31 protein-coding genes and 2 tRNA genes (1 of these 33 only partly in view) are annotated in these 56,099 nt (G+C 35.0%); 14 read left to right on the forward strand and 19 right to left on the reverse strand.

Annotation, left to right across the window (positions count from 1 at the left end; translation table 11 throughout):
- The 10 genes from BM296_RS13740 to BM296_RS13785 all read right to left on the reverse strand — a co-directional run.
- Positions 1–438, reverse strand: partial view of a PDZ domain-containing protein gene (locus tag BM296_RS13740; RefSeq protein ID WP_091903705.1) — the beginning only. Its footprint begins 1,512 nt before the window's first position; the window shows 438 of its 1,950 coding nt (coding positions 1–438); its start codon is at positions 436–438; its stop codon lies off the left edge, out of view.
- Between the two features lie 219 nt (positions 439–657).
- Positions 658–2,010 (reverse strand): alpha-L-fucosidase, encoded by a 1,353-nt coding sequence (locus BM296_RS13745; protein WP_091903707.1) that lies wholly within the window; start codon positions 2,008–2,010, stop codon positions 658–660.
- 27 nt (positions 2,011–2,037) lie between these two features.
- Positions 2,038–4,407: a PDZ domain-containing protein gene (locus tag BM296_RS13750; protein ID WP_091903709.1), complete on the reverse strand. Its 2,370-nt coding sequence runs from the start codon at positions 4,405–4,407 to the stop codon at positions 2,038–2,040.
- A gap of 12 nt (positions 4,408–4,419) precedes the next feature.
- Positions 4,420–5,313: an alpha/beta hydrolase gene (locus BM296_RS13755; RefSeq protein WP_245787022.1), complete on the reverse strand. Its 894-nt coding sequence runs from the start codon at positions 5,311–5,313 to the stop codon at positions 4,420–4,422.
- A complete protein-coding gene (locus BM296_RS13760; RefSeq protein WP_091903711.1) occupies positions 5,303–8,104 on the reverse strand; it encodes a heparinase II/III domain-containing protein in 2,802 nt (933 codons plus the stop codon). The genes BM296_RS13755 and BM296_RS13760 overlap by 11 nt, the downstream gene beginning before the upstream one ends.
- 23 nt (positions 8,105–8,127) lie before the next feature.
- Positions 8,128–10,134, reverse strand: coding sequence for a glycoside hydrolase family 97 protein (locus tag BM296_RS13765; RefSeq protein WP_091903712.1), 2,007 nt, complete (start codon positions 10,132–10,134; stop codon positions 8,128–8,130).
- The gene (locus BM296_RS13770) at positions 10,134–10,967 is read right to left on the reverse strand and encodes an alpha/beta hydrolase (protein WP_091903714.1); all 834 of its coding nucleotides are present in this window, start codon (positions 10,965–10,967) and stop codon (positions 10,134–10,136) included. The genes BM296_RS13765 and BM296_RS13770 overlap by 1 nt, the downstream gene beginning before the upstream one ends.
- Positions 10,968–10,974: 7 nt before the next feature.
- On the reverse strand, positions 10,975–12,303 hold the full coding sequence (locus tag BM296_RS13775; RefSeq protein ID WP_091903716.1) for a sugar porter family MFS transporter: 1,329 nt from the start codon (positions 12,301–12,303) through the stop codon (positions 10,975–10,977).
- Positions 12,296–13,177 (reverse strand): hypothetical protein, encoded by an 882-nt coding sequence (locus BM296_RS13780; protein WP_143099076.1) that lies wholly within the window; start codon positions 13,175–13,177, stop codon positions 12,296–12,298. Before BM296_RS13780 ends, BM296_RS13775 begins: the two co-directional genes overlap by 8 nt.
- A 10-nt stretch (positions 13,178–13,187) precedes the next feature.
- Positions 13,188–14,423: a glycoside hydrolase family 88 protein gene (locus tag BM296_RS13785; protein ID WP_245787023.1), complete on the reverse strand. Its 1,236-nt coding sequence runs from the start codon at positions 14,421–14,423 to the stop codon at positions 13,188–13,190.
- 692 nt (positions 14,424–15,115) lie between these two features.
- Here BM296_RS13785 and BM296_RS13790 point away from each other — a divergent pair.
- Positions 15,116–18,358, forward strand: coding sequence for a SusC/RagA family TonB-linked outer membrane protein (locus tag BM296_RS13790; RefSeq protein ID WP_091903722.1), 3,243 nt, complete (start codon positions 15,116–15,118; stop codon positions 18,356–18,358).
- A gap of 42 nt (positions 18,359–18,400) precedes the next feature.
- The gene (locus BM296_RS13795; protein WP_091903724.1) at positions 18,401–20,188 is read left to right on the forward strand and encodes a RagB/SusD family nutrient uptake outer membrane protein; all 1,788 of its coding nucleotides are present in this window, start codon (positions 18,401–18,403) and stop codon (positions 20,186–20,188) included.
- A gap of 99 nt (positions 20,189–20,287) precedes the next feature.
- On the opposite strand, the gene BM296_RS13800 is transcribed toward BM296_RS13795, so the two are convergent.
- From BM296_RS13800 to BM296_RS13815, 4 genes are all read right to left on the reverse strand, one after another.
- Positions 20,288–24,481 carry a hybrid sensor histidine kinase/response regulator transcription factor gene (locus tag BM296_RS13800; protein WP_091903725.1) on the reverse strand — a complete coding sequence of 1,398 codons (4,194 nt, stop codon included), beginning with the start codon at positions 24,479–24,481 and terminating at the stop codon, positions 20,288–20,290.
- A gap of 227 nt (positions 24,482–24,708) precedes the next feature.
- Positions 24,709–24,783 (reverse strand) — tRNA-Pro (locus tag BM296_RS13805).
- Positions 24,784–24,822: 39 nt separating this feature from the next.
- A tRNA-Ser gene (locus tag BM296_RS13810) sits at positions 24,823–24,911 on the reverse strand.
- Positions 24,912–25,022: 111 nt separating this feature from the next.
- Positions 25,023–27,059, reverse strand: a complete 2,037-nt coding sequence (locus tag BM296_RS13815) for an HD family phosphohydrolase (RefSeq protein WP_091903727.1) — start codon at positions 27,057–27,059, stop codon at positions 25,023–25,025.
- Between the two features lie 121 nt (positions 27,060–27,180).
- Here BM296_RS13815 and BM296_RS13820 point away from each other — a divergent pair, with 121 nt between their 5' ends.
- Positions 27,181–28,356: an acetyl-CoA C-acyltransferase gene (locus tag BM296_RS13820; RefSeq protein WP_091903729.1), complete on the forward strand. Its 1,176-nt coding sequence runs from the start codon at positions 27,181–27,183 to the stop codon at positions 28,354–28,356.
- 17 nt (positions 28,357–28,373) lie between these two features.
- Positions 28,374–29,126: a C40 family peptidase gene (locus BM296_RS13825; protein WP_091903731.1), complete on the forward strand. Its 753-nt coding sequence runs from the start codon at positions 28,374–28,376 to the stop codon at positions 29,124–29,126.
- Positions 29,127–29,175: 49 nt separating this feature from the next.
- Here the strand turns inward: BM296_RS13825 and BM296_RS13830 are convergent, their stop codons facing one another.
- Both BM296_RS13830 and gyrA read right to left on the reverse strand, forming a co-directional pair.
- The gene (locus tag BM296_RS13830) at positions 29,176–30,438 is read right to left on the reverse strand and encodes a tetratricopeptide repeat protein (RefSeq protein WP_091903733.1); all 1,263 of its coding nucleotides are present in this window, start codon (positions 30,436–30,438) and stop codon (positions 29,176–29,178) included.
- Positions 30,439–30,469: 31 nt separating this feature from the next.
- Positions 30,470–33,004 (reverse strand): DNA gyrase subunit A, encoded by a 2,535-nt coding sequence (gene gyrA / locus BM296_RS13835; RefSeq protein ID WP_091903735.1) that lies wholly within the window; start codon positions 33,002–33,004, stop codon positions 30,470–30,472.
- A gap of 259 nt (positions 33,005–33,263) precedes the next feature.
- On the opposite strand from gyrA, the gene BM296_RS13840 reads away from it, so the two are divergent.
- The gene (locus tag BM296_RS13840; protein ID WP_091903737.1) at positions 33,264–35,816 is read left to right on the forward strand and encodes an ATP-dependent Clp protease ATP-binding subunit; all 2,553 of its coding nucleotides are present in this window, start codon (positions 33,264–33,266) and stop codon (positions 35,814–35,816) included.
- Positions 35,817–36,022: 206 nt separating this feature from the next.
- A complete protein-coding gene (locus BM296_RS13845) occupies positions 36,023–36,421 on the forward strand; it encodes an STAS/SEC14 domain-containing protein (RefSeq protein WP_091903739.1) in 399 nt (132 codons plus the stop codon).
- A gap of 9 nt (positions 36,422–36,430) precedes the next feature.
- On the opposite strand, the gene BM296_RS13850 is transcribed toward BM296_RS13845, so the two are convergent.
- Positions 36,431–37,972, reverse strand: coding sequence for an NAD(P)H-hydrate dehydratase (locus BM296_RS13850; protein WP_091903741.1), 1,542 nt, complete (start codon positions 37,970–37,972; stop codon positions 36,431–36,433).
- A gap of 267 nt (positions 37,973–38,239) precedes the next feature.
- On the opposite strand from BM296_RS13850, the gene thrA reads away from it, so the two are divergent.
- The 8 genes from thrA (at position 38,240) to BM296_RS13890 (ending at position 47,005) form a co-directional block, all read left to right on the forward strand.
- Positions 38,240–40,681 carry a bifunctional aspartate kinase/homoserine dehydrogenase I gene (thrA, locus tag BM296_RS13855; protein ID WP_091903743.1) on the forward strand — a complete coding sequence of 814 codons (2,442 nt, stop codon included), beginning with the start codon at positions 38,240–38,242 and terminating at the stop codon, positions 40,679–40,681.
- Positions 40,682–40,704: 23 nt separating this feature from the next.
- The gene (locus BM296_RS13860) at positions 40,705–41,631 is read left to right on the forward strand and encodes a homoserine kinase (protein ID WP_091903745.1); all 927 of its coding nucleotides are present in this window, start codon (positions 40,705–40,707) and stop codon (positions 41,629–41,631) included.
- A gap of 39 nt (positions 41,632–41,670) precedes the next feature.
- Positions 41,671–42,966 (forward strand): threonine synthase, encoded by a 1,296-nt coding sequence (gene thrC, locus BM296_RS13865; protein WP_091903747.1) that lies wholly within the window; start codon positions 41,671–41,673, stop codon positions 42,964–42,966.
- Positions 42,967–43,064: 98 nt separating this feature from the next.
- The gene (gene gcvT, locus BM296_RS13870) at positions 43,065–44,153 is read left to right on the forward strand and encodes a glycine cleavage system aminomethyltransferase GcvT (RefSeq protein WP_091903749.1); all 1,089 of its coding nucleotides are present in this window, start codon (positions 43,065–43,067) and stop codon (positions 44,151–44,153) included.
- Positions 44,150–45,064: a glutaminase gene (locus BM296_RS13875; RefSeq protein ID WP_091903752.1), complete on the forward strand. Its 915-nt coding sequence runs from the start codon at positions 44,150–44,152 to the stop codon at positions 45,062–45,064. The genes gcvT and BM296_RS13875 overlap by 4 nt, the downstream gene beginning before the upstream one ends.
- The gene (locus BM296_RS13880; RefSeq protein ID WP_091903754.1) at positions 45,061–45,888 is read left to right on the forward strand and encodes a sugar nucleotide-binding protein; all 828 of its coding nucleotides are present in this window, start codon (positions 45,061–45,063) and stop codon (positions 45,886–45,888) included. Before BM296_RS13875 ends, BM296_RS13880 begins: the two co-directional genes overlap by 4 nt.
- 8 nt (positions 45,889–45,896) lie before the next feature.
- On the forward strand, positions 45,897–46,196 hold the full coding sequence (locus BM296_RS13885; protein ID WP_091903756.1) for a 4a-hydroxytetrahydrobiopterin dehydratase: 300 nt from the start codon (positions 45,897–45,899) through the stop codon (positions 46,194–46,196).
- Between the two features lie 98 nt (positions 46,197–46,294).
- Positions 46,295–47,005, forward strand: coding sequence for a YebC/PmpR family DNA-binding transcriptional regulator (locus tag BM296_RS13890; RefSeq protein ID WP_027067706.1), 711 nt, complete (start codon positions 46,295–46,297; stop codon positions 47,003–47,005).
- Between the two features lie 72 nt (positions 47,006–47,077).
- On the opposite strand, the gene BM296_RS13895 is transcribed toward BM296_RS13890, so the two are convergent.
- Together BM296_RS13895 and BM296_RS13900 are read right to left on the reverse strand one after the other, a co-directional pair.
- Positions 47,078–54,490 (reverse strand): malectin domain-containing carbohydrate-binding protein, encoded by a 7,413-nt coding sequence (locus BM296_RS13895; protein WP_091903757.1) that lies wholly within the window; start codon positions 54,488–54,490, stop codon positions 47,078–47,080.
- 51 nt (positions 54,491–54,541) lie between these two features.
- Positions 54,542–56,099, reverse strand: a 1,558-nt coding sequence (locus BM296_RS13900; RefSeq protein WP_143099077.1) for an immunoglobulin-like domain-containing protein, incomplete at its 5' end; no start/stop codon positions are given.

Consider the following 56,099-nt stretch of genomic DNA (forward strand, 5'->3'; position numbering starts at 1 on the left):
TTCAAGACATTCCGCTAAAATAAAATGTTCTAAACGGTCCATAGTTCTGTAATATCTAGGTTTGTAAATTCCTCTATTACCTTCCCTATTTGCCAATCTATAGATACTATCTGAAATTGGAACCTCAGGCTTTTTATCTAATAATGCATTCGCTTTTATTAGATATTCCTTTCCAGATTTTGATTCTGCTATAGCATTCCAATATACCCTATCTGCCAACTTTGGTGCTGGCTGAAAAGATTCTTTTGGCATTACCGATTTTAGCATTTCAATTTGCTGGGGAGTTGGATAAATTGTATCCTTATCTGCATGCTTCAGATACATGTCCATATCTAAATTTAAAAGCTTTTCTTCGGTTTTATGAGAACAAGACGCTACAACTATTAACAGCGAAATTAAAAAAAGAGCGTACCATATGTTCCATTTTTTATTTACCATAATTCTGTTTGTGTCGTTTGTTACATGCTATAAAAAAATAACATTGCACCTCTTTAATTAAGATGATAGCAATGTTACTTTTTTTAATTAAAATTCAATTAAATCATAGTTCAATGTCTATAAACTATGATTCTTTTCGTGATTTTTACATTTAACTCATTCAATAACACCTCAACTAAAAAATCGATTATTGAGTACAAATATTTAAAAATCAACATTTTACAAACTCAACTTAACAACAGTTACAATTTCATCAGGTGCAGATTCTGGTAATTCTAAAACTGAGCCATCAGCTGTCTTATTTATCTTAATTTCAGTATCTGGAGCTACTAATAAAGAAGCTTTTTTCAATTTTAAATCTTTATGAAGCTTTAATTTTCCATCTTCTGGCCAATCAAAAACATGGGCGTAAATAACTCCGTCTTTAGTTGTATATCTGCCCCATTCTGGCATATCGAACGGACTTGCTTTAGCGCCATAAACTGACTCACCATTAGCATCGGTCCACTCACCCATCGCTTTTAATCGTCTAATACTTTGTGAAGGGAATCTACCAAAACCATCTGGTCCAATATTCAATAAAAAGTTACCTCCTTTAGAAACGATATCCACTAGTTTTTGAATTAAGTCTTCGCTACTTTTCCACTTAGTATCATCTGGCTTATAACCCCAAGTACCGTTCATGGTCATACATGCCTCCCAATCTTCGGCAATACCAGTTGCAGGTATTTCTTGCTCTGGCGTACCAAAATCACCCGCAAAATTCCCTTCCATATCCATGCCTTCCATTCCTTTTCTTCCTTTATCTACACGGTTGTTTATAATAGTATTCGGTTGCATTTCTCTAATGAAACTATACATTTCCTTACCCATCTCTGATGTATAATCGGCAATCCAATCCCCATCGAACCAAACCACATCTATATCTCCATAATTGGTCAATAGCTCTTTAACCTGTGGTTTCAGATAGTTTTTATAATATTGAGGAAATTCAGGATTTACAACACTTTGATCTTTCTGACCTGCATTATAATTTGGAAATAAATTACCCTGTGCCTGTGGATGATGCCAGTCTACGATAGAGTGATAAACTCCAAATTTTATTCCTTGCTTTCTTGAAGCTTCAGCTAACTCTCTAATAATATCTCGTTTAAAAGGAGCCGCATCCATAATATCATAATCAGATACTTGAGAATCCCAAAGTGCAAAGCCATCATGGTGTTTTGAAGTAATTACTATATATTTCATTCCGGCATCTTTAGCCATTTTAACCCAATCATCTGCATTAAATAATTCTGGATCAAACATAGCGGGAAACTTCTCATATTCCTCAATGGTATAATCTAATTTATCCATTGCCCATTCGGCACCACCGCCAGCTATTTTTTCTCCTCTTTCCCCTCCGATTATAGAGTATGCACCCCAGTGAATGAACATACCGAATTTGGCATCTCGCCACCACTCCATTCTATCATCGTCAGACAATTGTACCGCCTTCTTCGTTTGAGCACAGCCCATATTCATACTTGCAATTAACACAAGTACCGTTAGTGTTTTAGTTAGTTTATTCATTTCGTTGTTATTTACTTAGTTAGATTTTTATTTTGTTTTGATAGATAGTATTTTCTTTGCTTGATTGCGCATTACCACTACTTCAAGTTTTTCTCCTTGTTGAAGCTCCTGATCGATGGTAAAAAAGTCCTTTACATTTTTTACTGTTTTACCAGCTGCCTTTATAATTACATCTCCTTTTTTTAATCCGTTGTTTTCCACTGCCGGACTTTTACTCCATACCCCTAAAACAATTACACCGTGGGGAGAATTTAAACCGTACGCAGATTGCTCTTGTTCAGAATCAACACTTTTTAAACTATTACGCAGCCATTCTACAGTTGGGCTAGCTTCCTTTTCTGTATGATTATTAGCACGAAATACAGGGACTTCAGGAGTTTTAGCTAAGCGTTTTAATTCTAGAGTTTGTACCCCAAACTCATCCATAGGAAAATTGTTGAATTCAATAGCCGATATTAGAGAATCGGCAGTTGCCGTAAAATCAAGTTTAGCGGGATCTTTAAATTTGGGGTCTCCAAAAACACTATGAATATCTCTACTATAGATTTGAGATTTTAACATGCTTTCTTCATTTGGAAAGAGATTATAATCCAAGTCTTTTCCCCATCCTTTTAAACTTACATCTTGATAAGATTTCGCAATAATGTTGTGTTTAAAAACATCTAAACTCTTAGCAAACCAAACATGTGGATGCAAAGAATTATTTACCATAATATTATTCTCTACAATCCTTTCAAAACCCTCTCTCAATTTTATACCATTATTAAGACAGAGATTATTATATATGTGATAGTTAGAAGAACCATCATCTAAATCAATATCCCAACCATGGTCACATCTAAATCTGTTTTGACGAATTGTAGTTGTTTTTACAGCATCCCAAGTGTACATTTCTGGATGCTCTACAGCCAAACTATCCATCACTTTTCTATTTGGATGCCAAAAGCGGTCTCTACCCCAAGAATTAAAAGAACCGTGATCACTAGTTTCTAGTACTGTATTAAATACATCGTTTTTTTCAATAATATGTCCGCCCCAGGTACCATCGCCAATATTTATACCTGCTCTGGGCACATCATAAATACTATTATTTTTTATAGTAATATCCATAGCCATTGCTATTTGAACACCCGCTGTTTGTTTTTCAGTTCTACCTATTCGATGTATTAAATTATTCTCTACCAAACTGTTTCTTGGGTACAATTCGTTTTTAGGACCTGACAACGTATCCATTTCGGAAAAAGGAACTATTTCACCATATTGAAATGCCGGAGATCTAACTGCGGAAGGATCACCTATAAAACTAATAGCGCTTGCCCCACAATCGTAAATATGATTCTCCGTAATCTGAAGGTTGTTATTATACTTACTTGCGAGTATGGCATTACCACCCAAATCTTTAAGAATACATTGTTCTATTTTACAATTTTCCGTCCCTTCAAAAAATACCACTCCGCCTCTATAAATTGTCCAATCGCTGCGTAAAAGCGGTTCGTATTTTTTCATAAAAGTGCGCTTGGTATGCTGCAGGGTAATATTAGAAATTGTAACGTTCTTCACTGGGTCTTTCTCGGTTCCAACCAATTGAAACAAATCTTTTAATATTGAAACCTCAACTATTGCACTTTCTAAATTTGTTTCTATTGTAGGATATATATACAACTTAGAAGCGTCTTTATCTAAAAACCATTCGCCTGGTGCATCTAATTCTTCTAACACATTTTCTACCATACGATATTCTTCATGTGGTTTTGATGGTCTATTGTTTTGATGCCCGCCTTCTAATTTTGCAGTTCCATCATCATTAACTCCTGTTATTCTATAATGGAATCCGCCCCATTTTCCATTATGCAATACATGAAAAAAGGATCCGACTGGATTTTTCCATGTAGATATTCTTTCTTTACTAATTGCATCTGCCGCATGCCCTTGCCAATAACCACCCTCTTCATTATAATTAGGATACCTCGCAAGTACTTGAGGTGTTCCGTTTATAATCAACTGATCAAAATCTATATTGGCAGGTACTTCAGTGATGTAGATTTTATCTTCATACTTTTGCCAAATAGGATGTAACAATTGCGATCCTTTTATATGTACTTGTGAAGCATTTACCCCGGTAATTGTAAGTCCATTTAATAAAGGTTTAATAACTACTGGTTCCTCTAAATAATACTCACCTTTAAGAAGTGTAATTATTATTTTGGTCTTAGGAAATGATTTTTTCACTTCCTCTGCTTTTTTAATTGCTTCGGGTATGGTTGAAAATGGATTTACTTCTGATCCATCACCTTTTGCCTGTTCTGTCGGATTTACAAATAGCTCTATTGACTTATTTTCTGGTGTACATGAAAACATCAGAAACATCATTAACAAAATGGGTATATATCTATTCATAAATGTGACTTATTATAATGTAGGTTGCCCTTTGATATAACCAAGTGAGGATAAAAATTTATCGACTTCACGAGTTGTAATCCTATAATATTTATCGGTGTCTACTCTTTTATTAAAGAAACCATGACCTTGACCCTCATAAATTAATACTTCGCATCTGCTCCCTACGGCATCCATTCTTGCCTTGTAATCATCGGCAACGGAAACAGGAATTAAATGATCTTTGTCGCCCAGAATAAATAATGTTGGCGGAGCTCCTTTTTCTATATTATGAATGGGAGAAATAGTTAAATACGCCTCACCCATTCTTTCATGCTGAAAGCCACCGGGACCATTATCAACTACAGCATTGTATAATACCAAGGCACTCACTTTTGTATTGACCGAAAGATCATCTGTACTTTCATTGACACTTGGTAATAAAGACACGGCAGCAGCTAAATGACCACCTGCAGACCCACCTGATGCTACCATTTTTGTATTATCTATATGTAATTCTTTTGCATGTTCTTTTAAATATCTTATTGCCGATTTAGCATCTTTTACAGCTTCATATGGCGTAGTATCATGTCTGCTTTTTACCCTGTAATCTACTAATACGGTAACCATACCACGAGATGCAAAATACCCAGCTTGATCTCTAAATTGGTCTACTGTACCGCCGTTCCATCCACCACCGTAGTAAAAAACAATTGTTGGGTACTTTTTGTTCTTCTTTACATTATCAGGAAAATAAAGTTCCATTTTTAATGTATCGGCATCAACAATCTTATAGATTAATTCCTTTACCTCTTTTCCAGGAATTTCGCTACTAAACTTCTTTTGCCCATATACAGAGACGGATAGAAACATGACCAATAAGCATATGCTCCATTTTGTAAAATAGTTTTCTTTTCTATTCATCATTTGTAATGTCTCTTATTTTTACTATTGCTTTTGTATAGCCTTTAGATAGTCTAAATTCTAATTGCTCACCATTTACCCAGCTTTTCAAACCCTTTCTAGTGTCAATTAGTTTCTCCCCTTCGTATATAAATAATATAGCTTCTTTACCTACTTCTGGCTGTGGAATATTAAACATTATTGGATCGCTATTCTGTATCGTTATTTCTTCTTTAGTAATTTCAAATGAGACCGTAGCTGAATCACCTGTTGCCAAAACACCCCAATTTTCTTGTTCATATTTATACATACCCGATAGAAATATGAACGAGGGGCTATTTTCTTTCTTTCTTACAATTGATAAAAATCCGTTTTGAAATAAACCTTCTTCCTGTATTATGGCTTCATCAGAATCATTTACCGTAAATCTATCTTTTGTAATGCCATCTGCAAACGTTACCTCAACAAATTGCGTACTTGCATTTTTTTCTGATTTTGAGAACTGAACATTAGAAATTGAATTGGTCCCATCTTTTGAAGCAGGATTGAACACCATTGCAAATGGGTTATTCCATGCTTCTGCATTACGTTGTACAATTAATGTTGGTATAGGTTTATCTACCAATAATTTTGGTGCCGTACCATTTGTTAAAGCTTTAGATTTTGGAGCCATTGCGGTATATACCGATTGATCTGTACTACCCTTAACAAATACCTCCATTAAGTTTGTAGCGTTCTCACCGTTATTGAATTTGAAATTTGCTGTAAAGTCTTCTGCTATTTTTACCTTCTTTTTCTCCTTCAAATAATCATAGGCTGCTAAGTCTCCTTGATGACTACCTAAATCATTAGTGCTTTCTAAAGCTAAGGCGTTTTGATTGTTTTTTATTGTTAGCTCCGTACCAAGATTATGGTAAAAATAGTCATGCCGTTGAACACCTTCATTTTGCTTTTTAGACCTAAAAATATCCAAAACATAACCTTGACCAGATGGTCCTAGAATGGAAGATGTAAACCGTTGTTGTTTTGCTTTTGTTTTAGGTTCCAAAAATGAGACATTTGAATAAGTAACCTTATCAAAACTGGGAGATTCACCGGATAATGGAAAACTATTTTCCAATTTAAATGTATGATAGCTACGCATAGCTTCATAATCTGAAATACCGTCTACTACTACCGTATTATGAGCGGGCATTCTAGAATAGTATTGTCGGTGATCATCATGCCAATAGCTTGAACCTTTTCCCATATCCGGACCTAGAACATAGCCAGCTGCATATAGTTCAATAGATACTCCATTGGCATGTGTATGGTTTCCATATGAGGCTGTAGTAGCAACCATCATAGCGTTTTCACCAGTTCCTATCCTTTGGTTAAACCAACTGACATTAGGTGCATAAAACGTGGGTGTTGTCAATTGCATTTTTGACCCATCATTAACCTTTTCGAATTCTAGAGAATCTACATAGAAGAATAATTGAAAAAGGTCTTTTGCCTTTCTTTCATAATCTCCTTCTACAATCATATCATTCAACAAACCAGCTATCGTTTGCAATTTGTCTTTCTGATCATATTTATTATAATTGGCTATCAATAATTCAAAGTTTTCTGCTGGTAATTTTTTGTGGTTAGAATCGCCGAAGCCTATGGTATACCCTGATGGAAATAGATATTGAAATGATGATAAGGCCGCCTTTTCAACTACAGGAAAATTTGCTAATTCATTGGTATTAGTCGCATTATCTAAAAGGGTGATAATATTTAAAAGTGTGGTAATTACGTGAACCGAATACGAAGCAGATTCTGGCCATATGCCGTTTGTTTGATCATATACCAATAAAGATTCTTTAAGAGCTGTTTGCCTGTCGGTAGAAGTTTCAAACGTATGTTCAATAAAATACTCACTACCCTTGCCGTTGTCATACTTTTCATTTGGTTCAAGAACCAATGCTACGTAGGTTAGAAATCTCGCTTGAAAAAGATTCCAATTGTTATTCGGAATTCCATTTTTTATGATCTGGTCTCCCCACTTTTGAAAAACGGCTTCACTTTTAGATACATCTAATTTATGCTCATTAAAATAGTTATATAAAAAATCATAAGATGTGATGAGGTGTACCAATACTTTTTCATGAATTACCTCAAAAGTTGCTAAGCCCGAAATAAACTGTTGATTAGAATTACTTAAATCAACTGGTGCATCTCTATGATACATTCCATCAATGTAAGTCATGTAAACTGGTGAAGCAAACTCTGCATACACCTTATCACCCGTTAACCAATATAGAAATGCTGCATCTTCTATAAGTGACATAACCTTACGATTAATACCTTCAATTATATGACCCGCTTCTTTCGGATGTACCCATTCTTTTTTACCTGTTTTCTTGTGCTCTAAATATAATCCTCTAGAGTCGTCTAAATATGGCTCTACTGTTTCTAAAGAAGGTGTTTTGTACTCTGTAGCCCAATCTCTTGTACCTGAAAAACGTACCGTTGGCACAGGAGCACTACCTTCTGAATGAGAAAAATCTCCTTCTTTTAAATAGACTTTATCATGCTTAGTCTTCCAGTTCATTTGTAATCTAGAAACCAACCATTCCGAATCATTTTGCCACAACTGAATATACTTTTGTAAACGTTCTTTTTTTCCTGCAATCAGTTCTTTCTTCCAAGCTACATTCTCAATAGATTTAAGGAAAGCAGCTTTGTTCTGATCTGTTATATATACTCTTGGGTGTATTGGTTCTTGAGCAAGAGCTGTTGAACTACAAATTATTGCAAGCAATAACAATAGTACACGAAGCCTTTTCATTATATTATAATTATATGATTTCACTATTCATCTTTATTTAACGGAACTATGTGCATAGTAAATCCATTATTCGGTTTTATTTCAATGCCAATTGTATCCGATTGCATTAATTGCATTTCTTCAATTTTCACTTTTGTTCTAGAATTAATGTTTTCATCATCGGTATATAACTTTGCCGAATAGGTGGTAGCATCATTTAAAAAATTGAAATCTAATTTCAAGTCTTGTGGTAAATTCCCATTAATACCACCAATAAACCAATCGGATCCCTTTCTTCTTGCTATTACGCCTATTTCACCAATTGTAGCATGTAAGACTTTTGTTTCGTCCCAAGTTGTAGGTACAGCATCAAAAAACTCAAGTTCTGACTCATTACCAATATGTCTGGTATCGCCCCAAAGTCCGTCTTTTTTCTCTAACGAAGAGGCAGGTTTATCATACCAATAAAGTAATTGTAACGGACTAAAAAGACACACGGTTTTTGCTAATTGCGAGGCGTGAGAACCCATTTTATCTACTCTGCTATTATAATAACAAACTGTATTGTCTGCAGCACCAGCCAACATTCTTGTAAACATACTAATTAGAGTATGTTCATTTGAAGGACTCTCTTCATCACCAGCAATGCCTTCTTGAGTTAATAAGTTAGGGTATGTTCTGGAGAAACCCGTTGGGCGATACTCATCATGAACATCTACTACAAAACCTAAATCCGCGGCTTTTTTTATAGCGTTATGTAACCATTCAGTAGCTTCTTGATCGCCTACACGTACAAAACCAAATTTTATACCCGCAACTCCCCATTTTCTGTATAGCGGTAATATTTCATCTAATTGTTTTTCTAGCGCCCTTCTATTAACATATAAAATTACACCTACACCTTTTTCTTTGGCATATTGGGTAATTGCCTCAATATCAAAAGGACCTTTTGAGCGTTTTGGGTCTAAAGTAATCGTAGTAGCATCAGACGCCTCATACATTTCATTACCGTACCAACCAGCATCAAACAATACATATTGCATATTATGTTCAGCTACAAAATCAATAGCAACTTTACCGCCTTCTGTTGTTAAGGTTGCTTCTCGTAAAGCTTTTCCAGGAATAACCCATGAATCATCTTTTAACATACTTGGTGCACTCAAATTTTGAATGAGATAGTTGTTCTCCAATAATTCACCTTCGTTCTCCCCCATCATAACTACGCGCCAAGGCGATTGAAAAGGTAATTTTCGCTTTACTTTAAATATATCGTTATTTCGTTCTGATACTAATGCCCCCGTTATAGTATCTTGTTTTTCTTCTGCCATTCTACCATCTAAGGAAGATTCAATACTGAAGTCTGAATTTGTTCCTTTAGAATAACTTAATCTAGCATAGTCCACCAGATTTGCCTCTGCCAATGCAATCTTGACACTATCGCTAATTTCTATTAATAAAGGTCTTTCAATACCTGTTTCTAACTGTGATAGGGGAATCTTTTTATACGCTCCTTGGGCGGTTAATACTCCTTTTTCACGCTTTGGAGTTGACCAAAGCATATGATCTTTGTTGAAATTATAATGAATTTTCTCATCAAGCTCTAACTCCTTTACTTCTCCTTGTTCAGGAATTTCATAAGCAAATGCAACGCCTTCATTATAGGCTCGAGCAATAAAATTTATAAGAACATCTCCTTTTTTTAGATGAATTTTAATTTCCTGATAATTATCTGGCACCTCACTTAGTTCTCCAAACCTTGTAGTCCAGCTATTTTCTACTTTATTCTCATCAACTTTTAAAACAGACCAATCTCCTTTAAAGTTGAAATGGTTAGATTTGATTTCTACTACCGAAGGAAGCAAAACAAGCTTATCCTCGTACATTACCTCAAAACCTATACCGCCTGTTTGGTCAGTAAAAACAGTAAATACATTTTCCCCGTTAGGTGATACCACAGTATACTCCGATACTTTAGAGCATGATAAGTTTAAAACAATAACCAGCAGTAACGCTAATGAGTTTCTATTTTTAAAAAATGGATTTAACAGCATTAGCTTTTTGTTGAATTATTATTGAAAAAATCATTAAAAAACAACAACTGATACTTAATAGAATTTCTCCAGTAATCAGTATTATGCTTACCGGGTCTTTCCGTGTAATCATGCGGAATTTTTCTTTCTATTAATTTTTCATGTAGCCTTTTATTATCTGGATAGAAAAAATCCTCCGTTCCGCAATCTATTTGAAATGTCAACTTTTTGTCACTAATTAGATGCACCAAATTAATTACACTATTCTCCTCCCAATACTTTGGATACTCCGTTATACTACCCAAACGTTTTTGAATCTCCCATCGTAATCCGTAAGGTCGTAAATCCACACCACCACTCATACTAGCTGCAGCTCCCCAAATATCGGTATGCCTAAAAGCCAAATATAATGCACCATGACCACCCATACTCAAACCAGAAATTGCTCTACCTTTAGCTTCTTTTTTGGTATTATATTTTTCATCAACTGAGGCTATTAGTTCTTTTGACACATATGTTTCATATTTATAAGTGGAATCTATAGGACTGTCTAAATACCAACTTGTTCTTTCACCATCAGGACATACTATAATTACATTATAAAAATCTGAATACTCCTTTAGTTTAGGTGCTACTTTTAACCATGTTTTATAATCTCCTCCTGCACCATGCAATAAATACACTACTGAATACGTATCGCTTTTTTTAGAATACCCATCTGGAGTGATAACTACATTTTTAATATCCTTATTCATTGCATTACTATGCACAATTAGCGTATCTACATCACCGGCAAAAACAGAAATGGTGATATGAAATAATAGAATTATGCACCCAAATACTTTCTTACTCATACTATAATTATTTTTTATTCAACATTAATTCCTCTAACTCTTCAAGAGTTTTGCCTTTTGTCTCTGGCATCATAAAAGCTACAAAAAGTAACTGCAAAACCATCATTGCAGCAAAAAAGAGAAATACCACTCCCGCCCCTATTGCGGGGTGACTAAATAAATATGGAATCAGTGACGGAATTAATGCCGCTAGTACCCAATGCGTTGTACTACCGAACGATTGACCCGATGCCCGCAAATGATTTGGGAATATTTCAGAGATAAACACCCAGATTACAGCTCCTTGACCAACGGCATGCGCAGCTATAAAAAGAAATAGAAATATAGGAACCGCCATACCTGACCAGTTTAAGAAAAATGCCATTGCAACTAAACTTAATGAGATTATATAGCCAATTGAACCAAAATACATTAAGGTTTTTCTCCCTAATTTATCTATTAAAAAAACTCCTAAAAGTGTAAAAATTAAATTGGTGACCCCTATACCTACACTACTTAAAAGTGCGGTACTTTCACCTAAACCGGCTTCTTCAAAAATTCTTGGAGCATAGTACAAAAAGGCATTTATACCGGAAAATTGATTGAAAAAAGCAATTAAAAAGGCTAAAACAAGTGGAAAACGATATTTTTTGATAAAAATAGTTTCTGAAGTATCGGGCTTTTTGTTTCTACCATCAATAGATTTTAATTGTTGCTCAACATCAATATCTGGATTTATTATTGCCAATACTTTCTTGGCTTCTTCTATTTTGTTTTTTGATAATAACCACCTTGGGCTTTTAGGTAGTTTCAATGCAAAAAGAATATATAAAACAGCAGGTATAGCTTCCACACCTAACATCCATCGCCAATCGTTTTCTCCACTACCACTTAATAAATAGTTTGATAGAAAGGCTATTAAGATACCAAAGACAATATTGAATTGGTACATAGCTACTAACTTTCCGCGTTCCTTAGCTGGTGAAATTTCAGAGATATAAGCTGGTGCCGCAATGGTAGAAGCTCCTACCCCAATACCACCTATAAATCTAAAAAGGGCAAAAATATAAGGGTCGTTCGCCAATGCCGAACCTATTGCTGAGAATGCGAATAGTACCCCAATAGCTATCAAGGTGTTTTTTCTACCATATATATTGGTAGGCTTACCACCAAAAATAGCACCTACTACGGTGCCCCATAGTGCCATACCCATTACCACCCAACCATGAAAGGAATCTGATGATTGCCATAGTTCTTGTAATTTCTTATCAGCACCTGAAATAACAACTACATCAAAACCAAATAGAAATCCGGCTAATGCAGCGGTAATAGACCATAAAAGTATTTTTTTACTCATTTTGATTCTCTTCTTGATTTTCAATAATTTGTTTTACATCATCTGGATGGGTCTTTTCCTTACCAGTTAGTAAATACACTATCATACCTGCATCCGAAGGATCAAAATCTCCTTTTTTAACACACGTTAATTGTCGTTCGTACAACCAATCTAATTGCTTTGCTATTTTGGCTGAATGCTGTCTTATTTTAGACGTATTAATCCAATTATAAAGTTCTTTCGGTGCTTTTAATCCTTCATAATCGGCACCTCCATTTTGGTCTACAATTTGGTCTATTTTCAATCCTTTAGATTCAAATTGTTCCTTAATTTCTTTTAATGTCCATCCACTATGTTCTTCCCATTCATATGGCTTATCGGCATGATTGTTATTCCAATTAGAATGTGAAATTAACCGAACAAATTTTAGCTTGTTCGCATCTGCCATGGCAATAGCAGACCCCACTAAATGCATTGGACCCGCTGCTATGATATACAATCTATTGTTTTGCGAAGATGTATTGATTTCCTCGGTTATGCTTGTTATAGCAAAATCACTCTGTGCTACCGCTTCAATAAACCGTGAGTTTTTAAAATTGTATATCGTTTTACCTTCTAAAGCACTTTTCTGCATTTGTTCTCTACCATTGTCCTTTTCTATATTGCTACCCCATATATGATCACTAAAGGTGCAAATTACTAAACTATCTTGAAGTCCTTTAGCGGCAAGCAATGCCAAGGACATTGGTGTAGCCGCCCAATCATCATGATCATGTTCGTTACCATCTGAACTTATAAGTATTCTTCCTTTAGTATATGGTATAGATTGTGAAATAGTGTTTTGATAAACTAAAAACACAAGCAATGTTATAAGAAAAATTGACAGTTTTTTCACAGAGCAGATTTTAAGATTTAGCTAGTTCAGTTGAATTGTCTTCATCCATTTTCTGTAACCTTAATAATGCTTCCATATAATAATAGTCTGCATATATGATTGGTACATCAATTTCAGATTTATGTGGTAAATGCCCTGTTGAATGTAATAAAAGAGCCTGATTGGTATCTCCACTATAAAATGGTGCTTCAGATAACAAGTTTATCATTCTTCTAGCAGCCGATACATATTTTTTAGATTGTTCTTCGTTTTTTACAAACTTTGACAATTCTAATAATCCACAAGCGGCTATGGCAGCTGCAGAAGCATCTTTTGGAACATTAGGGATATCTACATCATCAAAATCCCAATATGGAATACCATCTTCTGGCAGTCTATTTAAATAATGCTCAGAAACTTTTATAGCGGTATCTAAAAACTCTTTTCTGTAGGTTTCTCTATAGGCAACACTAAATCCATAAATTCCCCAAGCTTGACCTCTCGCCCACATAGATTCATCTGCATACCCTTGGTGCGTTTGCCCTTTTAGAAAATCTCCCGTGGTTTCATCAAAAGAGCCTACATGGTATATAGCACTATCTTTTCTAACTAGATTTTTCATGGTCACCAAAGCATGGCTTTCCGCTACATTATACAAATCTTGCTTACCTCCATTTTTTGCTGCCCAAAACAAAAGTTCTAGGTTCATCATATTATCTATAATAGTATTATGTCTAAACTGTGTTTGTGACGGCCATGATAATATAGATCCTACATTAGGGTTATAAAGGGTAGCTAAAGTATCTGCAGCTGCCAATAGCACATTTTTATACTCTTCATTTTTAGTTAACCTATAGCCATTACCATAACTGGTATATAACATGAAACCAATATCATGGTTTTCTGCAGCACTATATGCTATTGTTTTTAATGGTTCCGTAAATTTTTCTGCTTGTAATCTTAGTTGTTCATCTCCTGATGCTTCATAGGCATACCAAATTACTCCAGGCCAAAAACCACTACACCAATCTTTTACACCTACCAATTCCCAATTAGTTTGCCCATTAGGAATATTTCTTGCAAACCCTTGATCTGGTGTCAATTCCTTTAAAGTCTCTTTTGTTTTTTCTACGTTTTGCGATAATATCTTTTCAATATCAACTGAATTGTCCTCTTTATGGTCGGTACAATTGGTTAATGCTACTGCGAAAAGTAATAGGAATAATCGATTCATATTTTTCTTAATAATTAGGCAAATTGATGCCATAGTTTGTAAATGTTTAATTCAGTAAAAATGATTCTGAAAAGGAAAATTTTACTGATGAAATTGATGATGAATTACTGTTAAACAAGTTTATTAAGAATGTCTTTTGAAGGAGATAAACTATCATTCAAACACTATAAAATACCGTTCAAAACAACTTATTATTCAAGCTGAAATTGGTTATTATGCGATATTCCACCTATTTCAGATAAAAAAATTGATTTGTAACCTACAAATAAAAAAAACAGCTTTTACATGAAATTAATTGGTCGGAAATCTTCTTTAATTAAAAACACATCTACGCTATCATTTATATCAATTGAAGTGGTTCATTATACAATAATACACTCAACACACTGTAAATCAATATTTTAAATAGAAATGTTAATAAATCGGAATATCTATCTATCTAATAGGTATAGTTAGTTTTTCGAAAACTTTAGATTGTGACCTATTATTTAATACCAACAAAAAAACTGTTAAAAAAATACGTATCAACTAATTTATAAAGCCATAAAAAGCGGATTTACCCCTTGTTTAAGCAAAAAGGAATATAATTTATATCCATTGAGTAATAATTTATAATCCTTTGCTTCAATTATAATTAACATTGGCTTAACAAATATCAATATGATAATTACTGTATCGGGAAACTGATGAAACGACATTAATTAACTAATTAAATTAACAATCTTATGATTAAACTAATCAAACTTTCTAAATGGAAACTACAAACCATGATACCTTTATTGGTTGGGTTTGTAGTTTTATGTACGAATCAAGCATTCGCGATTTCAGCCAGTTCAACTTTAACTAGCGACGTACACTTATTAAACGAAGAACAGCAACTTACGGTAACAGGTAATATTGTAAGTAGTGATGACGGCATGGGACTTCCTGGGGTTGCCGTTGTAGTAAAAGGAACAACTACAGGTACAGTTACAGATTTTGACGGTAATTACTCTATAACCGTTCCTTCATCTGATGCAATTCTTGTAATATCCTATTTAGGATTTATAAAACAAGAAATCGCTGTTGGCTCAAAAAGTGAAATCAATGTAGCGCTAGCGCCAGACACAACGGCATTAGACGAAGTAGTTGTTGTAGGTTATGGTACCGCCAAAAAGGAAACCTTAACAGGTTCCATAGAACAAGTAAAGGCAGAAGCCTTTGAAGATCTAGCAGTTGGTAGTCCGGCATTGGCACTTCAAGGTAGAACACCTGGTTTGGTAGTTACTCGTACCTCATCAAGACCCGGAGACGAGGGTGTCAACTTTTTAATTAGAGGAGCTTCTTCTATAAACGGAATTGAGCCACTAATTGTTATTGACGGTATTCCTTCAATCAATTCTTCTTCATTCAATGATATGAACCCTAATGATATTGAAAGTATTAGTGTATTAAAAGGTGGTTCTGCATCTGTATACGGATCACGTGCCGCTGGTGGTGTAATTTTAGTAACCACTAAAAAAGGTAAAGGAAAAATTAAAATTGACATTAGCACCATTTCTAGAGTTGGTACAATAGGTATTCGACCACCAACACCTACAATGTCGCAATACGGACAATTATATGCTGCTGCAGCTCGTGAAGATATTGCTTCTGGAAAGCCACCAAGATATTTCTTTTGGAACGATCTTGAAACTGTAGATAGAATTGCATCTGGTGAAGAAGGGTATTATGATTTACCAATAAATGGTAATATCTGGTTAGGTAATGCGCCTAGATTCGATGAAATGTTCGGTAATTCTTATTCTAGCCAGCATAACATAAGTATATCTGGAGGTACAGAAAGTAGCAACTTTCGTATTTCTGCAGGGTATGATAACAATGTTGGTGGTCTAAAAGTTGCAGATGATAGTTCTGACAGGTATAACTTCTCAATGAACTATGGTGCAGATATAAGTGACAGACTTAGCATAAATACCAATGTAACTTATTTTAACAATGATTTTTCTGGACCTTCTGGAGGCTTAGGAAGAGAAGCTGCAACATATGATGCTCCTTTATTTCCTACTTACAATGCAGACGGTCAATATTATGCAAACTTTGGAGGTGACCTAATTACAGGTGACAGAAATGGTGTTGCTCAAGTAATAGACGGCGGTCGTGAGAACAAAACTGTTGAGCAGTTTAAAATATCCGCTCTTGCTAAATACCAGTTTACAGATCATTTAGATTTTACCGGTTCTTACGCAATTAGCAGACAAAATAGTGAATACCAAACTTATGCTGTTTCGGTTCCACTTTATAGTTGGGGAGGAAGTTTCTCTAACAACATAAACAACACCAACTTCATTCAAGAAGGCACGGGCCCTGACAAAAATGATGGAAACATTACGTACAAAAATTACAAAGGGGCTTTAAATTATTCTAATCAATTTGGTGATCACAACTTATCTGGACTTTTAGCTATAGAGGCTGAGAAAAATGATGTGAACGAATATAACATTAGAAGAAACGGCTTTGTTGATTATGGTGTTTATGATATCAATTTAGGAGCTACAGATCAATTGGTGACCACTTCTGGCGGTGGTACATCGTGGGGATTCTTTGGTTATATAGGTAGATTAAATTATGATTATAAAAGCAAATACCTACTAGAAGTACAAGGAAGACGAGATGGTTCATCAAGATTTGCAGAGGGTTCTAAATGGTCTAACTACGGTAGTGTTTCCGGTGGTTGGGTTATTAGTGCCGAAGAATTCCTTAATGAAAGCAACCTTATTTCATTTTTGAAATTAAGAGGTGGTTACGGTGAATTAGGTAGTACTTCTGGTATTGGAGATTTTGGTTATTTATCTACTGTTGGTTTTGGAACCACTGTATTTGGACAAACAAATGCAGGACAACAAGCAACGTCTAGAGCAAGTAGCTTGTTTAGTAGCAACACTACTTGGGAAAGAATTGTAACCAAAGAAGTAGGTGTTGATTTTAGATTATTGAAGAGTAAAATATTTGGTTCTTTTGACCTTTATCAAAAAGATAATGTTGGCATGTTAGTAAGAGGTATCGAGACAGATCTTTTAGGTACGGCAACTCCATTTACCAATATTGGTACTTTAGAAACAAATGGATGGGAAGCAATGCTAGGTTACCAAGGTAAAATTGGTGAAGTTGATTTTTCAGTAAGTGCGAACATGAGTGATTCTAGAAACGAAATCACTGAATATGATGGTGCTCAAACTATTTTTGAGAATTTAAACGCTGCTGAAGACGGAGAAAATATTCTAGGGAGACCAATTAACTCTTTCTTTTTGTGGGAAACCGATGGCTATTTTGATTCACAAGCTGAAGTCGATGCATATTACGCCAGCTTAAACGAAGGTGGAATTTTACCTTCTCAAAGCTCTAACGATGCTTTACGCCCTGGTGATATGAAAGTGGTAGATTCTAACGGAGATGGCACACTAGACAACGAAGATTTAACGTATAGTGGCGATGCAGCACAACATTATGTGTACGGTTTTAATTTTGATGTAAAATATAAAAATTTTGACCTAAGCGCATTCTTTCAAGGTGCATTAGAACACAATATTTATAGAACAGGATACTTCGCTCAACCTTTTCAAGCAGAATGGCAAAATCAATCTAACACATGGTTAGGTAGAACTTGGACAGAAGATAACAGAAATGCAGAATTCCCTAGATTAACTACGCAACGTGGTCTATCTGCATGGAACTATAGAAGTAAAGATCATATTTTACAGAATAATAGATATATGAGATTAAAGTCTCTTATCATAGGGTATAACTTTAAAGATTTACAAATAGGAAAGACACCAATTGATAATATTAGAATCTATTTTTCAGGAAATGATTTGTTTGAATTAACCAGTGTAAAAGATGGTTATGATCCTGAATTTCAAGCGAGTTCTAACAATAGTGCCTACCCATTTATGCGTACTTGGGCATTAGGTTTAAAAGTTTCGCTTTAATATAATTGAGAAGTAGTTAACACATCATAAAATAATAAACAGATGAAAAAAATAATATATATAATAATACCATGCTTAATGGTCTTCTTTACATCATGTGAAGACGAGTTTATAGATTTGGATCCGCCTGCGTCTATTACAGATCAGGTATATTACACCGAAGCCGAACATTTTTTAACGGGCTCTAACAGATTTTACACCAATTTAATGACTTGGAGGTTTGATCAAGGCATATACGCCGATCATGGGTCTGATTTAGTTGGGTATACCGAAGATAGTGGTATGCAAGAATATAGTAGAGGCGATACTCGAGCTCCAGAATCCGATGGTTATTATTCGAATCCTTATGCTGCTATTAGAGACATGAATCTTTTACTTGAACGTGCAGAAGTTTATGAAGGTGACGAAAGTATTGTAGCTTATGTTGCAGCTACTAAATTTCATAGAGCGTACCAATATTTTAATCTAGTACAACGTTTTGGCGGTGTTACTTTGGTTACAAGATCATTAGACGTTGGTGCAGAAGAACTAGATGCTCCTCGTAACAGCAGATATGAAGTTGTTGCACAAATTTTAGCCGATTTGGACGAAGCAATTGCAGGATTACCTACAGAGCAAGAGATTTCATCAGAAGATAAAGGTAAAATTAGTAAATGGGCTGCCATGGCATTTAAAGCAGATGTTTTATTACATGAGGCTACTTGGATGAAATATGTAGGTACAACTACAGATGGCGATGGTGTTGCTGTTGGTGCCGGTAGTGCAGGCTTTGATGCTTCCAAAATAAATCCTTATTTACAAGAAGTTGTAACACTTACTAAAACAATAATGGACCAAGGTGGTTTTGAACTATGGAACTACAATGATGTTTTAGATAACTTGAGTTCTAATTTCTTATTCAACTTAGAAGACGGCGGCTCTAACCCAGCAGGTTTAGACAAGGCAACCAACAAAGAATTTATTTTTTATAATAAATACGATTTTACATTTAGACAAGCTGGTGACTTATTAAGTCATGTTTATGAAGGTAGAGTTAAGCCTAGTAGAAAAATGATGGACCTATTCTTAAGTACAGATGGTTTACCTATAGATCAGTCTCCATTATTTCAAGGTTATGAAAATACTCCTGATGAGTTTCAAAACAGAGATTATAGAATGACTGCTTATTTTACCTACCATAAAAATCTTGGTGAAATACCTCAAAACGGTGATGTAAAATTAAACGGTACCAATAATTTTGGCTATTTCAATTCAAAATTCATGAGTTGGAAATGGGGTACAGACGAAGCATACAGAGCAACAAAAACGGAAGCTTATGATATGCCTTTTATACGTTTGGCAGAAGTTTACTTAATGTATGCTGAAGCTCTATATGAGTTAAACGGTAGTCTTACCGATGCTCAAATGAATGAGTCTATCAACTTGGTGAAAGCCAGAGCGGGCTTACCTGCAATCTCTAATTCTTTCTTAGCAGCCAATAATATGGATATAGAAACTGAAATTAGAAGAGAGCGTACTATTGAGCTTTATGCAGAAGGTGCTACCAGGTTTAATGACTTAAAAAGATGGGGAATCGCAGAAGAAGAGCTTGGCGAAACCATTTATGGTGCTGTAATAGAAGGTACCGTTTATGAAGACAACCCAGACTTATATACCCCTGGTGGGTATGGATTTGGAGAAGGAGTTACTACAACTGGTGTTGGTGAAAGAAGAGCTTTAATCGTTCAACCATCATCTACCCGTAACTTCTCTAGAGATGACTATTTATTTCCAATACCTACTTCTCAAATAGGTTTAAACAATAATATAAACCAGAATCCTGGTTACTAAGATAATTGTGTTGAGTTAGTTTAAAGGCAGTTATACGTTACGTATAGCTGCCTTTTTTAATATTCAAACAATTCATTATTCATTTATAAATGATGAATATTATTTATCATCCTCAATTATATCGCTTTTATTACCTTCCATATATTCTGTAGGTGTAACGTTAAACAACTCTCTAAAAGTTTTACTAAAGTATGCTGTTGAATTAAATCCGCACATATGGGTAACTTCCTTAATAGAATAAGAGCTCTTCTCTAATAATTCAGCTGCATATCTTAACCTAATCGTTCTTATAAAATGACTAGGATTATTTCCTGTCAACGTATTAATCTTTCGGTAGAATTGAGATCGACCTATACCCAATTCCTTTAAAATATCATCTTGCTTAAAATCTTCATCATCTACATTGTCTAAAACCACCTTGGTAGCTTTATCCAAAAACACCTCATCCAAATTGTTGGTGGTTACCTCACTAGATGGGAAAATACCTCCAATTTCTGAGAAGCGTTTTCTTAGTCTTTTCTTTGCTTCAATTAGATTTCTAATTCTCGATTTTAAAACACTAGTAACAAATGGTTTTGACAAATATGCATCTGCACCATTATCATAACCACTTACTCTATCAATTTCAAGACTTCTTGCAGTTAGCAGTATTATGGGAATATGACAGGTTTCAAATTCAGTCTTTAATAATCTGCACATTTCAAATCCGTCCATTTTCGGCATCATCACATCACTTATTACCAAATCTGGATAACGTTTCTTAACCATTTCAAGCCCTTCTTCTCCATTTTTTGCCTGAAGCACCTTATACTTATCTTGCAAATCATTTTTTAAATGCTGTCGTAATTCTTTGTTATCCTCTACCAATAATATAGTAGGCTTTTCTATTTCACTATCGCTATTTGGATTAGGTAAAACTAAATTCTCATCATCTGCAATGTACATTTCATATTCAACAGATTTCATTGAATTAATTAAGAATTCATTTTTTATACTTTCTACTTCTACAGCTGCGGACTTATTATCTAATGGTAGTCTTACAACAAACTTGCTACCTAAACCATATTCACTTTCCACAAAAATTTCGCCACCATGTTTTTCAACTAAGGCTTGTGTAAAATTTAGCCCTATTCCGGTTCCAGATTTAGTAATATCGATATGATAAAATCGAGAAAAAATATTCTTAAGCTGTTCTTTATCTAGCCCAACACCAGAATCTGTTACTGTAATCTCCACAAAATCCCCAATCATTTCTTTCTTAAGAAAGAACAATTTAGACGAGCTTTTTTTCTGTACTATTTTTTTAATGGAAACCGTAATCTCTCCACCTGCATTTGTGAATTTTAAAGCATTAGAAATTAAGTTGGTGATTATTTTTTCAACTTTATCAAAATCAAACAAGAAAACAATATCCTCAGATTCTGATTCAAACCTATAATCTATTTCCTTCTTTGTTGCTAGACTTACGAATAGTGAAAAAATATCTTCACTGAATTTGACGATATCACCTTTTTCCAATTGAAGCGGTGCCATGCCTACATCCATCTTTCTATAGTCCAATAATTGATTTACTAAATGCAACAACCTACGGGCACTACGCTGTATAGAAATAGCAGAAGATTTTACTTCTTCTGGATTATATGTGTAGCTAGACAATATTTTATCTACAGGATTCATGATCAACGTAAGCGGTGTTCTAAACTCATGAGAAACATTGACAAAGAATTGAAGCTTCATTTGATCTAATTCGTGCTCTTGGGCTTCTTGAACTTTTTGGGTGTAATACCGTAAAACCAAGTATGAACCTAATAAGCCTAACAAAGTATAAATTAAATATGCCCACCATGTTTTCCATGGAGGGGACAGAACTTCAAAGTTTACAGTTGCGGCCTCTGCTTTATCCCAATCACCATCTAAAGATGCTTTTACTTCAAACACATATTTACCAGAACTTAGGTTAGAATAACTTACTTCTCTTTTAGCCCCTATTGTTTCAAAGTCATTGTCCAAACCCTTTAATTTATAAGAATACTGTACTCTTTCAGGATTCTCAAAATGAAGTGCTAAAAAATCGAATGCTACATAGTTCTCATCATAATTTAATTTTAGATTTTCTAAGTCAGCAATCCTATCATTTAATAATACCCTATCATTTACCGTATCACCAACTACAATAGGCTTGTTATTTAAAGTAAACTGGGTTATAGTGGGGCGTAATGTTATTGAAGTTCTTAGCGTTATATCATCCGGATGAAAAATATTGAACCCATTTATCCCTCCTATTAAGATTCTACCATCCTTAGTTTTATCTATAGATTTACTTTGATATTCAGGACCTTGTAGACCATCGTGAATATTAAAATTTTTTATTTGGTCTGTTTCTGGGTTTAACAGTGACAATCCACTTTTTGTCGATACCCAAAAATTATGATTGTCATCTTCTTGAATACCCACCACTAGGTTGTTGGGTAACCCTTCTTTCGAAGAATAAGATTTCAACACATTAAAATCAGCATCAAGTTTATATATTCCTGTATCTGCTCCTATCCAAATATTTCCTATTTCGTCTTCTGATATATGATTTATAAGATTATCTTCTATACCCGGTTTTTTAATTTCCTTAAAAGTAAGGGTCTCTGGAATTCTATTTTCTAACTGATTAAGATCTATATAATTTAAACCTAAAGATGTACCGATCAACAACCTGTTTCTTGAATCAACAAACAAAAAGAAAACAAAATTACTGGCTAGTCCATTTTCTTTTCCCGCAACATTTTTGAAGTTGTGAAACTTTTCACTTTTAGGATCAAATAGACTTAACCCCTCTGTTCTAAGCCCTAACCATATTCTATCATCCTTATCTTCTACACCAGACCACACAGAGTTTTGACCAATTGAATTTACGTCCGCTTCATTATGCAAAAACCTTTTTACATTATACGTATCTGGATTAAAACTATTTATCCCACCATCTAGCGTACAGACCCAAATTTGACCATCATTAGACTCAAAAGTGTAAAGTATTCTGTCTGAACTTATACTATTGGTATTATTTGGTTTGTGAGGAAAATGCTGAAATGTATTATTCTCTTTATTAAAGAGGTTTAATCCACCATTATAAGCACTTATCCAAATTCGCTCTTTTGAATCTTCTAAAACAGACTGTACAATTTTTTCATTAAGTCCGTCTGGGTTTCCTGGTTGATAATAATAATGTCCAAAGGCATATTGCGAAGGATCTAATTTACTAACTCCCTTATCATAGCTCCCTATCCAAAATATACCATTGCTATCTTCATAAATCTTAGATGGCTTGTTGTTAGGTAAAGAAAAAGAATCTGAAATATTGTTGACTAGATTACGAACAACTTTTTCTTCATTTTTATCTAAAATAAATATACCATAACCATCTGTAGAAGCCCATATATTACCATCTACATCTAAATGCATATCTCTAATAGCCACATCTTTTTCTGATGTAAATGATTTGTGTGTAAAGATGTTATTTGTTCTATCCCAATAAATGATATTGGATAGATTATTACCTATCCAAAAATCGTTGTCCGCATCAACAAAAACATTCTTATGTATATGATTTAGCTCGTAGTTATTTTCACTTTCTATTAAAATACGGTCAAAATTATCTCGCTCTCTATTATATTTATTTAAGTATTCACCGTTAGTCCCAATCCAAATAACACCGTTCTGATCTTTGAGTATTACATTAACAATATTATTATCTAATGAATTTAAATTAGAATCATCATTTAGGTAATAGTAGAATTTTAAATCAGATACATCTGTAGTAAAATCTTCAAGAATAATTTTAATAACTCCATTATTAGTGGCTACCCATAAAGCGTTATTTTCTTTATCAAAAAGTAGTGCATTTATAAATTTGCGTGGATTGTTAGATAGTGATAGTTGCTTATATAAATCAACTCGTAAAAAACTATTTGTTTTCTTGTTGTAATAGTTGAGACCGTTATTAGTTCCAATCCATAAATTACCATCTGTACCCTCTACTATGGCATTTATTCTATTATTACTGAGGGAGCTTGGATCATTTAAAATTGATTTATAGATCTCAAACTCATAGCCGTTGTATTTATTGAGCCCATCAATAGTTCCAAACCATAAAAACCCTTCAGAATCTTCAAAAATTGTAAGACATGTGCTACTGGACAAACCATCTACAGTATCTAAATTTTCAAATTTGAAGTTATTAAACTGACCTTGAGAAAGTATACCGTTTAAGCAACATAGGACAATTAGAAGTATCCTTTTATTCATTTTAATCCAATTACTATTTTTATTGCAAGGAGGTTACCTAACCACTTGTACATCAAAAATTATTTGATAATCAAAATAGCAAAATTTAAGTTAAATATTGCTTGTTATTCAACAAAAATCAAGGATTACAGGGGTATAACAAATTTAGATGAAAACACCACTTTTAAATTTTCTCTACCCTAATGTATATAAACAAAAAAAGCCACTGATTTCTCAGTGGCTTTTTGTCGGGGTGGCAGGATTCGAACCTGCGACCTCCGCGTCCCAAACGCGGCGCGATAACCGGGCTACGCTACACCCCGAATTGGTTATCAAAAAATATGTCTCTCAACGTATTGTTGCGGAGAGACAGGGATTCGAACCCTGGGTAAATGTTTCCACCTACGACGATTTAGCAAACCGCTCCTTTCGGCCACTCAGGCACCTCTCCAGTAATTCTTCAATGAACTGTTGCTCTAAATAGCGGTTGCAAATGTATAAGTATAACTGGTTCTACGCAACTATTTTTGAAGTTTTTTTTTAATATAAAATTACCCCCTTGTTACTCAGGATATTCCACACGTAAATGATAGATATTTCTTAGCTTTTGTTTGAAGATTTTCTTGATTGTTTCAATTTCTTTGAACGTAATATCTGCATTCAAAAACTGATTTGCCTTCATTTGACCTGAAATTATCTTATCAACAAACTCATCGATAATTAAAAAAGTAGGATTCTTTAAACTTTTTGACGCCGCCTCAACAGAATCTGCCATCATTAAAATGGCCGTTTCTCTAGAGAATGGCAAAGGTCCTGGGTACCTAAAATCTTCTTCGTTCACATCTTCTTCCAATTCCTTTTGCTTTTTATAGAAGTAAAACACCAAAGTTGTACCATGATGAGAACGTATGAAATCGATAATTCTATCTGGTAAATTATTCTTTCTAGCTATTTCAATACCTTTTATAACATGATCAATAATGATACGGGCACTATCCTTAGGGCTCAATTCATCATGCGGATTAACATTTGTAACCTGATTTTCCGTGAAATAGGTAGGTTCGTTCATTTTACCAATATCATGATACAAAGCCCCTACCCTTACCAGCATAGCATTCGCTCCAATTTCGTTAGCTGCTGCCTCTGCTAAATTGGCAACCTGTAAGGAATGATGAAATGTACCTGGAGCCTTATTAGACAATTCTTTTAAAAGCTTAGAATTGGTATCGGACAATTCTAACAGAGAAACATCAGAAACAAGTCCAAAAAGCTTTTCATAAATATAGATTAATGGCTGCACAAAAAGAGTTATCATTCCATTTAACAGAAACAACCCTAAAGTATACCATTCAATATCACTTAAATCTCCCTCATGAATGGTATGAAATGCCAAATAACCTATGATGTAGATTAATGTAATCTGCCCAACACTAACAAACAAATTAGCTCTCTTATAAAGCTCTGACACGGTAAGTATGGTAACGATACCTGTTATAATTTGGAGGAATATATATTCAAAACTATTAGGCACCACAAAGCCTAGTATCAAAATAGTTAGCACATGTACAAACAGTCCCAGCCTAGCATCAAAAAATGTTTTTAATATTAAAGGAAGGATACAAAGCGGAACTACAAATACCAATTGGTCGTTATACTTTATAACCATTGTGGTTATAAAGACCATTAAAAGAATATTGAAGAATATAAAGGTTACTTTGACATTATTCTCGTAAACTGTTCTTCTATATTTTTTCAGAAACAAGAATAGCATAATAAGTACTAATGCCACTAAAACAGTATATCCAATTAAGATATAATAGTAATTGTTTGCCGTCCAAAGTTCTGACTCATATTCAGATTTTAAAGACTCTAATATCTTTAAATTTTCTGCCTCTACTACTTCACCTTTAGCAATGATCAATCGCCCTTGATCAACTGTTCCCCTGGTATAAGAAAGTTTAGATAAAGCTTCGTTTCTTGCTTTTTGAGTAAGATTATTATCAAAACTTACATTTGGTGTTATAATATCAAAAAACAGTGCTTGCGTTTCTTTCTCGAAAATGGATAAATTATTTTCAGATAGTATTCTACCTACAAGATCATTAATTTCACTGACCCTAAAAAAATCTGTTACTCTAACTTTGCTTGCTTCGTTATCCTTTACAAGAAAAATGAAATTACGCTGAACCTGCTTACCGTTATTCTGTAAAATTCCTTTTGAATAGACGGAATCCAGTATTACTTTCGAGAAATATTTTAAACGTTTTTTTTGATTATCCTTAAGTGTAGAATTACTCCATTTATCTTCAAACTTCTGTTCAAATGCTTGCTCCACATTTTCTACCTCAGCTCCATCATATCTATAGTAAGGTAATTGATTACTTTCAATTACCTGTTTCTCTTTAGCTATTTCAGCATCGGTCTTTTGAATAGAAAAATCAAAAGGGGCATATAGGTTTTCAAATTGCCAAGGCTTCCCTTTTTGAAACTCATATTTGAATTTACCTCCTTTGGGCAAAAAAAACACAATAAAAGCAACGGCCACAACATAGAGTATATATTTGAAAATGAGCGATTGCTGTCTGTATAGATTATCCAAAAGAAAATTGTATTAGGTTCATCAAAAATAGAAAATTATAAACTGATAACTAGTAATTGAAACGATATCCCTTGGGTTGCTATAGAATTTAGTAATTTCGTGCTATTAAATTATTAAAAACATGAAAGAGGTCGTTATCGTATCAGCTGTTAGAACTCCAATAGGTAGTTTTATGGGCGGATTGTCAACAATACCAGCTCCAAAATTGGGCGCAGTGGCTATTGAAGGCGCATTGAAGAAAATAAACCTTGACCCTACTTTGGTAGATGAAGTTATAATGGGCAATGTTGTGCAAGCAGGAACAGGTCAAGCTCCGGCTAGACAAGCTGCTATTTTTGCAGGCATTCCCAATACCGTACCCTGTACCACTATAAATAAAGTTTGTGCCTCTGGAATGAAGGCGGTAATGCAAGGAACACAAGCAATTGCTTTAGGAGACGCTGATATTGTTGTTGCTGGTGGAATGGAGAATATGAGCCTTATCCCACATTATGTACATATGAGAACAGGTACAAAATTTGGACCTACTCCTTTAATTGACGGTATGCAAAAAGACGGCTTAGTTGATGCTTACGATGAAAATGCAATGGGTGTTTGTGCAGATGCTTGTGCTACTAAATATGAATTTAGCAGAGAAGATCAAGATGCATACGCTATTCAATCTTACAAAAGGTCTTCAGAAGCTTGGGAGAATGGAAAATTCGATAATGAAGTTATCCCTGTAGCCGTTCCGCAAAGACGTGGAGAGCCTAAAATGGTGAATAAAGACGAGGAATTTAGCAATGTATTCATTGACAAAATCCCAAATTTAAGACCTGCATTCTCTAAAGATGGTACTGTTACCGCTGCAAATGCATCAACCATCAATGATGGTGCCGCTGCTTTAGTTTTAATGAGCAAAGAAAAGGCTGAGGAATTGAATTTAAAACCTTTAGCTGTTATTAAAAGTTACGCAGATGCTGCTCATGAGCCAGAATGGTTTACTACAGCTCCTGCAAAAGCATTACCAAAAGCATTGGCCAAATCTAATTTAAAATTAGAGGAAGTTGATTTCTTTGAATTTAACGAAGCTTTCTCTGTTGTTGGTCTTGCCAATATGAAAATATTAGGGCTTAACGATTCAAATGTAAATGTAAATGGCGGTGCCGTTTCTCTAGGTCATCCACTAGGATGCTCAGGTGCACGTATATTAATCACATTATTAAATGTATTAGAACAAAACAATGCTAAAATAGGAGCTGCTGCAATTTGTAATGGCGGTGGCGGTGCTTCTGCTATAATTATAGAAAGGTTATAAGCGCATAAAAAAATTACATGCAGTACGGTATTTGTCAGTTAAGCATTATTCCTGTAAGAAGTGCAACAGAAGAGGTATCTGAATTAGTTACCCAACTTTTGTTTGGCGAACATTACAAAATATTGGAAAGCAGAAAAAACTGGTCTAGAATAAAAACTATATCAGATAAATGTGAAGGCTGGATCATGAACAGTCAACTAACCTTTATTCCTGAAAATGAATTTAATTCAATTCAAGAAAATAAGGGACAAAAATTTGTTGCAGATCTGATATCGTATGTTGCGGATACTAACGAAATAGTAACACCTATCTTATTAGGATCTTGCATTCCAGACATTCCTTCATTATCCGTTAATTTTGATGGTTCTATTTTAAATTCCGTGCAACCTAAAGATAATTTGGTGAAAACCGCATTGCTCTATTTAAACGCCCCGGAATTAAAGGGAGGAAAATCTCCTTTTGGTATTGATAGTGCAGGTTTTACCCAAATGGTATACAGAATAAACGGATACAATATTTTAAGAACTGCAGAAAATCAATCTACTCAAGGTACCGCTTTAAGCTTCGTTGAAGAAAGTGAAGCTGGTGATTTAGCCTTTTTTGATAATGTTAACGGTGTCATTGACCATGTAGGCATTATTATGGAAAACAACTATGTTATTCATGTTAATGGAAAAGTAAGAATAGATCGAATAGACCATACGGGCATATTTAATAATGACCTTAGAACCTACACACATCAATTAAGAGTTATTAAAAAAGTAATATAAAAAAAGGCCCTAATTAGGGCCTTTTAATTTATTTAATGTGTAAGGATAATTATTCTCCTAACATCTTCTTCATTTTCATGAAGTTTTCAGTATCACCCATTGCTCCGTAAATATTCTTAAGCTGAGTCATTACATTTTCATTATCAGGATTGTTCTTCAACGCATCTTCCAATACATCAGCACCTTGCTTAAACAAACCATCTTTCTTTTCTTTCAATTCATCATATTTAGCAATATCCGCTCTAGAATTACCTAATGAATTCATTTCATCAATCATTCCATTTCCTTCATTTACATAAGTAGTAGAAAGATTTAAATAAGCGTTAGTGTATTTAGGATCTAATTCAATTGCTTTTTTATAAGATACACGTGCATCATCATAATTGTTTTGCTCCATACTTATTACACCTACATTGTAATGTAAATCTGGATTATCTGGAGCCAATGCGATTGCTTGAGCCATCAATTCCTTAAACTTATCCTTATTTCCTTGGTTGAAATATAAATTAGCTTCATTAAGAATAAGATTTACATCTTCTGGATCGCTCTTTCTTGCCGCTTGATAAGCCTCTAAAGCTTTTTCATCTTGACCTAATTGAGTATAAATTAAAGCTGTATTTTTAACAATTTCAGCTTTTTTAGATGGTGTTTTCTCATCTACAGGATTAGAATATGTACCAGATTTCACCATAAGATCACGTTGAACCTTATCCATCTCTTCTACTTCTCCAGTTGCAGCATTTGTAGCTTTATAAACCATTGCACTACCATCATACCCTACTTCTTGCAACTTGTTATAGTAATCCAAAGCCATTTCATAATGACCTCCGTTTACAGCACTACCTGCAGCATAGTATAGATAAGAAGTATCTTTTGGACTAAGCGTATAGCTCATGTACAACTTTTCTGCTGCTTCTTTATACTTATTATTACCATTATCACTTACTGCCGAATTAACCAAATCAGCGGTTAAACCAGCCATATATTGATTAGTTTCAGCAGAATACTTCTGCTTACCAGTTGCTTCTTCTATTTCAATAACTTTCTTAAAGGAAGTTGCTGCTTTTTCAAATGCATCGTTATTTCCTTTCTTAGCTAAATCACTATAAATCTTACCTCTAGTAAAATAGTATTGAGCTTGTGTCTTTTCATCAGCAGCTGCAATTGTACCAGATGCCGCTTCTATTGCTGTTTGAGCCGAAGCCGAATCACCAGATTTCAATGCCTTTTCTGCAGACTTTATCTCGTTTTTTTGTGCAAAACCGACCATTGTAAATGTCAGTGCCGCTACAAGTAATAATCTATTCTTCATTTTTAATATATTAAGTATTAGTGTTTACAATTTATGATTCTTTATCATCGGTATCAGTATCATCAATCTCTGTGCCATCTTCTGCATCTACCTCTATATCAAGTATTTCAGCTTCCTCTATTTCATCCTCATCCTTCATAACCTTTGCAACCGCAGCAATTGAGTCATTACCCTTAATGTTGATTAATCTAACTCCTTGCGTTGCCCTACCCATTACACGTAAGTCTTCTACGCTCATACGAATTGCAATACCAGATTTATTGATTATCATTAAGTCATCAGAGTCAGTAACATTTTTAATAGCTACAAGTCCACCGGTTTTATCGGTAACACTAATAGTTTTAACTCCTTTACCTCCTCTATTGGTAACTCTATAATCTTCTATGCTAGAACGTTTTCCGTATCCTCTTTCAGACACAACCAAAATTTCATCTTCAAAATTGTGAACAGAAACCATACCGATTACCTCATCTTCGTCATTTGCCAAAGTAATACCACGTACACCTGAAGCATTTCTACCCATTGGTCTCGTCTTACTTTCTTCAAAACGAATAGCTTTACCAGATTTAAGTCCTAAGAAAATCTCACTTGAACCAGTAGTTAATTTAGCTTCTAACAATTCATCACCATCACGAACAGTTATGGCATTTATACCATTTTGACGCGGTCTAGAATATTGCTCTAAAGATGTTTTCTTAACAACACCTTTCTTAGTTGCCATAATAACATAATGCGCATTGATATACTCTTCATCTTTTAAATCTTGTGTACAAATGAATGCTTTTACACTATCATCTTGTTCAATGTTTATAAGATTCTGTATCGCCCTACCCTTAGATGTTCTACTTCCTTCTGGAATTTCAAAAACACGCATCCAGAAACACTTACCTTTTTGAGTGAAGAACAACATATATTGGTGGTTAGTACCAACAAATAAATGCTCTAAGAAATCTTCGTTTCTAGTTGATGATGCTTTCTGACCAACTCCTCCTCTATTTTGTGTCTTATATTCTGATAATGGTGTCCTTTTAATATAACCAGCATGAGAAATGGTAATTACCACTTGCTCATCAGGTATCATATCTTCCATACTAAGATCTCCACCAGCAATATTAATTACCGATCTTCTTTCATCACCGTATTTATCCTTTATCTCTAGAAGCTCATCTTTAATGATTTGCATTCTACGTTCTTTTTTCTCAAGAATATCTTTTAAATCGGCAATTAAGAGCATTATCTCATCATACTCCGTTCTTAGTTTATCTTGCTCCAGACCGGTAAGTTGGCGTAATCGCATCTCTACAATTGCCTTGGCTTGGATTTCACTTAATTTAAAGCGTTCTATCAAGTTTGCCCTTGCTTCATCAGCATTGTTAGAAGCTCTAATGATTGCAATAACTTCATCAATATTATCTGAAGCAATAATCAACCCTTCCAAAATGTGCGCGCGATCCTCAGCTTTCTTTAATTCAAATTGCGTACGCCTAACCACAACTTCATGGCGATGCTCTACGAAATAATGAATCATTTCCTTAACGTTCAATAATTGCGGCCTTCCATTAACAAGAGCAATGTTATTGACACTAAAAGAGGTTTGCAATGCTGTATACTTATACAACATATTCAATACTATATTAGGAATGGCATCTCTTTTAAGGATATAAACGATTCTCATACCATTACGGTCAGACTCATCTCTAATATTGGATATACCCTCCAATTTTTTGTCATTAACAAGATCCGCAGTTTTCTTGATCATGTCGGCCTTGTTGACCTGATAAGGTATTTCCGTAACAACGATACATTCACGACCTTGAACTTCTTCAAAAGTTGCTTTAGCACGCATTTTTACACGCCCTCTTCCTGTATGAAAAGCTTCTTTCACACCATCATAGCCATAAATAATACCTCCCGTTGGAAAATCAGGCGCTTTAATATGCGTAATCAACTCATCTATTTCAATATCATTATTGTCGATATACGCAACAGTACCATCGATGACTTCCGCTAAATTATGTGGAGGCATATTGGTAGCCATACCTACAGCAATACCAGATGCTCCATTAACCAATAAAGCAGGAACCCTAGTAGGAAGTACAGTAGGCTCTTTTAAAGAATCATCAAAATTCAATTGATAATCTACCGTTTCCTTTTCTATATCTATAAGCATATCATCTGCAATCTTACGCATACGGGCTTCCGTATAACGCATCGCTGCAGGACTATCACCATCAACAGAACCAAAATTACCTTGTCCGTCCACAAGCATATATCGTAAACTCCATTCTTGAGCCATACGAACCATGGCATCATATACAGAAGTATCACCATGAGGGTGATACTTACCAAGAACCTCACCCACAATACGGGCAGATTTTTTATGCGAGCTATTACTTCTAACCCCTAATTCATGCATTCCAAAAAGAACTCTTCTGTGCACGGGTTTTAATCCGTCCCTGACATCTGGCAGGGCTCGTGACACAATGACCGACATTGAATAATCAATGTAGGCAGATTTCATTTCGTCTTCAATGTTAATGGGAATCAATTTTTCACCGTCAGCCATCTTAAAATCTTATGTTTTTTAATTAGTAAAAAAGCATGCCAATATACTTAAATCCTAAGCGTTTAAAGACTAAGTCGTTTTAATTATATCAAATTTTATTAACACATGCCCACGAAATGTTAATTTTCATTATATACGCTCATTTTTGCGCCTAGAGACGCACATTTAATGGGTTTTACAATAACTTTAACGATTATAGGTATGGTAATTGCCATTGATTGGATGAGATTTAGTAATTTTATAGAAGATAATATAGTATATGGATGATAATTTTCCCCCAAGAGTAAAGGATGTAATTGCTTATAGCAAGGAGGAAGCATTACGACTTGGTCACGATTTTATCGGTACCGAGCACCTCATGCTAGGGCTTCTTAGAGACGGAAACGGGAAGGCCATAAGTATTTTAGATGCTTTGGAAGTTGATTTAGAACATTTACGAAGAAAAGTAGAAATTCTTAGTCCTTCCAATCCTAACGCCAGTGGCGTACAAAAGGATAAAAAGAACTTGCATTTGACAAGACAAGCAGAGCGTGCCTTAAAAACAACATTTTTAGAAGCGAAACTTTTTCAAAGCTCTTCTATTAATACTGCGCACCTTTTACTGTGTATTCTTAGAAATGAAAACGACCCGACTACAAAGCTTTTACATAAATTAAAAGTAGATTATGATGGCGTTAAAGAACAGTTTAAATTTATGATTACAAGTGACGACGATATGGTAGACGGCCCAACGGCTGAATCCTTTCCAAGTGATTCTGAAGATGCTAATGAAGGAAAAGAGAGCACGTTTGGTGCTGCCTCTAACCAGAAAGGTGCTAAAAAATCCAAAACTCCTGTTTTAGATAACTTCGGTAGAGACCTCACCCAAATGGCAGAGGAAAATAAATTAGACCCTGTTGTTGGTAGAGAAAAAGAAATTGAAAGAGTTTCTCAAATTCTTAGCCGTAGAAAAAAGAACAACCCGTTATTAATTGGTGAGCCAGGTGTTGGTAAAAGTGCTATTGCCGAAGGATTGGCATTACGCATTATAGATAAGAAAGTTTCAAGAATCCTTTATAACAAAAGAGTGGTTACACTTGACCTTGCTTCTTTAGTTGCCGGTACAAAATACCGTGGACAGTTTGAAGAGCGAATGAAAGCTGTAATGAACGAACTTGAAAAAAATGACGATGTTATTTTATTTATTGATGAGATACATACTATTGTTGGTGCAGGTGGTGCTACAGGAAGCTTAGATGCTTCTAACATGTTTAAACCAGCATTGGCAAGAGGAGAAATTCAATGTATTGGTGCGACCACTTTAGATGAATACAGACAGTATATTGAAAAAGATGGTGCCTTAGAAAGACGTTTTCAAAAAGTAATTGTTGAACCAACAACTGTTGATGAAACAATTGAAATTTTACATAATATAAAAGGTAAGTACGAAGATCACCATAATGTAACCTATACTGACGAAGCTATTGAAGCTTGTGTTAAATTGACAAATAGGTACATGACAGATCGTTTTTTACCGGACAAAGCTATTGATGCTCTAGATGAAGCTGGCTCTCGTGTGCATATCGTTAATATGGACGTTCCAAAACAAATACTTGAATTGGAAAAGAAATTGGAAGATGTACGTGAACTAAAAAACAGTGTAGTTAAGAAGCAGAAATATGAAGAAGCAGCTAAATTACGTGATGACGAAAAAGGTTTAGAGAAAGATCTTGCTATAGCTCAAGAGCGTTGGGAAGATGACAGTAAGCTTAACAAAGAAACTGTTAGCGAAGATAATGTTGCCGATGTTGTTTCTATGATGAGTGGAATTCCCGTTAACAGAATTGCGCAAACCGAAAGTAACAAACTGGCCGGATTACCTGAGTTAATAAAATCTAACGTAATTGGTCAAGATGATGCCGTTGCCAAAGTCTCTAAAGCTATTCAAAGAAATAGAGCGGGACTTAAGGATCCAAACAAACCAATTGGTTCGTTTATTTTCTTAGGACAGACTGGTGTTGGTAAAACACAACTTGCAAAAGTATTGGCTAAAGAGCTTTTTGACTCTGAAGATGCACTTATACGTATAGATATGAGTGAGTACATGGAGAAATTCGCAATCTCTAGATTAGTTGGTGCACCTCCAGGATACGTTGGTTATGAAGAAGGTGGTCAACTTACCGAAAAAGTGAGAAGAAAACCTTACTCTGTAATACTTTTAGATGAAGTTGAGAAAGCGCATCCAGATGTGTTTAATATGCTTTTACAAGTATTAGATGATGGTTTCTTAACAGATAGTCTTGGTCGTAAAATAGATTTTAGAAATACGATTATTATAATGACTTCCAACATTGGAGCCAGACAATTGAAAGATTTTGGACAAGGTGTTGGTTTTGGTACTTCTGCTAAAAAATCTCAAGAAGATTCACATCAGAAAGGGGTTATTGAAAATGCTTTGAAGAAAGCCTTTGCTCCTGAATTCTTAAATAGAATTGATGATGTAATTGTATTCAATGCTTTAGAAAGAGAAGATATCCATAAGATTATTGATATTGAATTAGCTAAACTTTATAAAAGAATCAAGGATATTGGCTATCACTTGAATCTTACAGATGAGGCTAAAGACTACATCGCAGAGAAAGGGTTTGACAAACAATATGGAGCAAGACCTCTTAAAAGGGCTATTCAAAAGTACATTGAAGATGCACTAGCAGAAGAAATAGTAAATTCTAAACTTAAAGAAGGTGACAGTATTTATATTGAGCTTGACAAGAAAAGTGAAGAATTGACTATTAAAATAGAAAAAGCAGAAGAAGAATCTCCTAAAACATAGAGATTTTCTCTTTTTTAAATATAATTAAGGAGCCTTACATAGGGCTCCTTTTTCGTACAATTCATTTTATAATGTAAGAATAAAAATACACTCAATAGTAGCCATACGCAGTATGAACGATATTTTCGCGTTTAAACTAAAAATTTACCCCAATAATGTAGTTCAGTATATTTTCGCTTCAGACACACTATACTAATACGAAGAGAATGAAAGTTGGATCTACCAAGAAGAAGGTAATTGTAAGGGAGTACGAATTAGAAACAGGGAAAATTCAAGTTTATGATAATTACATGGTATCAATTTTTGACGAGGGAGCTACGCTAACACTCGAAAGAGCTTATCAAATTATCGGGATATCTGAAATTCATTTTAGAGATAGAAACTTCGGTTTCATTAGTCTACGTAAACACTCATTTGCCATTGACCCTACTATTTACAATTATCTTAAACAATTAGAAAACCTTAAAGCTTTTGCTATTGTATCTGTTAAAGAGATAGATATGCATAACTTTAAGATTGAAAAATTGTTCTATAAAAAACCGATGAAGTTTTTCATTGAATATGACAACGCTCTTAAGTGGGTTAAAAGAAGAGTTAATTCTTAATAAATAATTTTATTTATTTTCTTCTTCTACCACAGGCTGCTCAGGCAGCTTAAACATATCTAAATATGCATTGGCTAGATTATCAATAACATGAGAGGCTGTCAATGATTGAAAACCAGTAGACTCAACCGCAATATCACCAGCTCTACCATGCAAGTAGACTCCAAATATTGCAGCATCTAAGGCAGCATAGCCTTGCGCTCTAAGTCCCGTAATTACCCCTGTTAACACATCACCGCTACCAGCAGTTGCCATACCAGGATTTCCTGTTGTATTTACATATCCTTTTTCATTATGTACAATTATAGTATGGGCGCCCTTAATAACTACTATACATTTATACTTCTTTGAAAACTTCTTAACCTTATTAAGTTTATCAAAATCGTCTTTCCACTTCCCAATCAATCGCTCCAACTCTTTTGGATGGGGAGTTAAGACAGAATCCTCAGGTATGCTTTTCAATAAATCTTTATTTTCTGATAATATATTCAATGCATCTGCATCAATCACCAATGGCAATTTAATTACTTTTAAAAAATTGGCTAGAGCAGTCGTTGTTGTTTTTGTGGTTCCCATACCAACCCCTATACCCACCACATTTGGTTTTATATCGAAATTTATATTGGAAAGTTCATTCTCGTCTACATCTGTTAGCACCATAACTTCGGGCAAAGAAGCCTGAAGAATAACATAACCGATTTTAGGTATATACGAGGTTACTAATCCGCTACCTGCTTGAAGAGCGGCTTTAGATGATAGACATACCGATCCCATTTTTCCATAACTACCTCCTACGATTAAAGAATGTCCGTACGTACCTTTATGCCCATATTTCTCGCGAGGTTTATAAAGAGTTAATACTTCATTTTTACCAATGAGCTCGTAATCGGTTTCTGTTTCCTTTAAATATTCTGGATCCAAACCAATATCTAAAACCTCCCATTGTTCTATAAAAGGACCCGTTTCTGGTAAGAAAAAGACTAGTTTTGGAGTTTGAAAACTTAAAACAAAATTTGACCTGATAATGGAGTTCACATCCTTTGGACCTTCATCTGTAAATAATCCTGACGGGATATCTATTGACAAAATAAAAGCTTGGGAATCATTTAAATGTTGAATTACTTTAGCCACCCAATCATCTGGCGTTCTATTTAAGCCTATTCCAAATATTCCATCTACAATGATATCTTCCTTACCTATTTCAGGTAAACTATCATCACAGTTCATAAAATTAGGCCAAACTTTTCTATCTTTTAATCTGTCTAGATTAATTAAAAAATCTTTAGATCGTTTTTCACTATAATTAATTACATACACTTCTATATTGTAACCATGATCAACGAGATGTCTAGCAAGGGCAATACCATCACCACCGTTATTACCAATACCACAAAACAAATGTATTTTTACAGGAGCACCTTGCATACGTAAATGCATCCAATTAAAGAGTTGCAGGGCTGCACGCTCCATTAATTCGTTACTTCCTATTTCCTCTTTTTTAATAGAAATCTGATCTGCCTTATAAATCTGTTTTGCACTATATAATTTCATTCTTTATTTTTTTTATATCTAAAACCTAACGATTCCGTAAAAAATTGTGCAATCATTTGTTTAGGATACCAAAAGTACTACTTTTGATTTTCAACAATTAGTATTATGGACTGCTATAAAACAGACATAAAATTCGATTACACTTCTACTACCATTAACTATGGTTCTACAACTGCATGGTTCACCCCTTGGGGGTAAAAACTATTTTTTCTCGTACCTGTGTTTAATTACACCATATCTTAATTACAAAGTCAATATTTCAATAACATGAAAGTTCTAAAATTTGGTGGCTCATCTGTAGCCAAACCCGAAAATATAGTTAAAATAAAAAATATAATCTCTACGTACAATGACCCTATCATTTTGGTTGTTTCTGCTCTAGGAGGTGTAACAGATTTATTGTTAGAAGCTGGGTCTTTAGCTTCTACACAAGATCAATCATATAAAGAAATTTTAACGACATTAGAAGAAAGACATTTATCTACTATAAAAGAACTATTACCTGTTACTGCGCAAAGTAAGGCACTTAGCAAGGTTAAAAGTGAATTCAATGTATTGGAAACATTACTGGAAGGCGCTTTTTTCATTGGAGAAATAACTCCTAAATTATCTGATAAAATAGTTAGCTACGGTGAACTTCTTTCATCATACATAATTAGTGAATATCTCATTAGCGAAAAATTAGATGCTGAATTTAAAGATAGTAGAGAACTTATAATTACCAGTAAGTTGAATGGTAAAAACACGGTGAATTTCACTAAAACTAATGCAAATTGTGCAGATTTCTTTAATTCATCAACTAAGAAAATTACTGTTTGCCCAGGGTTTATTTCAACTTCAGAAGATGGGGTATCTACTACATTAGGTAGAGGTGGTTCTGACTATACTGCCGCTATATATGCCGCATCCGTAGATGCAGATATTTTAGAAATATGGACAGACGTTAGTGGTATGTATACGGCTAACCCAAAAATGGTAAAACAAGCGAAGGCTATTCCGCATATATCGTATGAGGAAGCTATGGAATTATCGCATTTTGGTGCCAAAGTACTTTATCCGCCAACGATACAACCTGTATTATCAAAAGGCATATCTATCGTTATAAAAAACACTTTTAGTCCTGATGAAGCAGGAACATTAATTACCAAATCTAAGAATGAAAAAGGAAAAACAGTTCGTGGTATAAGCCACATTGGCAATATTGCACTATTATCTTTAGAAGGACCTGGAATGGTAGGTATACCTGGTATCTCAAAACGCTTTTTTGAAGTTCTCTCCCAAGCAGATATTAGTGTAGTTTTAATTACCCAAGCATCCTCAGAGCATTCTATATGTGTAGGTATTTCTGCAGATGATGTAGAGAAAGCAGTAAACATTGTTAATGAAGCTTTTGAATACGAAATTGAAAGAGGTCGCATTAAACAAGTAATACCTGAAAAAGATTTGGCTATTGTTGCCCTAGTTGGTGATAATATGAAAAGCCACCAAGGACTAAGCGGTAAAATGTTTAGTACACTTGGGAAAAACAATGTCAATATTAGAGTAATTGCACAAGGTGCCTCTGAAAGAAATATTTCATGCATCATTGATGAAAAGGATGTAAAAAAAGCGCTGAATGCCTTGCATGAAGAGTTTTTTGAGGAAAACATAAAACAACTTAACCTATTTGTAATGGGTGTTGGTAATGTTGGTGCAAAGTTTCTAGAACAAATTAAAGAACAACGAAAATTCTTAAAAGAGAATTTGAAATTAAACATTCGCGTAATTGGAATGTCCAATTCCAGAACTATGCTTTTTGATGAAAAAGGGATAGACTTAAATGATTGGTCAGCAAAACTTGCGGCAGGTGAAAAAGCCGACAAGGTTAAATTTTTAGAATTAGTAAATAGCCTAAACTATAGAAATAGCATCTTTGTTGATAACACAGCAAGTGAAGAGGTTTCTAAAACGTACAGCGAATATTTAAGCAATAGTATTTCGGTTGTTACTTGTAATAAAATTGCTTGTTCTTCTGCCTTTGAAAACTATTCTCTTTTAAAATCTTTAGCAAGAACATATAACGCGCCTTTCTTATTCGAAACTAACGTTGGTGCAGGCTTACCAATTATTGATACTTTAAAACACCTTATTGCATCTGGAGATAAAATCTTGAAAATTCAGGCTGTTCTTTCGGGAAGTTTAAACTTTGTTTTTAACAATTTCGATGACAAAACCACCTTTCATGATGTTGTAAAACAAGCTCAGGAAGAGGGATATACAGAACCAGATCCAAAAATTGATTTAAGTGGAGTTGATGTTATGCGTAAGATATTGATTTTGGCGCGTGAAAGCGGAAATCAATTGGAAATCAGTGATATTACTAATAATCCATTCTTACCTGAAGAAAGTTTAAACACAGCTAATAATGACGAATTTTTCGCTTCTTTAATAAAACACGAAGCTCATTTTCAATCATTATATATAAGTGCCAAAAATGCCGATAGCAAATTAAAGTATGTTGCTCAGTTTGATAATGGCAAAGCAAGTGTAGGCTTACAAGAAATACCTAAAGGTCATGATTTTTATAATCTAGAAGGCAGTGATAACATTGTATTATTTTATACGGAGCGCTACCCTAACCAACCTATGATCATCAAAGGTGCAGGTGCAGGTGCTGCTGTAACAGCTTCTGGTATATTTGCAGATATTATACGAATTGGTAATTTCTAAATTTCATAAAAGGAGTATTAATTATGAACCAAAACGAAATTAAAGTCTTTTGCCCTGCTACTGTTGCGAACGTTTCATGCGGATTTGATGTGCTAGGTGTTGCCCTAGACTCGGTCGGTGATGAAATGGTCATTCGAAAAGTGCCACAAAAAGGGATTAAAATTACTAAACTCACTGGGCAAGATTTACCAAAAGAAACCTTGAACAATGTTGCGGGTGTTGCCGGTAATGCTTTTTTATTGGCTTCGGATTATGATGGCGGATTTGAAATTGAAATTGATAAAAAAATAAAACCAGGAAGTGGTATTGGTAGTAGTGCCGCTAGTTCAGCCGGAGCTGTTTGGGCAATGAACCATTTATTGGGTAACCCGTTCAGTAAGACAGAATTGGTAAAATTCGCAATGGAAGGTGAACGTTTAGCAAGTGATGTTGCCCATGCCGATAATGTAGCCCCTGCACTATTTGGTGGTTTTACATTGGTACGTAGTTACAGTCCGTTAGATATTATTTCAATTCCAGCACCAACAGAGTTGTATGTTACCATAATACATCCGCAGATAGAAATAAAAACTTCAGATTCCAGAAAAATTTTGAAAACCACTATTTCTATGGAGACCGGAATTAAACAATGGGGAAATGTGGGCGGTTTAGTTGCTGGATTATTTAAAGAAGACTATGCATTAATTGGTCGCTCTTTAGAAGACCATATTGTAGAACCAATTCGTTCTATTTTAATACCTGGTTTTGACGAAGTAAAAAAAGTGTCAATAGAAGCAGGTGCCTTGGGATCTGGAATTTCAGGATCTGGTCCATCAATATTCGCATTTAGCAAAGGGAAAGAATCTGCATTAAAAGTTGGCAATGCCATGAAATCAGTTTATGATAAAATTGGCATAGCTTACGAAATACATGTTTCAAAAATTAATATGGAAGGCGTTAAACTTTTATAAGTTTAGTAGCACATACCTATAACAATAAAAATTTTCAGTTTGAAATTCTATAGTTTAAATAATACAGCACCCGAAGTTTCTTTTGATACAGCCGTAGTAAACGGTATTGCTCCTGATAAAGGTTTGTATTTTCCTGAAGAAATTAATCCGTTACCAATTTCCTTTTTTGAGAATATTGAAAGTTTCTCCAATGAAGAAATTGCCTTTAAGGCGATACAGCAATTTGTTTCTGGCATTGTTCCTAACGATGTATTAAAGGATATTTTAAAAGAAGTTTTGGACTTTGATTTTCCTGTTGTTGAAATTACACCTAACATTGGCACTTTAGAGCTTTTTCATGGCCCCACTATGGCATTTAAGGATGTAGGAGCTCGTTTTATGGCACAATGTCTAGGATATTTCTCTAGATCTACAAAAAATGAGGTTACCGTTCTCGTTGCTACTTCTGGTGATACCGGTGGTGCAGTTGCTAATGGTTTTCTAGGTGTAGAAGGTGTAAATGTTGTTATTCTATATCCTAGCGGAAAAGTAAGTGATATTCAAGAACGACAATTAACTACTTTAGGTAAAAATATTACTGCTTTAGAAGTAGATGGCACTTTCGACGATTGTCAAGCAATGGTAAAAAATGCATTTTTAGATAAAGAACTACTTGATGAAATGAAACTGACATCAGCTAATTCCATTAATGTAGCCAGATGGTTACCGCAACTTTTCTACTTCTTATTTGCTTACAAACAAGTAAAATCCAAAGGTAAAGAAATTGTGTTCTCAGTTCCTTCCGGTAACTTCGGAAATATATGTGCGGGGTTAGTGGCACAAAGGTTAGGTATGCCTGTTAAACATTTTATAGCATCAACAAACGTTAATGACACTGTACCGCAATTTATGCTTACAAAAGAGTACAATCCTAAGCCATCTACAGCTACCATATCTAATGCGATGGATGTTGGCGACCCTAGTAATTTCATTAGAATAAGACATTTGTTCAAGGATGATTTTGAAGCATTGAAAAAGAATCTTTCTTCTTATTCTTTTGATGATAACAATACTAAAGAGGCTCTAAAGGAAATTTACAATATAAGCGGATACATTGCTGATCCTCATGGAGCTGTAGGTTATTTAGGTCTTAAAAAATATCAACAGCAACATCCGGAAACTTACGGTATATTTTTAGAAACGGCACACCCAGTAAAATTCTTGGACATTGTAGAAGAAACACTTAATGAGAAATTAGAAATACCTGCTCAAATTCAAAAAGTGATGGGAAAAACTAAAATATCAATTAAGATTTCTAATTACGAAGGTCTCAAGGATTTTCTTTTAAAATCTTAGGCTTCTTTTAAAGGTTATTTTATTTTGTCAATTTGATGCTCAGCCTTAATGGCTTCTATTTATTTTCAATAAATTTGTATTGTCAATAAATATAGAACATGAAAAATACTGCGCTTACTGCCACACACGAATCTCTTGGTGCCAAAATGGTTCCTTTTGCTGGTTATAATATGCCCGTTTCTTACGAAGGTGTTAATGCTGAACATGAAACCGTACGTAATGGTGTTGGTGTTTTTGATGTATCTCATATGGGCGAGTTCTTAATCTCTGGTCCTACGGCATTAGACTTAATTCAAAAAGTATCATCTAACGATGCAACAAAATTGACTATTGGAAGAGCACAGTATAGTTGTTTACCTAATGAAACTGGGGGTATTGTTGATGACCTTATCATTTATAAAATTAAAGAAGAGCAATATTTATTAGTGGTGAACGCCTCTAATATTGAAAAAGACTGGAATCATATTTCATCATATAATGAAGAATTTAAAGCAGATATGACCAACATTTCTGAAGGGTATTCTCTTTTAGCTATTCAAGGACCTAAAGCTGTTGAAGCAATGCAATCTTTAACTTCTGTTAATTTAGCTGATATTAAATTCTATCATTTTGAAGTGGCCGATTTTGCAGGTATAGATAATGTAATTATTTCTGCCACAGGATATACCGGCTCTGGAGGATTTGAAATTTATTGTAAGAATGACGAAGTAAAACAAATATGGGATAAAGTTTTTGAAGCTGGAGCAGATTTCGAAATTAAACCTATTGGTCTAGCAGCTCGAGATACCTTGCGTCTAGAAATGGGATACTGCCTTTACGGCAACGATATCGACGATAACACTTCTCCAATTGAAGCAGGTTTAGGATGGGTAACAAAATTCAATAAAGATTTTGTAAACTCTGTAGCTTTAGAAAAAGAAAAACAACACGGAGCAGAACGTAAGCTTATTGCTTTTGAACTAGATGAACGTGGTATACCAAGACATGGTTATGATATTGTTGATGGTAACGGTAAAACTATAGGTGTAGTTACATCAGGTACTATGTCTCCTTCAATGGGCTCAGGTATTGGCTTAGGCTATGTTCCCCCAATATTCTCAGATATAGGTAGTAAGATTAATATTCAGATTAGAAAAAAAGCTGTACCGGCTACCGTAGTTAAATTACCATTTTACAAAAGTAAATGATAGATTTTCAAAGTATTCTTACATCAATTAACAAGGCTGCATCTAAAGAAAAGGATAGAGGTAAAATTGCAGATTACATACCAGAATTAGCTAAAATTGATCTAGAAAATTTTGGAATTCATCTTATAGATACTCAGCAGAATACCTACTCTGCCGGAAATTCTGATGAAAAATTTTCGATTCAAAGTATCTCGAAGGTTTTAAGCCTTTCTATGGCTTTAGGACTCATTGGAGAAAAACTTTGGGAACGTGTAGATGTTGAACCTTCTGGAGATCCGTTCAATCATTTATCGCTTTTAGAATTGGAAAACGGAATTCCTAGAAATCCGTTGATAAATCCTGGTGCTATTGTAATTGCCGATATTCTAGTTTCTCAATTAGAACATCCGAAGGAAGAATTTTTAGCTTTCGTTCAAAACATTGCCAATGACGATACTATAGCTTATGATGTTGATGTTGCAAAATCTGAAAAACGAACTGGATTCCGAAATTTTGCAGCTGCTAACCTTTTAAAATCATATGGTAATTTGAATAATGATGTAGACGTCGTTCTAGATTTTTATTTTCATCAATGTTCGCTTAGTATGAGTTGTGCGCAATTAACAAATACGTTCTACATGTTTATGAATCATGGTAAATGTAGAAGAAATAACACGTTCTTAACTACAACTCAGGTAAAACGTATTAATGCTATAATGTTGACTTGCGGATTTTATGATGAAGCCGGAGAATTTGCTTTTGAAGTTGGGCTACCTGGCAAAAGTGGTGTTGGCGGTGGTATTGTTGCCTTCTTACCAAATAAATTCTGTGTAGCAACATGGTCTCCGGGACTAAACCCTAAAGGAAATTCTAAATTAGGAATGCTTGCACTAGAAAAATTAACGACTGAAACTGAACTTTCTATTTTTTGAAATTAGACACTAAAAAAATATTGATTCTTGGCGGAAGCGGTTTCATTGGTAACGCGATTTACAAAGAACTTTGTAATTATTTCGATACTTATGGCACCTATTGTCATGCCGCAAATTCATACTCATCTAATAAACAATTTGTTCATTACAATTTAGAAGAAGATGATATTGTTGAAGTTTTAGAAGAGGTAAAGCCCCAAATAATAGTTTCTGCTTTAAGAGGAAATTTTGCCGCTTTGGTTATCGCTCACAATCATATTTTAGAATATATTTCAAAAGAAAACTGTAAAATTTACTTTATATCTTCAGCTAATGTTTTTGACGCTTACAGTAAATATCCATCTTACGAAATGGACAAGACATTATCTGAAAGTATATATGGCAGACTTAAAATTAAGATTGAGAATATGCTACTTAGACTCCCAAAAGAAAAAATGGCAATATTAAGAGTACCAATGGTTTTTGGCAATAGTTCGCCTAAGATTAAGGAAATGAAAAAGGCGATAATAGAAAATAAACCAATAGAAGTCTTTCCTAATTTGATATTAAATGTAACCAATGATGATAAGCTTACTCAGCAAATTCATTATCTTATCAATAGAAACAAAACAGGTATTTACCACTTAGGAAGTAATGACCTTACACATCACGAAGATTTTATCAAAGAAATCTTAGAGCGTGTAGGCAACTTTAACCCTATAATTAAAAGAGTCTATACCACAAATGAAGATCGGTATTTGGCAGTTTTACCTAAGACCAATAAATTGCCTAAAAATTTACAGTTTACATTTCAAGATATTATTGACCATCATGTTTTAAATTAGCAACTATTATGAAAGAAATTGAAAGATTTACTGACCAGCAAATAGCGGACTATTTGGGTCAACTTGATGGATGGGAATATGTGGATGGTGCCATAGAAACCACATTTGAATTTAAAAATTTCAAAGAAGCATTTTCAGTAATGACCCGTATAGCCTTTGAGTGTGAAGCTCTTAACCATCATCCAGATTGGAGCAATGTTTACAATACTTTAAATATCCGTTTAAACACTCACGATGCCAATGGTGTTACAGAAAAAGATTTTGAATTGGCAAGAATTATCGAAGGAATCATAGAAAGTGAATTTTAATAACCAACATTAATTTTATAAAAAGGATGTTCTGTAATTATATTTTGTATGATTTCTGAACATAACCCTTTTTGTACATTTGTTAAAAATAATTTACCATGGGAAGAGCTTTTGAATTTAGAAAAGCACGTAAAATGAAAAGATGGTCAGCAATGTCAAAAGCCTTTACTCGTATAGGCAAAGATATTGTGATGGCCGTAAAAGAAGGCGGACCAGATCCAGATTCCAATTCACGTTTAAGAGCTGTTATACAGAATGCAAAGTCTGTAAACATGCCAAAGGATAATGTAGAGCGAGCTATAAAGAGAGCAAGCGATAAAAGCCTTGGAGATTATAAAGAAGTCCTATTTGAAGGATATGCACCTCATGGTATTGCCGTCTTAGTAGAAACTGCTACAGATAATAATACCAGAACAGTTGCCAATGTTAGAAGCTACTTTAATAAATGCAATGGTAACCTGGGTACATCTGGTTCTGTAGAATTTATGTTTGACCATACGTGTAATTTTAGAATACCTGCAGAAGGTATTGACCCAGAAGAATTGGAACTGGAATTAATCGATTTTGGAGCAGAAGAAGTCTTTGTTGATGACGATGGAATTCTAATCTATGGTCCATTTGAAAGTTTTGGCGCACTTCAAAAAGAATTAGAAAATAGAGAAATAGAAATTTTATCATCTGGTTTTGAGCGTATTCCCCAAGTAACAAAATCACTAAATGAAGAGGAAGCTGCAGATGTAGAAAAACTTTTAGAAAAGTTAGAAGAAGACGATGATGTACAGAATGTTTACCATTCTATGGAAGAGTAATTATCCAATATAATTATATAAAGAAAGGAGACCAAAATGGTCTCCTTTCTTTTGTTTTCAGCCTCTAGATTATTATTGCCCGTCCTCAGGATATTTATCTCCTTCAATACTATAATTGTTCGCTAATACTGAAAAATCCAAAAAATTAACTAGTCCATCTCCATTATAATCAGCATTAATATCAAAACCAGCATCTTCTGGAGAAATATTATAACTATTCGCCAAAATACCAAAATCTATGAAATCTACAATATTATTACCGTCGCCATCACCCCCATTCAATTGACCTATATCACTAGAATTAACTCCTGATACTATAGAAATATTTGGTAATACCATTTGTAAATGTCTATCTGCTTTAATAACTAAGTCATATAAACCTGGTGCAAGTCCAGAAACTAAAAGTAGACCTTCGCTAGCTGTAATTGTTGTTGATAGGCTTGCGGTTGATGAACCTACTGGATATGCTTCCACATTAAAATTTACCTCAGTTGCCTCCCATGAAGGAATAGAGTATGTAATAGTCATATCAGTATTTATTACAGTTGAATCATATTCCAATACTACAATATTAGAAGCTAAACTATTTCCATTTGGGGATGTCGTAATAGCTAAAAAGTGATTAAGACCTCCATCTGGCGCATTGCCCGTACCTAATGTTTTTGTCAATACTACGGGAATAGCCCCATTACCTAATCCATCTAAAGTAATACTATATAATTCTTTTGCCATAGCCGAGTTCGCCTCAAATGGGTCAACATCATAACCAACTGTAGGATTTCCTGGATCAATGAATAAATGAGAATCTACTCTTAATAACTCTACGGTAGCATTAGGTTCTCCTGTTATACTTATTGTATGGTTTACATTACCAGTTACAATTGGTGTATTTAAACCTACTGCATTAATTATAGGTGCAGTAAGCTTATTTTCTGTAATTATAGCATCAGATCCACCCAATGAACCTTCATCCCATAAGGAGGATGTATATGATTGCCCGTTTGCAAAATATACGGTAACTTTTGCTCCAATTAGTTCAAAACCAGATATTGAACCTGAATCACCTGCACTTAAATCACCTTTAATGCTTGTAGGATCCATATCGGCTCCAAAATAAAACTTTTCACCACTATTAAAATCTGTGAAATCAACTGCCATACCATCATAGCCTTCTGCATTATCAATACCATTATGGGGATTAAAGAAAGGATCAATACATGCGTCCGTTACTGATTGCCCAACTACGGCAGACCCATCGCCTAAAGTTCCTGGAGTTAGGCATTTGGCTGTTGAATCTCCTGCCGTACCTATAGGGTCAAAAACAACATCGAACATGAAAGCTGTACTTGTTTCTATCTCTAATCTGGTAATATCTACAGCCCCAGTATTTTCTATAACGAATGAATTATTTCCATATGTACTAGCCGTTAACCCATCTCCAGCATTTACTTGTACAAACGCAGAGCCTATGCCTGTTTGTCCTGAAGAAACAATCCAGTCAAAATTTACGACTGATGATGCCGGTGGTGAACAGTTATCTGAAACCGAAACTTGCACTGCATAAGGACTTCCTGCGGAAGCACCTGCCGTTCCACCTTCAACTTGTATAGATTGTGCCCCATTAAGAGTACCTGTTGGTACCCCTGTACCATGAATATCAATATTTGTTAAACCGAAACGATCAATTTTATGACCCGCGGAGCGCTCAGCCATTTGAATTGGGTATGTTCCTGCATTTGGGAAATAGGCATAGATTGGAAAACCATTATTATCTATTGTCTTGGCATCCCATTTATTACCTCCTCCTCCACTTCTATATACTTTAAAGTATCCCTTGCTACCCGCATTTTCATTTCCGTGATCAGTTCTACCCTGTGCATTTCCAGCTGGGTAATAAAGCGTTTTCGAGCCACTACCAGAAAGTAATCCTTCTAGCTCAGAGGTACTACTTAAAGATCCACCTTGAACACTAAAGAAATGAACTTCAGATGTATTATCTATCTTAAACCAAGTATCATTTTCCTCGGTTGCATTTGTCCCTGTAAATTGAGATTTCATATGTAATCGATAAACACCCGGCGTCGTGATTTGAACATTATACGTTAAAATTTGACCTCCTGTTGCATTTCCGTAATTATTTTGACTTGCAACTAAATAAGATGGAGAACCTGTTTCAAGATTCCATCCACTTGGAGAATCCACAAAATCAGTTTCAGCCTCTATAATAACTAACCCATTATCTTCTATAAAGGCACCATCAACACCAGAGCCCCCTGTTCCTTGTTCAAGTATTCCACTAATAAGACCTGTCGAGGCATTAATTTGTAAACCAGCAGGTAAATTCGAAGCTGAATATATATAAGACCCACAATTGTCATCATCAGAAGCTACTACCTGTACATTTACAGCATCACCTTCAACATTATTTTTTGTTGATATAGATGTCAATGTTGGAGGTAAATTTCCAGAGAAATTCAAGGCTTTAATTTGAATTCCTTTTAAAGCCGGATTTTCAATCCCATGAATGAATTCTAAATCAATAACTCCATCAGACACTGTAGTAAAAGAACGTACAAATGCACCTTTAGGACCAGCTATTGCGTAAGGATCAATTGCTGTAAATATTGAAGGAACTACACCATCTACCGAAATATCAAATACCCTTTGATTGGCAGCTGTTATGCTTCCAAATAATTCTGCGAACAATAATGTTATCTCAACTTGAGTTCCTGCTTCAACTGGAAATTGCCATAGCATTTCTGGAATTGCCACAGCATCATATCGTTCAGAATTAAAAACTATTGGGTTTATTCCAGGAAATGCAGTCAAAGAAGGATCAGTAGTTATAACTGCGCCAGGGTGAGCACTACCTGAAGTTCCCAAATAAATGCTATTGCCTGTTGTACTCGCTGCCAAATAAGGAGAATTACCCTCTAAACCAAAGTTACTTTGGTCTGCTGCCCATTCTGGTAATGAACCATCTGATGCTGCAGACATTGGTCCTCCCACATTAACCCTAAAAAGCACTTGTTCTGTTCCACTTCCTGGTCCAGCTGTAATGGTCCATGAAAATGTTATTATTTGGGCATCATCGGAAATACTATCACTATCATCGACCGTTATTGTAACTGGATATACTCCGTTAGAATTAGGTCCTCCATTGGCAGCATTATTTGAAATGGTACCTATTATATCACCATTGGTAGGTTCAATATCTAAGCCTATTGGAAGTCCCGTGGCTGTATAAATCAAATTTCCATTACCACCTGTTGCGGAAACATCAATTAATGATTCTGTGCCTTCTTGATTTGTTTGGTTAGATATAGGATTAGCAACAATAGGAATTTGTATAACCTCAATATCACTTGATAAAACTTCAATAGCGGATAGTTTTGCATTATTAACAGTAGCTGTCATTACAATACTTAAAAAACCATCTGTAACATTAATATTTTGAAACTGCTTGATCACAGCAGAAGCATTACCTACATCATTAAATATATCATAATCAGATAATAATGTCTGACCTTCAATAGTTATATTAAAAACCCTTGAGCCAACTCCGCCATTTGCACTTGTAAAATATAACTCTGCTAATGCAAGGTTAACATTATAATTACCTGACTGTGCAACAGGGATTTCATAATTTAAAGTAGGTGCATATCGCTCTGTATGGTACAAAATATCGTCATCTGTATTTGCAATTGCTTTTTCATTTGTATAAACAGTTCCACCAACATAGTATTGATCAGCTGACCAAGTGTTACCCGAAGCATCAGTAAATTCGGGACCACCTGAGTTAATTCTAATAATCTCTGCCGGTACAGCAGACTCATCGAATTCTACAATTATATAGTTAGATAAATTACTTGTAGCACCATCATCGTCCACTACAACGGCAGCAAAAACTGCATAACCTGCTTCCTCATCTATATCGGTTAAGGTAACTGGAAAACTAACTTGACTAGAATTATCCGCAATACCATCATATTCTTGAATTCCAATTACGCTATTGATTTCCCAAGGGTCTATTCCATAACCTACATCTGCATAAGGTCCTGTTAACCCATTTAAAAAGAGACCAGCCTCCATTTGTAAAAGTGTCACATTTGCATCAACCGGAGCTGTAACTACTATAGTTTGATTTGCATTTGAAACAATACTTTTACTTGCTACACCTAGCATTTCTATTACCGGGGCATTGGGCAATGCATTTCTAACAATATTTACAGACTCACTATCAGAATCTGGTTGTGTTCTATATAATTCTACTGTCCATATTTCCCCTGTATCAAATGTAACAGTAACCGTAGAACCAGCTAATTCTAACCCTGAAACACTACCAGATTCGTTAGGACCAGGAGAACTCCCTCCCTTTATACTTATAGGGTCAACATCTAAACCAAATGCCAACTCTTCTGTTGGTTGAAAATCATTAAAATCAATAGATAGTCCATAAAAGCCACCTTCATATGCGTTCGAAAAAGTATGAGTAGTTTTACCTGTGGTAGTCGCTCCCCCTCCATTTGGAGTAAAGTCTTTAGAAGTACCATCGCCGGCATTTCCGTAAGGGTCAAAAACTACTTCTGGAATAATTGCTGTTGATAGATTAAAAGTAACATTAGTTATGTTTGCCCCAACTGAATTATTTTTTACATAAAACGAAGAGTTACCATAAGTACTACCATTTATACCACTTGTGTTAATTTCTACTAAAGCTGTTGTTTCTGATAAATTTTGTTCCACTACAAAATAATCCCAACTTGCTGAAAATTCAGGGGCTGCATTCGCTGAAGTGGCTAACGGGCCTGCCGCCAATGCACTTGGCACACCATTGATTGTATAGGTTCCGTGTATGGCATCTAACAAATCGCCAATTACCGTTATAGGATTACCTATATCTATTCGCGTTCCATTATCGGCTGAATAACTAGCTTGAACATTACCTGTACCAGGATCAATACTTAAATATAGCTTGAGACCGGTTGCAGATAGAATTCCGGGAGCATTCACAACTTGATCTGATGTACTTAGCCCATTATTTTCATAATATATTTGAAAAGCTGGTATACCTCCATTATTTCGTATGGTCAACTTTAAATAATTATCTTGGTCACCTGCACCAATAAAGATTCCATGTGCGGCATAGTTAAGTGGTGCAATATCATTAAAAAATGGACCATTAATTTGTCCTAAAACGGAAAATGAACCCGTTGCTATCGAAGAGTTAATAGGAAATTGAAAGGCATTTTTCTGTGTATTAGTAGCTTGATAAGCATCTCCATCTGTAACTGAAGGATCCGTATAAACACCTGCTGTTCCTCCAAAAACCAATTCATCTCCAATATCATCAATAAGATTAAAATAATCTTCATTGCCATTGGTCATTATACCTGTAAAACCTATAGTTCCAAAACCATAGCCTGTAGAATTAAACAAATCTAATCTAAAAGGAATATTTCCAATTCCACTTTTACCATTTTGCGGATCAAAACAAAAAGCATCATTTACATCTAAAATACCATCATTATCATCATCTGTATCACTAAAATCAGAACGCTTGAAACCATTAAATTCTACAACATCATCAAAATCATTAGGTTGACTGGCTCCAGAACAAGGATTACTACCACTAGCAATTTCATCTGCATTTGTATATCCATCACCATCATCATCAATAGTATCATCATCTAATCCATCACAAGACCCAGGATCTATTCCATTATAATCTGTTGGTTCAAAAATTGTAATATTATCGGCACCATAAGTTACCGCCCAAACTGTACCAGCAAAAGTATCATTATCACCTTGAGCAATTACATCTAGAGGATTTGACCCAAAACCAGATGCGAAAGTTGCACTGCCATTACTACAATCACCTACCGTTGAAGTACCATTTTGTGGTACAGTAGGACAATTCGTGGCTACCTTACCATCTGCACTCAATACCACCTTATAAATGTTACCGTTATAGGCTGCTAATAAAAGATTACCTTTCAATGCGTTATCAAAATTACTTGCGGTATATTCAGTTAGACCATTTGTAGAAGGACCATAGTTGGACAATGTATTATCATCTTGACCTGAATTTCTAAAATCCCCTTCAGCGGGGTTGGCCATAGAAATTGGTACTGGGGGCCAATCTACAGGAAGTGAATTAGCTGCAAAATTAGGGTCAGTTGAACTTAAAATTTGATTTCTAAACGTACCATTTACGTATAACCCCGCACCTGCAGGATTTGCTCTAATTGGTGCTGGATGTCCTCCATAATATTTTTCATTTGGCGCCGCATAATTGAAATCTCCTGATTCTAAGGTCCTAATGTAATGTAAACCATTCTTATTATTCACTTTATCATCTCCTCCAGGTCCTGTTCCATTTGAACCTGGTTCTCCGGAAATAAAATTGTTAGTTACGGTTGCAGTGCCTCCAACTGGAATTTCTGAAGTATAATCAGCCTCACCCTCCGGATGACCACCCCATCCCCCATTTGCTCCATTGTCTACACCATACATTTTCCCGGACTCTGTTAAGATAATATCATAAAGATTTCGAAAACCAGTAGCATGCAATTGAACTGGTCCCGTTAAATCTATCTTAGCCTGATTTAACCCATCATTTCCTCCAAATGGATCACCTGGATCAATTCCATTATAACCTGGTGCATTTATATCGTTTATTCCATTTACATTTGGTCGTGTTGGATCATCTAATGTTGGTAAGTCATATTTATATTTTGATCCATCTGACCATGTCTTCACCGGCATACTTTCGAGCATATTTAAATTGACTTTAATTATGGCCGCCGAGTATACATATTCCGTGGTCAAAGCAAAATTATTTGAAGGAGAACCAGCATTTGTATGTCCACCAATAGCTAAAAATAATGTATTTGTATTATCATCAATTTGAATACCATTAGTAGCATGGTTTTCTTCTGACCTTGGTAACCCTCTTACTAAATCAATTTTTTCCCATTGTGTACAAACATTATCAACTACCCCGCCAATACAAGTTAGACATGAAATCATACCCGAGTTAGTATCCAAACCACTATCATTGCCACCACCACCGGCTCCAATTCTAGGGTCGCTAGAACTAACATATAATTTTGGATTAAAAGCTGTACCTGAAACATATATACCTGTTACTTGCCTATTACCTTGACCATCGGCCAGTCCAGTAATATCACTATGATTTTGAATATTCTGAACCAAATTAATAGTTTCTGTAGATACAACATCATAATCATTTGGACCATTCCGGTCTATAGTATATGAATATATGGTTCCGTTTTGCTGAGAAACATATAATCGATCATCTGGTCCAAATTGAAGCGACGTTGGATTATTAGAAGATTCACCAGAAAGACCACTAGAGCCAAAATCTTGAGAATGTATCATCGTTGGTAAAGCAAATCCTAAACAAATCAAGATAAACTTGATTTGTTTAAAACTTACATGGGTTGGTTTGTTATTTTTCATAATATAAATCTTTATTATAGTATAGTGGTTGTGGGTATAAATTAGATCTCGTTATTGTCGTTTAATAACCATTTCTTCTTGAAATTGGTGACCTTCAGTATCCTGTGTTTTAATAAAATAAACTCCGACAGGTAGCTCTTGCAAATTTACTGGCTCACCTCTCTCATCAATAGCACCTCCTTTAATGGTTCTAATCAATCTACCTGTAACATCAAATATTTGAATTGTTTCTACAGTAGTAGGAATATCAAAACTTATGGAAGTTTCAGCAACTGCAGGGTTAGGGTAGACTATCATTTTGTTCTCCGGCATTTCTTTAGCCTTTGAAGTAAATGATGAACTAGGCAAATACTGTATCAACGTTGCTTTAGTTGACGTAGCACTATCGTCCACATATTGGGACACTCCACCCCTTCCACGGAGGTGGATACTTACAAGATCGTTGGCACCATCACTGTACACTTGCACACGAAGTGCATCTGCCTGGATAGGAAATTGCATCGATCCGCCCCATTCATAAATCCCTGAATCGATCCAACCTCCTTTTCCTTCTTCAAGAATGGTCCATTCATTGTTATGCAAGTAGGAAATCCGCCACATCGAGTTAGGCTGTGGTTGGTTAGGATAGGTACCTCCAAAAGTGATATAGTTGATAAGTTTGGGCGTAGACCAATTTACCTGCCAATTAAAACCATCCTCTGCACCAGGTCGTCCCAGATTGTCATATCGACCAACTCCATATTCATTGAAACGGGTAGGCGTAAAATAATTCTCCGCTACAGGATCATAAAGTATCGCTTCCAAAGTGCCTCTACCTCCATTAACAGTACCGCCAAGTACCGCATCGGGCAAAAGTGCAAGATTAATATCAGCATTAGCAGGGTTATTTGCAGAGCCCGACCCTTCAATAACATTGACAACTCTGACCACTTGATCTGCGGGGTTACCAGCCGCATCGACAACGTCATAGGTTACATTATAGACCCCTTCAATATCAGTATCCACTATATCCCCACCGATAACTATCGCTGAACTAAGATTTCCATCTACGTTGTCCGTAGCGGAAGCGCCAAGCTCTGTATATTCATCGCCTAAATTCAGGTTAATGGTCGAACCACCGTTTAATACAATTATTGGCTCAATTGTATCGGCACCACTGCTAGGTAGATACTGTATCAATGTTGCCTTGGTCCCGGTTGAGCTATCATCATTGTATCGCGATACCCCTCCTCTTCCTCGAATATGAATACTTATTAAATCACTATTGCCGTCGCTGTACAATTGTACCCTTAGGGCATCGGCCTCAATGGGGAACTGTGATGCGCCGCCCCACTCATAAATACCACTATCGATCCAGCCTCCACGACCTTCTTCGATAACGATCCAACTACCATTATGACGGTAACTTATTCGCCAAAGTGTATTTGGTTGAGGCTGATTTGGATATGTTCCTCCAAATGTTATATAGTTGATGCGCTTGGTCGAACTCCAATCTACCTGCCATTTGAAACCGTCATCAGCACTAGGGCGACCAAGGTTAACATTATAGAGCACTCCATACTCATTGTATCTTGTGCTTATGACATAATCGTCTTTAATAGGATCATAA

This window comes from Maribacter stanieri, from assembly GCF_900112245.1.
Taxonomy (GTDB): Bacteria; Bacteroidota; Bacteroidia; order Flavobacteriales; family Flavobacteriaceae; genus Maribacter; species Maribacter stanieri.

Coding starts and splice junctions, on each gene's coding strand:
- BM296_RS13825 (WP_091903731.1), top strand. CDS start 28,374: ATGCAGTACGGTATTTGTCAGTTAAGCATTATTCCTGTAAGAAGTGCA.
- BM296_RS13895 (WP_091903757.1), bottom strand. CDS start 54,490: ATGAAAAATAACAAACCAACCCATGTAAGTTTTAAACAAATCAAGTTT.
- BM296_RS13760 (WP_091903711.1), bottom strand. CDS start 8,104: ATGAAAAGGCTTCGTGTACTATTGTTATTGCTTGCAATAATTTGTAGT.
- BM296_RS13860 (WP_091903745.1), top strand. CDS start 40,705: ATGAACCAAAACGAAATTAAAGTCTTTTGCCCTGCTACTGTTGCGAAC.
- BM296_RS13820 (WP_091903729.1), top strand. CDS start 27,181: ATGAAAGAGGTCGTTATCGTATCAGCTGTTAGAACTCCAATAGGTAGT.
- BM296_RS13885 (WP_091903756.1), top strand. CDS start 45,897: ATGAAAGAAATTGAAAGATTTACTGACCAGCAAATAGCGGACTATTTG.
- gyrA (WP_091903735.1), bottom strand. CDS start 33,004: ATGGCTGACGGTGAAAAATTGATTCCCATTAACATTGAAGACGAAATG.
- BM296_RS13745 (WP_091903707.1), bottom strand. CDS start 2,010: ATGAATAAACTAACTAAAACACTAACGGTACTTGTGTTAATTGCAAGT.
- BM296_RS13850 (WP_091903741.1), bottom strand. CDS start 37,972: ATGAAATTATATAGTGCAAAACAGATTTATAAGGCAGATCAGATTTCT.
- BM296_RS13795 (WP_091903724.1), top strand. CDS start 18,401: ATGAAAAAAATAATATATATAATAATACCATGCTTAATGGTCTTCTTT.
- BM296_RS13790 (WP_091903722.1), top strand. CDS start 15,116: ATGATTAAACTAATCAAACTTTCTAAATGGAAACTACAAACCATGATA.
- BM296_RS13845 (WP_091903739.1), top strand. CDS start 36,023: ATGAAAGTTGGATCTACCAAGAAGAAGGTAATTGTAAGGGAGTACGAA.
- BM296_RS13800 (WP_091903725.1), bottom strand. CDS start 24,481: ATGAATAAAAGGATACTTCTAATTGTCCTATGTTGCTTAAACGGTATA.
- BM296_RS13765 (WP_091903712.1), bottom strand. CDS start 10,134: ATGCTGTTAAATCCATTTTTTAAAAATAGAAACTCATTAGCGTTACTG.
- BM296_RS13875 (WP_091903752.1), top strand. CDS start 44,150: ATGATAGATTTTCAAAGTATTCTTACATCAATTAACAAGGCTGCATCT.
- gcvT (WP_091903749.1), top strand. CDS start 43,065: ATGAAAAATACTGCGCTTACTGCCACACACGAATCTCTTGGTGCCAAA.
- BM296_RS13830 (WP_091903733.1), bottom strand. CDS start 30,438: ATGAAGAATAGATTATTACTTGTAGCGGCACTGACATTTACAATGGTC.
- BM296_RS13770 (WP_091903714.1), bottom strand. CDS start 10,967: ATGAGTAAGAAAGTATTTGGGTGCATAATTCTATTATTTCATATCACC.
- BM296_RS13750 (WP_091903709.1), bottom strand. CDS start 4,407: ATGAATAGATATATACCCATTTTGTTAATGATGTTTCTGATGTTTTCA.
- BM296_RS13890 (WP_027067706.1), top strand. CDS start 46,295: ATGGGAAGAGCTTTTGAATTTAGAAAAGCACGTAAAATGAAAAGATGG.
- thrA (WP_091903743.1), top strand. CDS start 38,240: ATGAAAGTTCTAAAATTTGGTGGCTCATCTGTAGCCAAACCCGAAAAT.
- BM296_RS13840 (WP_091903737.1), top strand. CDS start 33,264: ATGGATGATAATTTTCCCCCAAGAGTAAAGGATGTAATTGCTTATAGC.
- BM296_RS13775 (WP_091903716.1), bottom strand. CDS start 12,303: ATGAGTAAAAAAATACTTTTATGGTCTATTACCGCTGCATTAGCCGGA.
- BM296_RS13785 (WP_245787023.1), bottom strand. CDS start 14,423: ATGGCATCAATTTGCCTAATTATTAAGAAAAATATGAATCGATTATTC.
- BM296_RS13755 (WP_245787022.1), bottom strand. CDS start 5,313: ATGATGAATAGAAAAGAAAACTATTTTACAAAATGGAGCATATGCTTA.